The sequence below is a fragment of the Amycolatopsis azurea DSM 43854 genome, assembly GCF_001995215.1.
Classification (GTDB): Bacteria; Actinomycetota; Actinomycetes; order Mycobacteriales; family Pseudonocardiaceae; genus Amycolatopsis; species Amycolatopsis azurea.
Genome location: NZ_MUXN01000030.1, coordinates 1 through 57,671, shown reverse-complemented (window position 1 = coordinate 57,671; position 57,671 = coordinate 1). Strand labels below are relative to the sequence as shown.

The window sequence follows — 57,671 nt, the reverse complement described above, 5'->3', positions numbered from 1 at the left end:
GTCGGCGAGGTCGCCGGCGTGGGCCACGACGTCGGCGTCGAGCTCGTTCACCACCTCGACGACCTTCTCCGACCACTTCGTCCGGTTGAGCGGGCCGAAGTGGGTGTCGGTGATGATCGCGAAGCGGAGGCCGTCGAGTCCCGCGCCGAGGCGGGGGATCACGACGTCGAGTTCCTTGAGCCTCGGCACGCGCCGTGCTTCGACCATCCCGTACGCCGCCAGCGCCGCGAAGGCCACCAGGACGACGCCGGACACGATCCCCGCCGCACTGTCCACTCCGGACAGCGCTAGGACGAGCCGCAGCACGTTTCCGAGTATCGACAACGAGAACAGTAGCCAGATCAACCCGAGGGAGAGGTCGCCGATCTTCGCCGCGACGTCACGCTGCCACGGGCCGTGGCCGAGGATCATGGACGCGGGCACGACGACCACCGCGGCGGCGAACACGATCGTCCCGAGGACTTCGAGCGCGGCCGGGAGTTCGGGGGAGCCGATGATCGTCCACCACGGCACTCCGAACAGGAGAGCGAGAACGGCGATCAGTGCGGCGACACGGGCGAGGATGCGGGGCATGATGACGACGAGACTAACAGACCATCGGTCTCTACCGCCGTCCTCGCTGAGGGGCTCTCAGCTACGTAAACGGACGTACTTGAGGTGTCGCTCCTGGGCCGATGCCTGGTGAGCGGAACCGCAAGACACTCGTTCGTATGAAGGAGATACGGACGAGCGAACGCGTCGCCTACGTGACGGGGGCGCTCCTGTTCCTCAGCGGTCTCGCGCACGCGGTCGTGCTGATCGTGTCCGGTGGTTCGTGGACTGGGCCGTTGTCGATGCGGAAGGCGGTCACCTTCGGCCTGTCGTTCGGCCTGACGCTGGCCACCGTCGCCTGGGCGACGTCGTACGTCGCGGTGCGGCCGCGCGTGCGGAACGTGCTGCTCGGCGTCTTCACCGGGGCGAGTGTCGTCGAGACGGTGCTGGTGAGCATGCAGGCCTGGCGCGGGGTACCGTCGCACTTCAACTTCGAGACCGGTTTCGACAACGCGGTGTCGACGACGCTCGCGGCGGGCGGTGGCGTCCTCATTCTGACGGCGGTCTCGTTCACCGCGGCGGCGATGCGCGGCGAAGGGGAGGCGACAGCGAGCATGCGCCTCGCGGTGCGGTTCGGCTTCGTCGCGCTGCTGGTGGCGCTGGGGGCGGGCGCGGCGATGATCGCGAGCGGCGTCGTCGAGGCGCGGGGCGGGAACCCGCAGGTCGCCTACACCACGGCCGGCGCGCTGAAGCCGCTGCACGCGGTGGCGATGCACGCGATCCTCATCGTGCCGGGACTCGCCTGGCTGCTGCGGTTCGCGGACTGGACGGAACAGCGGCGCGTGCGGCTGGTGTGGGTGGCGATCGGTGCCTACACCGTGCTGACAGCGGTGGTCGGGATCGAGTCGGTGACCGGGGTTTCGCCGCTGGCGGCCTCGCCGATCGAGATGGTGACATCGGGGCTGGCTCTGGGAGTACTGGGGGTTGTCGGTGCGGTGGCCGCCCGTGAAGTGGTCCGGCGCCGGTCCCGAGTGCGGTGACTCGACTGTCCATAAGGGACGCGTCTGGGCAGTGCCCGGTTCAGGTGGTTCGCACGGTTTCGCGGCGTCATGCTCGCTCGCCGGCATGCCTGCTTGGGATGTTGCGAAAGGCACTTTCGCAACCTTCAACGTTGCGAAGGTGGCTTTCGCAACACCGCCGAACCATCAGGCAGCGCCGGGCGAAGGGGCATGAGTGGCAAACTCGTGTCCTATCGGGAGCTGAGGCGAGGTGTCCAACCGGTGAGGGCGCGAGGTGTCGCTCTGGGTGAGGGGTGTGTGGAAACGGGGACGTTGAACGTCCCTATTTCCACACACCCCTTCGCGACCGGACCGGTCACGCGGGACTGTCCGGCAAGCGCGCGGCGACGTCCTCCGCGAAGCCCGCCGAGGCTCTACCGGCCCACGTAAGCGCGAAGGTGCTGCGCGGTGAGCGTGTCACCGGAGGCGACCAGGTCGGCGGGGGTCCCGGTGAAGACCACCTGGCCCCCGTCCGAACCGGCGCCCGGCCCCAGGTCCACGATCCAGTCCGCGTGCGCCATCACCGCCTGGTGGTGCTCGATGACCACCACCGTGTTGCCGTCGTCGACCAGCCGGTCCAGCAGCCCGAGCAGCTGGTCGACGTCGGCGAGGTGCAGCCCGGTGGTCGGTTCGTCGAGGACGTAGGTCGCCGACTTCTCCGCCATCCGGATGGCCAGTTTGATCCGCTGCCGCTCGCCGCCGGACAGCGTGGTGAGCGGCTGCCCGAGCCCGAGGTAGCCGAGGCCGACGTCGGAGAGCCGGTCCAGGATCGTCCGCGCCTGCCCCGAGGGGAAGAACTCGCGCGCCTCGGCCACCGGCATCGCGAGGACCTCGCTGATGTCCTTGCCCCGCAGCCTGTACGTCAGCACTTCGGCGGTGAACCGCTTGCCCTCGCACTCCTCGCAGACCGTCGCCACCCCGGCCATCATCGCGAGGTCGGTGTAGATCAGCCCGATGCCCTTGCACTTCGGGCAAGCGCCTTCGGAGTTCGCGCTGAACAACGCGGCCTTGACGCCGTTGGCCTTGGCGAACGCGGTGCGGATCGGGTCGAGCAGGCCGGTGTAGGTCGCCGGGTTGCTCCGCCGCGAGCCGCGGATGGCCGACTGGTCGAGCACCACGACGTCGTCCCTTGTGGACAGTGAGCCGTGGATGAGCGAGCTCTTGCCCGAACCGGCGACCCCGGTGACCACGGTCAGCACGCCCAGCGGGATGTCGACGTCGACACCGCGCAGGTTGTGCCGGGTCGCGTTCCGGATCTCGATCCGCCCGGCCGGCGTCCGGACGTCCGTGCGCAGCCGCGCCCGGTGATCGAGGTGCCGTCCGGTGAGCGTGCCGGACGCGCGCAGCCCGGCGACGTCGCCGGTGAAGCAGATCTGCCCGCCGTGCGGCCCGGCGCCCGGTCCGAGGTCGACGACGTGGTCGGCGATCTCGATGGTCTCCGGTTTGTGCTCGACGACGAGCACCGTGTTCCCCTTGTCCTTCAACAGGAGCAGCAGGCCGTTCATGCGCTGGATGTCGTGCGGGTGCAGCCCGACGGTCGGCTCGTCGAAGACGTAGGTGACGTCGGTGAGGCTGGAACCCAGGTGCCGCACCATCTTCACGCGCTGCGCCTCACCACCCGAAAGTGTCCCGGACTCCCGGTCGAGGCTCAGGTAGCCGAGGCCGATCTCCACGAGCGAGTCGAGCGTGCCGCGCAGGGTCTGGATCAGCGGGCCGACCGACGGGTCGTCGAGCTTGCGGACGACATCGGCCAGGTCGCTGATCTGCATCGACGAGCAGTCGGCGATGTTCAGCCCGTCGATCTTCGAGGACAACGCCGCCTCGTTGAGCCGGGCGCCGTCGCACGCCGGGCACCGCCGGAAGGTGATCGCCCGGTCCACGAAGGCCCGGATGTGCGGCTGCGTCGCTTCCTTGTCCTTCGACAGGAACAGCCGCTGGACCTTCACCAGCAGGCCCTCGTAGTTCGTGTTGATCCCGCCGAGCTTCATCTTGGTGGCGGGCTTGTGCATGAAGTCTTCCCACTGCTGCGGGGTGTAGTCCTTCAGCTTGACCGCGGGATCGACGAAGCCGGACTCCGCCAGCCCCTTCCAGTACCAGCCGCCCGGCGCGAAGTTCGGGACGGTGATCGCGCCTTCGTCGAGCGAAAGCTCCTTGTCGACGAGCTGGTCGATGTCGATGGTGGAGACCTTCCCCAGCCCCTCGCATTCGGGGCACATCCCCTCGGGAAGGTTGAAGCTGAACGCGCCCGACGTCCCGACGTGCGGTTGTCCCAGCCTGCTGAAGACGATCCGCAGCATCGTGTGCGCGTCGGTCGCGGTGCCGACCGTGGAGCGGGAGTTGGCCCCCATCCGCTCCTGGTCGACGACGATCGCGGCGCTCAGGTTCCGCAGCGCGTCCACGTCCGGCCGTCCGACGGGGGCCATGAAGGACTGGATGAACGCGGTATAGGTCTCGTTGATCAGCCGCTGCGACTCGGCGGCGATGGTGCCGAACACCAAGGACGACTTCCCCGAGCCCGAGACACCGGTGAAGACGGTGAGGCGGCGCTTGGGGATGTCGACCGAGACGTCGGCGAGGTTGTTCTCTCTGGCTCCGCGCACCTGAATCATGTCGTGGCTGTCGGCGGCCGAAGGCATGGCTCTCCCCTGGTTGGAACTCTTTAGCCTGTAAAGTGAGGGTAGCAGAGGTTAGTTTATGCTGTAAGGAGTTGGCAAGTGGTCGTCTACGCGGCTCAAGGGGACCCCCGGCGCTCGATGGCGCTGCTGTGGCGGACGGAGCCGCCGGACGTCGAACGCCCTGGCCCCAAGCAGGGGCTTTCGGTGGAGCTGATCGTCGACACCGCCATCGCCATCGCGGACGCCGAGGGGATGGCGGGGCTGTCGATGCGGGCCGTCGGGGACACGCTCGGCCGCACGGCCATGGCGCTCTACACCTATGTCCCGAGCAAGAGCGAACTGCTCGATCTCATGTACGACAAGACGCTCGCCGAGCTGTCCGCCTTCCGCGACGGCGACGGCTGGCGGGCCGACGTCACGCGCTGGGCGGAGGACCTCTGGGCGTTCTATCTGCGGCATCCCTGGGTCCTGCAGATCTCGCAGGCGCGGCCGGTGCTCGGGCCGAACGAGTACGTCGTGCTGGAGGCGCTGGTGAAGATCCTGCGCCGGACCGGATTGGGCCCGGTTATGCTGCGACGGCTGGTCAGCGCGCTGTACTCGTGCGTGCGCGAGCCCGCGAGGACGGCTTCGGAGGCGCGCCAGGCCGAGAAGGCGACGGGGCAGTCCGACGACGAGTGGTGGTACGCGCGGTCCGCGCATCTCCAGGAGGTGTCGCCGGACTTCGCCGAACGTTTCCCGACGCTGACCTGGATGGAGGGCGAGCACGCGTTCCGGATGGAGGACGAGACGGTGTCCTACCTGGAGCAGGAGGCGAGGGAGGCCTTCGAGCTCTCGCTGGCCGTCCTCCTGGACGGAATCGAAGTCTCGATGAAAGCGGAGTAGCCTTCTCCGCATGCCCAGTGATTTCGCCTTGAAGACCATGAACGCCGTCCACCGCGTCATCCAGAAGGTCAGCGGCGGCCGCGCCGGCTGGCAGGTCGCCGGGATGACCGTCCTGGAACTGACCACCATCGGCCGCAAATCCGGCCAGCCGCGCACCGTGCTGCTGACCTCGCCGCTGCGCGAGGGAGACGCGTACGTCATCGTCGCCTCCCGCGGTGGTGACGACCAGCACCCGGCGTGGTTCCTCAACCTCCGCGACAACCCCGACGTCCAGGTCACCCTGAAGGGCGAGACCGCGCGCCCGATGGTCGCGAGTGTCGCCGACGCCGACCTGCGTGCCCGCCTGTGGCCGAAGATCACCGCGGACTACAAGAACTACGCGCAGTACCAGACCAAGACCGAGCGGGAGATCCCTGTCGTCCTGCTCTCGCCCAAGGCCCAGAACAAGGCTTAGCACGGCATCCCCCGCATGAGGCGGGTCCATCGGCCCTACCGGTGAGTCGGTAGGCCGGGGACCGTGGACCTCGACGCAGTGGAACTACGAGAACGCGGGGATGCCGATGTCCGACTCCTTGGGTCTCGAGACGCTCGACCGCGAGCAGTGCCTGGCGCTGCTCGCGGGCGCCGGGCTCGGCAGGGTGGTGTTCACCTCCCGTGCCCTGCCCGCGATCCAGCCCGCCCGGTTCGCGCTCCACCATGGCGCGATCGTGGTGCGGACGCCGTCACAGAGCGCGTTGTTCGCCGGGATCCTCGACAGCGTGGTGGCGTTCGCGGTCGACGAGTTCGCCAAGGACCTGGGAACCGGTTGGTTCGTCACCGTCGTCGGCCGGGCCTCCGAGGTACGTGATCCGATCGTGATCGCGGAGCTCGCGACCCTGCCGCTGGGCTGCTGGACTGGTGGAACGGACTCCCGATATCTCAGGATCCCCATCGAGTCGGTAACCGGACGAAGGATCCTCGGCGTGTGCAGTAACGAAGCACTGTCCGTGATCGACGCACCAGGTGAGCGATCCGGGCGCGTTTGTCACTCCTGACCCCACTGCCCGGTGCGGTAGCCCGGGACGGTGACGGCGGTGCGGCGGGTGAGTGCGGCGAGTGACGCCAAGGCGCCCAGGATTCTGGACGCCGTGGCCGGGATCGCCCGCGATCTCAGCCTGTCCGACGTGCTGCGGCGCATGGTGGAATCCGCCTGTGAGCTGACCGGTGCGCCGTTCGGCGCGCTGAGCGTGCTCGATTCGGACGAGTTCATCCGCTTCGGCGACGCCTGGGAGCGGCCGCCGTCCGAGGACGAGTCGCGCGTGATGCCCATCCGCGTACGCGGCCGCATCTTCGGGATGCTGTACCTCGCCCGCAAACCGGGCGGCGCGGAGTTCACCGAAGCCGAGGACGACCTGCTCGTCGCGCTCACCGCCGCGGCCGGTGTGGTGATCGAGAACGCCGCGCTGTTCGACCAGGTGCAGCGGCGCGAGCGCTGGCTCGAAGCGTCCTACCACGTCACCGGCGCGCTCCTGGCCGACCAGGATCTGACCGCGACCCTGCACCTCATCGCCGAACGCGCCCGCGTCGTCGCCGGCGGCACCGCGGGGGCGGTGGCCCTGCCCAGCGGCGACGGGCAGCTGGTCTTCGAGATCGTCGAGCCGCCGGGGCCGGACGCCGACAAGCTCGCCGGTGTCGCCGTGCCCACCCGAGGCACCGCGACCGGGATGGCGTTCACCAGCGGGAAACCCGTGGTGGTCCGGGACTACGGCGAGAAGGTGCTCGAATACCAGGGCGACAACGCTTCCGCGATGCCGGCGGCGATCAAGGACCTGGACTCCACGATCGCCGTCCCGCTGATCGTCGGCGAGGAGAAGCTCGGCGTCCTGCTGGTGGCGAAGTTCCGCGACAAGACGCCGTTCTCCGCCTACGACGTCCAGCTCGCCGAGACCTTCGCCGCGCACGCCGCGCTCGCGGTCGAATTCGCCCGCGCGCAACAGGACAGGCAGCGGCTCGCCGTCTTCGAGGACCGCGACCGGATCGCCCGCGACCTGCACGACCTGGTGATCCAGCGGCTGTTCGCGATCGGGCTCGGCCTGGAGGGACTCAGCAGGCTCGCGTCCGAACCCGCCGTCGCCGACCGCGTGACCGGCTTCGCGCACGAGATCGACCGCACCATCCGCGAGATCCGCAACAGCATCTTTTCACTGCAGGAACCGGCGGAGGCGCAGGGCAGCCTCCGGTCGGAGCTGCTGCGCGTCGCGCTGGACGCGGGCTGCGCGTCCGAACCCCGGGTCGGGTTCGACGGGCCGCTCGACTCGACCGTGCCGGACACGGTCCGCTCCGACCTCATCGCGACCCTGCGCGAGGCACTGTCCAATGTGGTCAGACACGCGGAGGCGACGACGGTGTCGGTCGACGTCTCGGTCGACCGCGACGGGCGGTGGCTGAAACTTTCGGTGGTGGACGACGGGGTCGGCATGCCCGCCGAACCCGGCCATCGCAGCGGGGTCTCGAACCTCGCCGAACGCGCGGCCCGCTGGAACGGGTCGTTCAGCGTCGAAGCGAGGCCGGAAGGCGGGACGAGACTCGACTGGTCGGTGGAGCTGCCGGCCCGACAGGGGAGTGTGGGATGACGATTTCGGTGTTCCTGCTGGACGATCACGAACTCGTCCGCACCGGGCTGAAGACCGTCTTCGAGGCGGAGGACGATTTCACCGTGGTCGGCGAGGCGTCCACGGCCGCCGAGGCGTTCGTGCGGATCCCCGCGGTCAAACCGCAGGTCGCGGTGCTCGACGTCCGGCTGCCGGACGGTGAGGGGGTCAGCGTCTGCCGGGAGATCCGGGCGTCCGTCGACCCACCGCCCGCCTGCCTGATGCTGACGTCCTACTCCGACGACGACGCGTTGTTCGGCGCGATCATGGCGGGCGCGGCCGGGTACATGCTCAAGCAGGTCTCCGGTGGCGCGCTCGTCAAGGCCGTCCGCACGGTCGCCGCCGGGGGATCGCTGCTGGACAGCACGCTGACGGCGTCGGTGATGAACCGGCTGCGCGGCGAGAGCGACCTCCCGGACCCGCGGTACGAACAGCTGAGCCCGCAGGAGCGGCGGGTCCTCGACCACATCGCCGACGGGCTGACCAACCGCCAGATCGCGGAAAAGCTGTTCCTGGCGGAGAAGACGGTCAAGAACTACGTGTCGTCCCTCCTGCACAAGCTCGGGTTCGAACGCCGCACCGCCGCCGCCGTCTACGCCACGCAACGCCGCAAGCCGACCTCCTAGAAGAACGTGAACCCACCGGCGAAGTCCGGGTCCTCACGCAGCACCCGGCGCAGTTCGTTGAGCGCCCGGTGCTGGGTGACGCGGACCGCGCCCGCGCTCGCCATACCCAGCGCGCCCGCGGTCTCCTCGGCGCTGAACCCGTGGATCACGCGGAGCACCAGCACGTCACGCTGCTTCGCCGACAGGACCTCGAACAGCCGGGACAGCCGGCGGCTGCGGTCCGCCTTCTCGACCTCTTCGAACGTCGGGTTCCACGGCCCGTCCAGCTCGGGCTCCGGATCGGGCACCGGCGCGGACGGATCGCGGGCCAGGCTCCGGCGGATGTCGGCGACCTTGTGCGAAGCGATCCCGAAGACGTAGGGCAGGAAGCTGTTGGCCTGGTGGCTGAAGCGCGGCAAAGCGACGAGCACGGCCATGAGGACTTCCTGGGCGCAGTCCTCGGCGTTGGAGATGCCGCGCGTGGCCCCGCCCAGCCTGCCCGCGCAGTACCGGATCACGATCGGCCGGAGAAGTGTCAGCAGGCTCCCGACGGCCAACCGGTCACCCTGGATCGCCGCGCGGATCACTTCGCCGTCCGGTTCTCCCGGCCGGGGCACGCGCGAGGCACTCTTTCCCGCCGAGTGCGCATCGGCGCTGTATGTCGGGCGCACGGCTTCGGCCACGGCGGTCACGCCGGCCGGGCCGTTCTCGGTGTGTCCTTGTGCGTTCCCATGGTCCCCACCTCCCGAAAGCCCCCAGCCCTCTTTGGCCTTTTCGACGTTACGGAGCGCGTTCGCGCGTCACACCGGTACAGCAGCCCGGAGTAGTCGGGTCTTATGGCCCTGGTGGCGCCCGGGTATGGACTTTCCCCGGATTGGTCTAGACAATTAGCCCAGCGCGGCGGCAGGCCGCCCTTGATCCGGAGGAATCGCGATGAGGCGTTCCAGATCCCTGGCCTTTCTGGCCGTTGTGGTGCTGACCTTCGCCGGGCTGATAACGGGAGGCGGCACCGCGAGCGCGGCCAACCTGCTTCTCAATCCCGGCTTCGAGGCGGGTTCGACGTCCGGCTGGTCCTGCGCGGCGGGCGCGGCCGTGACCACACCGGTCCGCTCGGGCGGTTACGCCGTCTCGGTCACGCCCGGCTCGACGATCGGGAAATGCGCACAGACGGTATCCGTCAAGCCCAGCACGACCTACGCGGTTTCCGCCTGGGTGAACGGGAACCCGGTGTACCTCGGCGTCACCGGCGGCCCGTCGACCTGGACCGCCGCGACCTCGTACACGCAGCTTTCGCTGTCGTTCACCACGACGGCCACGCAGACGACGGCGGAGGTGTACGTCCACGGCTGGTACGGGTCGGGCACCTTCTACGCGGACGACATCAGCCTCGACGGACCCGGCGGCGGGACCCCGGGAGCGCCTCCGGCACCGGGAAATCCGGCCGCGGGCACGGTGACGAACTCGTCGATCGCGCTGTCGTGGGGAGCCTCGGCGGGCACGGTGACGGGATACCGCGTGTACGAGGGCGGGACCGTGGTCGCGACGGTGACCGGGACTTCGGCGACGGTTTCGGGGCTGACGGCCTGCACCACGCACAACTATTCGGTGGCCGCGTACAACAGCGCGGGAGAATCGCCGAAGACCGCGGAAGTGAGTGCCACGACCTCCGGCTGCGTCGACACGGGCCTGCCGAAGCACGCGCTGATCGGCTACCTGCACGCGAGCTTCGCCAACGGCTCCGGCTACACGCGGATGGCCGACGTCCCGGCCGCCTGGGACATCGTCAACCTGGCCTTCGGTGAGCCGACTTCGGTGACCTCGGGCGACATCCGATTCACGCGGTGCCCGGTGGCGGAATGCCCGACCGTGGAAAGCGACGCGGACTTCATCGCCGCGATCCGCGCGAAACAGGCGCAGGGCAAGAAGGTCCTGATCTCCATCGGCGGGCAGAACGGCCAGGTCCAGCTGACCACGACCGCCGCGCGCGACGCCTTCGTCAGTTCGGTTTCCGCGATCATCGACCGGTACGGGCTGAACGGGCTCGACATCGACTTCGAGGGACACTCGCTGTACCTCAACTCCGGTGACAACGACTTCCGCAATCCGACCACGCCGGTGATCGTCAACCTCATCTCGGCCCTGAAGACACTGAAAGCCAAGTACGGCGCGGGATTCGTGCTGACGATGGCGCCGGAGACGTTCTTCGTGCAGACCGGATACCAGTACTACGGCGGCCTCGGCGGCGCCGACAACCGGACGGGTTCGTACCTGCCGGTGATCCACGCGATGCGGGACGCGCTCACGGTGTTGCACGTCCAGGACTACAACTCCGGACCGGTGATGGGCCTGGACAACCAGTACCACTTCATGGGCGGCGCGGACTTCCACATCGCGATGACCGACATGATCAAGGCGGGCTTCACGGTTTCCTCGACCGGGTTCCGGTTCCCGGGGCTGCGGGAGGACCAGATCGCGTTCGGCCTGCCCGCCGCAGTGAGCGCGGGCAACGGGCACACCGCTCCGGCGGCGGTCCAGTCGGCGCTGAACTGCCTGGTGAAGAACTCCGGCTGCGGGTCGTATTCCTTGCGCGGCGGCGCTTCGCCGGCGCTGCGCGGGCTGATGACGTGGTCGATCAACTGGGACCGGTACTACGGCTGGGAATTCCAGAACGCTCACGAGCCGTTCCTGAACGCCCTGCCCTGACCCCGGCGGTCGGTCCGTGAAGGCCTCCTTGAGGGACCCAGGGTCCCTCAAGGAGGCCTTCACGGACAGCTTCGTGGGTCGCCCACGCAAGTAGGTGACTAATTGCGCAGGGGGCCTGCACGCGCTTGGGTCTGGCTTGATGCTGCGCGGACGCTCACGCAAGTGGGCCGGGAAGGGTTGTGAAAGCCACTTTCGCAACCTTCAACGTTGCGAAAGTGGCTTTCACAACTCCAATTCCGGTGCGGGGCGCGGTCGGCTACCCCTGCGACCCACCCGGCCGACGCATTTCGTCCTCTGAATGCGGCCCGTGCGTAAAGGAGCGGGCCCGCACCGTGCAGCATCGGTGCGGGCCCGCGGTTCGGGGAGCCACCTATCGGGGAAGGGACGTCAGAAGCCCGCGGTGATCCGCGTGAAGTCCCAGTCGTTCTGCGCGATACCACTGCAGTTCTCGGCGACCCCGCCACCGGGACAGGGCCGGTCACGGTTGGCCGACCAGAAAGCGAGCCTGGCGATCTTGTTCGTCTTGGACCAGGTGGTGATCTTGGTCCAGGTGTCGAGACTCGTCAGCTCCTGCTGGTCCGAAAGGCCGTTCATCCCGCTGATGCCCAGGTGGCTGTACGCCGTGGCGTCGTTCCATCCGAACGTCGACTTCAGCTTGTCCCGCAGGCCGTTCGCGGCCTTGATGGTGTTGCCGTACATGTCGGCGCCGCCACCGAAGTCGAACGGCATGATCGTGTAGACGTCGATCCCGGCGTTCAACACCTTCGACTGGTCGATGAGCCGGTTGCCCCAGGAGTTCGGGCCGCTGGTCGTCGTGCCGAAGGTGAGGATGGTCTGGATACCGGGGTTGTTCGCCTTCACGATCTTCAACGCGTTCAGGACGCGGTCCTGCACGGTCGCGTTCTCGAACTCGTCGGTGTTCTCGATGTCGATGTCGATCGCCTTGAGACCGTAGGCGTCGATCACCTTCTGGTAGGCACCGGCGAGCGCTTCCGGCGTCGAGCAGTTCGGGCCGAGCTTGTTGCCGCTCCACCCGCCGAAGGACGGCACGATCTGCCCGCCCGCGGCCTTGATCTGCGCGATCGCGTTCGCGTCGACGCCGCCCTGCAGCGGACGGCTGCCGTCCCACGCGGGGTTGCAGCCGTTCGAGGCCAGCACGAACGCCAGGGTGAACCACTTGATCCCGGTCGCGTTCATGACCGTCTGCGGGTTCGGCGGGCTGCCCCAGCCCATGTACAGATACGGCGCGCCACGGCCGCCGGGCAGCGGCGGGTTGCTCGTGGTGGTCGTCGGCGGGTTCGACGTCGACGTGGTCGTGGTCGTGGTCGGGGAGGAAGTGGTGGTGGTCGGCGTCGTGGTCGGCCCGCCGCCGCCCGGATCGCACGAACCACCGTTGATCTTGCAGTTCGCCGGGGCGACGTAGCTCCCGGAGTACTTGACGTTGAAGCCGAAGCTGGTACTGCCACCGTTGGAAAGGTTGCCGTTCCAGGTGTTCTTCACCGTCACGTGCTGGCCGGAGGCCGAGTAGCTGCCGTCCCACAGCGAAGCGATCGAATGTCCCGCGGGGAGGTCGAATTCGACCGTCCACGTGGGAAGGCTCGACCCCGAGTTGTTGCTGATCGTGTACTTGCCCTCCCAGCCGGAGCCCCAATCGGAGCCCTTGCTGAAGGCGGCGCCGACGCCGCCGGCCGCGGAGGCCGGCGCGATCACGAGGACCGCGCCGGCCGTTGCGGCAGCGGCGGCCAGGCCGACGGCCTGGATCCAAGTCCGCTTAGCCACTTCTCAAACCTCTCAGTTCAGGCCATTGCGCATGGCCGTGACCAGTTCACCGTTGCCGGTGTCACCACTGAGCTCCCAGAAGAACGCGCCGCCGAGACCCTGGTTCTTGGTCCAGCCCATCTTCGAGTTGATGGTCGCGGGAGTGTCGTAGCTCCACCAGTTGTTGCCGCACTTCGCGTACGCGGTGCCCGCGATAGTGCCCGTCGACGGGCAGCTGTTCTTGAGGACCTTGTAGTCCTCGATGCCCGCTTCGTACGTGCCCGGTGCCGCACCGGTCGCGGTGCCGCCCGGGGCGTCCTGCGTGACGCCGGTCCAGCCTCGGCCGTAGAAACCGATACCCAGCAACAGTTTGCTGGCCGGAACACCCTTGGCCTTGAGCTTCTGGATGGCCTCGTCGGAGTTGAAGCCCTGCTGCGGGATGCCCGGGTACGCGGTCAGCGGCGAGTGCGGGGCCGTCGGGCCCTGCGCCGCCCAGGCGCCGAAGAAGTCGTACGTCATGACGTTGTACCAGTCGAGGTACGCCGACGCGGGGCCGTAGTCGGCGAGGTCGAGCTTGCCGCCGCTGCTGGCGTCCGCGGTGATCGCGGCGGTGACCAGGAACGAGGAACCGAACTTGGTGCGCAGCGCCTGTGCCACGTTCTTGATGGCGGCGGGGCCGCTGGTGTCACAGGTGAGACCGCAGGCGTTCGGGTACTCCCAGTCGATGTCGATGCCGTCGAAGACGTCGGCCCACCGCGGGTCCTTGATCAGCTTGTAGCAGGATTCCGCGAACGCGGTGGGGTTCTTCGAGGCCTGGCCGAAGCCGCCGGACCAGGTCCAGCCACCGAACGACCACAGCACCTTGAGGCCCGGGTACATCTTCTTCAGCTTGCGCAGCTGGTTGAAGTTACCGCGGATCGCGCCCGCGTCCCACGAGTCCGCGACACCGTCCACACTGGACCCGGCGTCGTAGAACTTGTCGTAGTCGGCGTAGGTGTCGTCGTTCGCGGTGCAGGAACCGTTGGTGACGTTGCCGAACGCGTAGTTGATGTGCGTCAGCTTCGCCGCGGAACCGGAAGTGTGAATGTTCTTCACGTGGTAGTTACGGCCGTAGACGCCCCACTGCACGAAGTAGCCGAGGTTCTTCTTCGCGCCCGGGTTGGGGTTCGAAGTCGTCGTGGTCGGCGGGTTGCTCGTGGTGGTCGTCGTGGGCGGGTTCGACGTCGTCGGGTTGGACGTCGTGCTCGTGGGCGGGTTGCTCGTCGTCGGGGTGCCCCCACCCGGATCGCAGGAGCCGCCGTTGATCTTGCAGTTCGCGGGCGCGGTGTAGGCGCCGGAGTACTTGACGTTGAAGCCGAAGCTGACGGAACCGCCGTTAGGAACGCTGCCGTTCCAAGTGTTCTTGACGGTCACGTGCTGGCCGGAGGCGGTGTAGCTGCCGTCCCACAGCGAGGCGATCGAGTGGCCCGCCGCGAGGTCGAACTCGAGCGTCCAGGAAGTGAGGCCCGATCCCGAGTTGTTCGTGATCGTGTACTTGCCTTCCCAGCCGGCCCCCCAGTCCGAACCCTTGGTCAGGGTGGCTCCGACCCCGCCCGCCGCGGCCGCCGGCACGGTCACCAGACCGACGGCCAGTGCCGCGACGGCCGTGAACAGGCCGACCAGATGCCATCTCTTTCTTGACATTTCACTCCTTACAACACGGTGCAGGGAAATGATCTTGGAGACGATTCCGTCAAAGGGAAATCGGTGACATCGCGTTGCCACGGCCGAAACCGGGCAGGCGGGGATGCGTCTTCATCGACCACCTCCATGCGGAACGCTTTGTTGCGGGAGACGGTACGTGGTCTGGACCAATATGGGAAGCATCACTACGCAGAGTGGTGATTTTCCTGCGAACGGCCTAATACGTTCGACAGCGTTAACCGTTCACAGGTTCGGTGCCGTTCACCGACGGAATTCGTCCATTTCGCCGAGCCGCGCGATATTCGCCGATTCGTCGGCGTCCGGCGCGATCCCGGAAAGGAACACCTCGGTGATTTCGACGGCGACGTCGGGAGCGAGCCGCTTCAGGCTCATCGCCAGCACGTTCGCGTCGTTCCACTTGCGCGCGCCCGCGGCGATCCAGGTGTCCCAGGCCAGCGCCGCACGCACGCCGGGGACCTTGTTGGCCGCGATCGCCGTGCCCGTCCCGGTCCAGCACATCACCACGCCGAAGTCGGCGTCTCCGTCGGCGACCGCCTTGCCCACCGCCGCGCCGAGTTCCGGCCAGAGTTCCGACGTCGCCGGGTGGATCACCTCGTGCCCGGCCTCGGCCAGGAAGGCCTGGACGGCGTCCGTGGTGGCGTTCCGGTCGTCGGCGGAGAAGGCGATCCTCATGTCCGGATCGTAACGCCGCGTCAACAGGTGACGACCCGGAAGTCATGGGAGGATCTCGTCGTGGACTCGTCTGCGGAGGAGCGCCAGGTCCAACGTGACCAGGAGATCGCCAGGACACGGATTCTCGACACCGCCGCCCGCCTGGTCGGCGAGACCGGCTTCGCCCGGCTCAAGATCGGCATGATCTGTGCCAGGACGGGTTATCCGAGCGGCGTCGTCTACCAGCTGTTCGGCTCGAAGGAAACGCTGGTGCAGCGGCTCGTCGAGTTCGCCGCGGAGAAGTTCGCCGACGCCTTCAGCGCCGCCGTCGCCACCCGCACCGGCGGGCTGACACCCAGCCCGATGGACATGCTGCGCGCGTTGCTGGACATCTTCTTCGAGCTGCTCACCGACATGCCGCCGCTGAACCGGGCGTTCGTGGTGCTCTGGACGGACGCGACCGTGGGTGATCCGGCGGTGCGGTCGGCGATGACCGAGGCCGACCGCCGGTACCGGTTCGCCATCGCGCAGACCGTCGCCACCGGGATAGCCGACGGCTCGATCTCCGGTGTCCGCGACCCCGACGCGTACGCGGCGGCGCTGGTCGGACAGCTGCGCGGGATCGCCGTGGCCGCGATCATCGATCCCGGCGGAATCGATCTGCGCGCCGTCCGCGCGGAGATGGAATACGCCGTGAACCGGCTCGCCTAAGAGGTTTTGGTCAGCTGAGCCGCGCCGAACGAGACGTCGAACCGGTCGCACCAGATGCTGACACTCGAATAGCGGGTCAGGTCGGTGCCCGCGGGCAGGGTGTAGTTCTGGCTTCCCTTGTTGCCCTTGAGCTTCCCGGCGCTCACGTGCGCGCCGTCGTCGAACACGAACCAGCCGTCCTTGCCGGGGAGCACCGGCGCGTCGGTGAGCAGGACCCGCAGGTCCGGGCCGTTGCTCGTGTCGAGATTCTCCAGGCGCAGCACCATGGATCCGTCCTCCGCGCGCAGGATCCGGACACCGCCGCTGGTCTCGTGTTCGTGGCTGATCAGTTCCCCGGTCGCCACGAGTGTGGGCTTTTTCGGTGCGGGTACGGCACTTTCGGTGGTCTGGGCCGAGGTTTGGGGCAGGGGAAGCGACTCCTGGACCGTTTCGTCCACCCAGAGCTTCCACGGCTGGAACCAGTAGAGGCCCGCGGCCACCGCCACCAGCAGCCCGGCCGCCAGGACGGCGAGTACCCGCTTGCGTTTCATGGAGTCATTCAACCGCGCGAACCGTCCGGATCGCCGGGTTCGCGCGGTTACCGAACCCTTACGGCGTGAGCACCACCTTGCCCGCGACCGTCCCGGATTCGGCCAGCCGCAGGGCCTCCGCGACCCGGCTCAACGGCAGCCGCGCCGCGACCTGTGCGGTGATCGTGCCGTCCTTCAGTGCGGCGAAGACCTGGGTGAGGTCTTCGCGCAGGCGGGCGCGGAACCGGTTCTTGGCGAAGGACCGTCCGGCCCAGACGTTGAAGAAGTACGCGTTGCGGCCGTTCGGGAGGCTGTTCCACACCATGACGCGGACGAGGATCTTGAGCACGGGCAACTGCTTGGAGCCCTCGTCGTCGCGAGTCGCGGCGCTGCCGTAGGAGACGAGGGTGCCGCCGCGGGCGAGCAGTTTCCACGACGCGGGCACGCTGGCGCCGCCGACGTGGTCGAAGACGGCGTCGACACCCTCGGGCGCGAGCTCGCGGACGCGGGCGGAGATGTCCTCGGTGCGGTAGTCGATCGGCGTGACTCCCAGGCGTCGCAAGGCTTCGTGATGCCGCTCCGACGCCGTGCCGATCACCCGGACACCCGCCTGCGCGGCGAGCTGGACCAGCAGCGAGCCGACCCCGCCGTTCGCGCCGTGGACCAGGATCGTCTGCCCGGCGCGCACCCGGGCCTTGCGGTGCAGCATCTGCCACGCGGTGATGCCGTTGACCACGGCGGTCTCGGCCTCCTCGGCGCCGAGCCCGTCCGGGACGGGGACGACGTCGGCGGCGTCGAGGACGACGTGGCTGGCCCAGCTCCCGACCTTCGTCAGCGCGGCGATCCGGCGGCCGGCGAGGCCGCTGTCGACCCCGTCGCCGGTGGTCAGCACCGTGCCGACCAAGTCGTAGCCGGGGACGAAGGGGAAGGGCGGCTGGTCGTAGTACTTGCCGCGGCGCATCTGCTGCTCGGCGAACGAGACCCCGGTCGCCTCCATCGCGACCACCACCTGGCCGGGGCCCGGTGCGGGGAGCGGGCGTTCCCGCAGCTCCAGGCCTTCCGGCTCGACCTTGCCCGGCAGTACCACCTCGGTCAGCGTGTTCATCTCGATCTCCCTGAATGCTTGTCGTGTCCGTTAGAGCCTGTAACTATAGTGAGCACTGCTCTCGGAAAAGTCAAGCGGGATCACGGCTGGGTTTCGGTGCCTTGACCGGGTTCCCGCCGCTTGACACGATTGCCGATCTGAAAAGGGCATATCGGACGGAGGCCCCGCGATGGGTTCGGCGATGTTTTCGGTCCTCTTGCCCGTCGCGCTGGCGCTCGTCATGTTCGGGCTGGGACTGACCCTGACCGTCGGCGACTTCACGCGGGTGCTGAAGTACCCGAAGGCCGCCGTCATCGCGTTGGTGTGCCAGATGATCGTGCTGCCCGCGATCTGCGTCGGCCTGATCCTGCTGTTCGGCCTGGACGGGGTGCTCGCGGTCGGGATGATGCTGCTCGTCGCGTCGCCCGGTGGGACGTCGGCGAACCTGTTCAGTCACCTCGCCGGCGGCGACGTCGCCCTGAACGTCACGCTCACGGCGATCAACTCCGTGCTGGCCGTGTTCACGCTGCCGCTCGTGGTCGGCCTGTCGATGGCCTGGTTCCTCGACGGCGGCGCGTCGGTCGGGCTCCAGCCCGCGAAGTTCGTGCAGGTGTTCGCTATCGTGCTGATCCCGGTCGTGCTCGGGATGGCGGTGCGGAGCCGGTTCACCGGCTGGGCCGAGCGGATGCGCAAACCGGTCAAGATCGGCTCCGCCGTGGTGCTCGTGCTGGTGATCGCGGCCGCGATCGCACAGGAGTTCCGGACCCTGGTGGACAACATCGGGACGCTCGGGCCGGTGGCGCTGGCGCTTTCCGTGCTCAGCCTCGCCATCGGGTATTACGTGCCACGGCTGTTCCGGGTGGACCGCGGGCAGTCGATCGCGTCCGCCATGGAGATCGGCGTCCACAACGCCACCCTCGCGATCGCCGTCGCGATCTCCGTCCTCGGCGACAAGGCGATGGCCGTACCCGCCGGGATCTACGGCGTGCTCATGTTCCTTCCCGCCGGGATCGCGGCCGTGCTGCTGTCCCGCGGCAGGGAGACCGCGCGGGTCTGAGTTACGTTGGGGGTGTGCGGCGTTCCCCCAGCGGAGACATCCTCGACGTGAACGGTGTGCCCGTCCATGTCCGTCAAGACGGTGCCGGGACGCCGTTGCTGTTGCTGCACGGGTATTGCGGGTCGGTGCACTGGTTCGACCGGCTCACCCTCGGCCTGTCCGCGGCGCACCACGTGATCCGGGTGGATCTGCTGGGTCACGGGTGCACCGGCGGTTCGTCCGGGCTCGACCCGGTGTCGCAGGCGCGTGTGCTGGCAGGTGTCCTCGAATCGCTGGGCGTCGAAAACGTCCTGGTCGCTGGTCATTCCTTCGGTGCCGACGTCGCGCTCGCGCTGGCCGAGATTTCGCCGCGTGTCAAGGCTTTGGTGGTGATCGGGCAGGCGCCGGACTACAGCTACGCGTCCTTTCCGCCCGGCAGCCCGGTTCTGCTGCCGCTGGCAAGCGCGCTCGTGCGGCTGGTGGCCAACCGGCGGTGGGTCCGGCTAGCTTCCCGCTTTCGCCGGCAGAGGTGGTTCGACGATCCTTTGCAGGACTTGGTGGATCACGCCGCCACCGCTCCCGCGATGGCCCGGGTGGTGCTCGTGGATCGCGCGCGACGGCTCGCGTTTCGTCCTCTCGATGCGCAGGTGGCGGCTTTGGGGTTGCCCTGCTTGGTGATTCTCGGGCGGCGGGACCGTTTTTACGACTGCGACAAGACTTTCGCCCGGTATTCGGCGGTGGGGGCCCGGGTCGAGGTCGTGGAGGGTGCCGGGCATTCGCCGTTCCTGGAACGGCCGGGCGAGGTGGCTCGGTTGCTTCGGGAGTTCAGCCTTCACGCGCAGGCGTCCCCGATCGCCTGATCCAGCACGCCGAGTCCTTCCGCCAGTTCGTCCTCGGTGGCCGTCAACGGGGGAGCGATCCGGAAGACCCCGCCCATTCCCGGCAGCTGCACGATGTTCATGTGCAGTCCCAGTTCGAGGCACCGCCGCGTGACCAGCGCGCCCAGTTCGTCGGAGCTCTGTTTCGTGGAGCGGTCCGCGACGAGTTCCACGCCGACCAGCAGACCCCGGCCGCGGATGTCGCCGACGACGTCATGACGACCGGCGATGTCGTCGAGGCCCCGGCGGAGGAAGGCGCCGAGTTCGGTGGCGCGTTCGTCGAGGCGGTCGCGGGTGAGGACGTCGAGAACGGTGTTCCCGACGGCCGCCACCAGCGGGTCCGCGACGTGCGTGGTGAAGAACAGGTAGCCGCGATCGTGCGCCTCCTGCTCGATCTCCGCGCTCGTGATCACCGCCGCCAGCGGGAGTCCCGCGCCGAGCGTCTTGGACAGCGTCAGGATGTCGGGGACGACGCCGTCGCGCTCGAACGCGTACCAGTTTCCCGTGCGGCACAAGCCGGTCTGCGCCTCGTCGAGGATCAGCAGCATTCCGCGTTCGCGACATTTCTCCCGCAGGGCGGCGAAATAGCCCACCGGTGGTTCGATGATCCCGCCGGAACTGAGGATCGGCTCGACGATGCAGGCCGCGAGACTGCCGACGGACTGGGCGTCGATCATTTCGAACCCGAAGTCCAGCTGACGCTTCCAGTCCAGTTCCCCGTCAGGCGTCAGGAAGTCCGGCCGGTAGGAATTCGGCGCGGGGATGGCGAAGTTCCCCGGTGCGGTCGGGCCGTAGCCCTTGCGGCCCGCGCTGTAGGTCGCGTTCGCCGCCGCCTGCGTCATCCCGTGCCACGACCGCGCGAACGACACGATCTCGTGCTTGCCCGTCACCAGTTTCGCCATCCGGATGGCGGCCTCGTTCGACTCCGCGCCGGTGGTCAGCAGCAACGCCTTTTCCAGCGGTGACGGCAAAGTCTCGGCCAGCCGCCGGGCGAGGTCGACGACGGGGCGGCTCAGCATCCCGCTGAACAGATGGTCGAGCGAGCCGATCTGCCGCCGGACGGTCTCGACGATCTCGGGATGCGAATGCCCGAGGATCGCGCTCATCTGCCCGGACGTGAAGTCGAGGATCCGCCGTCCGGACTCGGTGAACAGATAGCTCCCGGCGGCGTGGTCGATGATTTCGCGGGTGAAGTCGCCGGCCCCGGCGTAGCGCACGAGGTGCCGGTCGGCGTCGGCCCAGAAACGGTCGACGGTGGACAGGTCGGTGGTCGGAGCAGCCATGCCTCGACGGTAAAGCGCGTCCGAGCGACACGTCCATCTCACAATTCCGGCTGTGCTGTTCGGTTGATCCGTACAATAATGGCCGTCATGCTGAACCCGTGGAGGCTCAGCCTGCTGAGCAGGCTGGACACACTCGGCACCGTCCGCGCGGTCGCGAAGGCGGCCAACCTGAGCGCGTCGAGCGTGTCCCAGCAGCTCGCGGTCCTCGAAGCCGAGACCCGGACCCAGCTGCTGGAACGCACCGGCCGCCGCGTCCGGCTGACCCCGGCCGGGCTGATGCTGGCCCGCCGCGCGCGGGCGATCCTCGACCACATGGACACCGTCGAGGCGGAGCTGCGCGGTCTCGGTGAGGCACCCGCCGGGCTCGTCCGCCTCGGCGCCTTCCAGAGCGCGATCCACACCATCGCCGTCCCCGCGGTGACCCGGCTGGCCCGTTCGCATCCGCAGCTGGACATCGAACTGCTCGAACTCGAACCCCACGTGAGCATGCCCGCGCTCCGCGTCGGCGACGCCGACGTCATCGTCACCACCACGGACTTCGTCGAACAACCCCTCGGGCCGGACATCGACCTCGTACCGCTCGCGACCGACCCGATCGTGCTCGTCGTCCCACCCGGCCATCCGGCCGCCGGGCGGGGCCCGGCCGACCTCGCCGCCTACGCGAGCGAGCCCTGGGCGTTCGACATCCCCCAGTCGTACATGGCGAACCTCGCGACCCGGCTCTGCCGCGAAGCGGGCTTCGAACCGCGTGTGGTCGCCCGGTTCAGCAACTACATGATGACCTTGCAGCACGTCGAAGCCGGGCTCGCGATCGCACTCCTGCCCGGCCTCGCCGTCGACAAGCGCTACCGCGTCGCCACCCGCGAACTCGCGACGCCGGTCAACCGGTCCATCACCGCCGCGATCAGGCGCGGGTCCGCGCCTCGCGCCGCCGTCGACCTGGTTCTGGAAGCGATCCGGAGTCATCCCGAACTGCCGCTGTGAACCCGTGCCGCCGCGCCACCAGCACCACGGCCAGCGTCGGCACGAGCAGCACCAGGACACTCCAGGGGAACGCCTCGGCGCCGAAGCCGTCGAGGAGGACACCGCCCGCGATCCCGCCGCCCGCCATCGCCGCGTTCCACAGGGTGACCAGCATGGCCTGCGCGATGTCCGCCGCGCCGCCCTTGTCGCCCGCCTGCGCGGCGGCGGTCTGCAGCAGCGTCGGCACACCGCCCCAGCCGAGCCCCCACAGTGTCACCGCGACATAGACCAGCGCCGGATTTTCGCCCAACAGAGCCAAGATCGTCGCCCCGAGCGCCACGAGAAGGCTGCCCGCGACGGTCAGCGCGCGCAGCCGCCGGTCGATGAGCACGCCGACGAACCAGATGCTGACCATCGACGCCACCCCGAACACCAGGAGGATCCGGTCGACGGAACCGCCCATCGACACGTGCCCGAGGAAGGTGGCGATGTAGGTGTAGAGGATGTTGTGCGCCAGCACGAAGGTCAGCGTCACGAACAGAACCGCGGCCACGCCGGGCACGGCGAGGGTCCTGCGCACCGGAAGCCTGCCGCCCTTGTCCTGGCCCGGGAAATCGGGGACGGCCAGCGCGATCCAGCCGAGCAGGCCGAGCGCGAGCACCGACATGATCGCGAACGTCACCTGCCAGCCGAAGGCGCCGCCCAGGAACGTGCCGGCGGGGATGCCCAGCGAGAGCGCCAGCGGGATACCGGTCATCACGACGGCGATCGCCTTGCCCCGCACCGGTTCCGGCGCCAGCCGCCGGGCGTACCCGGTCAGCAGCGCCCAGACCACGCCTGCCGCGATCCCGGCGACGAACCGCGCGCCGAGCGTCAGCGGGTAGTTCGTGGACAGTGCCGTGACCGTGTTGGCGACGGCGAAACCGGCCACCCCGGCCAGGAGCAAACGTTTGCGCCGCCAGCCCGCCGTCGCCGCGGACAGCGGGATCGCGGTGAGGGCGGTGCCGATCGCGTACACCGTCACCAGTTGGCCTGTCGCCGCTTCGCCGACGCCGAGCCCGGCGCTCATCGCGGGCAGCACGCCCGCGGGCAGGGCTTCGGTGAGGACGGTGACGAACGCCGCCGTGGTCAGCGCGAGCAGCGCGCCGAGGGGGAGTTTCGGAGTCATGGTCCGTATGCTCGAACCATCACATAGATGTGAAGGTCAAGTCGGCTGGGGTGAGGTGGCGCACATGCGGATCGGGGAGCTGTCGGAGCGGACGGGGACGTCGCGCCGTCTGCTGCGGTATTACGAGGAGCAGGGGCTCATCATCTCGCAACGTCAGGCCAACGGCTACCGCGACTACGACGAGCCGTCGGTCGACAGGGTCGTCCAGGTCCGCGGTCTGCTCGACGCCGGGCTGCCGACCCGGATCATCAAGCAGATCCTGCCGTGCCTGGACAAACCCCGGCAGATCTACTTCCCGGACGCGACCACGGAGATGCTCGAAACCCTGGAAGCCGAGCGCGACCGCATGACCAGGCGCGCCGAATGCCTGCTGCGCAACCGGGACGCCATCACCGAGTACCTCGACGCGGTCCGCGCTCGCCGTTGAGCTGAAGGGGACTTTCCCCGCATCCGATGGGGGGAAAGCTCCCTTCGCCGCGTCTCATGTGGGGAAAGTCCCCTTCGGCCATCTCTGGTCTTGACAGTACGAGAAAGCGCTTTCAGGATGAGGGCAGGAAAGCGCTTTCAAAGGAGAACGGATGACCACGCGGAAACTCGGCGTCGTGATGAACGGCGTCACCGGGCGGATGGGCTATCGGCAGCACCTGGTGCGCTCGGTCCTGGCGATCAGGGAGGCGGGCGGGGTCGAACTGTCCGACGGATCGCGGGTCCAGCTGGAGCCGGTCCTGGTGGGGCGCAACGCGGACAAGCTCGAAGAGATCGCCACGCGGCACGGGCTGACCCGCTGGACCACCGACCTCGACGCCGCCCTCGGCGACGACGATCTCCCGCTCTACTTCGACGCGCAGCTGACCGCCGTCCGGGAGAAGTCGATCGTCCGCGCCATCGACGCGGGCAAGCACATCTACACCGAGAAGCCGGTCGCGGAGTCGGTCGAAGGCGCGCTCGCGCTGGCACGGCACGCGGAGGCCGCCGAGGTCAAGAACGGCGTCGTCCACGACAAGCTGTACCTGCCCGGCCTGCTCAAGCTGAAGCGGCTGATCGACAGCGGTTTCTTCGGCGAGATCCTGTCCGTGCGCGGGGAGTTCGGCTACTGGGTCTTCGAGGGTGACTGGCAGGCCGCGCAGCGCCCCAGCTGGAACTACCGCGCCGAGGACGGCGGCGGCATCGTCGTCGACATGTTCTGCCACTGGAACTACGTGCTGGAGAACCTCTTCGGCGCCGTCAACGCCGTGACCGCGAAGGCCGTCACCCACATCCCGGAGCGCGTCGACGAGAAGGGCGAGCGGTACGCCGCCACCGCCGACGACTCCGCGTACGCGATCTTCGAGCTCGAAGGCGGCGTCATCGCCCAGCTCAACTCGTCCTGGTGCGTGCGGGTCCACCGCGACGAACTGGTGGAGTTCCAGGTCGACGGTACTCGCGGCAGCGCGGTCGCGGGCCTGCACAAATGCGTCATCCAGCCGAGGGAGGCCACGCCGAAGCCGGTGTGGAACCCGGATCTGGCCGAGACGCGGTCCTACCGCGCGCAGTGGCAGGAAGTGCCGGACAACGAGGACTTCGGCAACGGTTTCCGCGCCCAGTGGGAGCAGTTCGTCCGCCACGTCGAGGAGGACGCGCCGCACCCCTACGACTTCATGGCAGGGGTGCGGGGCATCCGGCTCGCGGAAGCCGGCCTCGAGTCGTCACGCGAGGGCCGCCGGATCTCGCTGGGCTAGCGCCCGAAAACGGTCCCGGGGTCTTCGGCGATCAGTACCGAGATCTCCCGGATCTTGCGGTTCGTGTGCTGCGAAGCCTCGGTGAGCCACCGGAAGGCTTCTTCGGCGTTCAGTTCCAGACGGGCCATCACGATTCCCTTCGCGGTGGCGATGGCGTCCCTGGTCTCCAACGCGGCGACCAGGGTCTCCGCCTGTCTTTCGGCCGCGGCCCAGCGGGAAGCGGTGAGGATTATCGCCGAGATCGCCGAGGTGAACATCGCGACCAGGGCCGCCTCGACCGGGTCGAAGGCGTTTTCCTGGAAGCTCCAGACGTTGAGCGCGCCCGCCAGCGGCTCGCTGTCACGACGCCTGAAGTGGGATTCGTCGGGGACGAACAGTGGACAGGCCAGCGCGGTCCGAACGCCGAGTTGTTCGGCGGCGGTCGCGAAGTCCGGCCAGCGCTCGGCCGCGGTCTCCAGCCGGGTCCGGACGATCGTCCCGCTCTCGGCGGCCTTCAGGCACGGTCCCTCGTCCGCGCTGTACTGCGCCTTGTCCAGGGGAAGCAGGGACTCGTCGGTGGCGGCGACGGTGCTCGGCTCGTCGTCGGAGTACAGCGTGACCGTCGCCGCGTCCGCGCCGGGCAGCAGCCCGACGACCTTCTTCGCCACCCGTTCCAGCAACTCGTCTCGGGGCTCGTCGAGCCGCATCGACTCCGTGAGCTCACGCAACGCCGACGCGGTGTCACGAAACTGATCCATCGTGTCCCTTTCCCACGGCCCGCCCGGTCTGGACCGGCCTCCCCAAAACGTACTCGTTCTGGCTAGCGGGTCATTGGCCGATTCGGGGTAACCGGCTGGTACCCGGCCGGTTCGGCGGTCATCGACCCTTCACCGTGGGTGAGTCCGGGCAGCTGCTGTTCGAACCGGGTGACCTCGCCCGTGGGCAGGACGCCCGTCAGCTCGGCCCGGTCGCCGCGCGCCGCCGAGCCGGTGACGGTCCCGCCGCATTCGACCAGCTTGGAGAGCGTCGCGGTCACCGAGTCGGCGGGCAGTTCCACCTCGACGCGGCTGACCGGTTCGAGCACCTCGGTCCCGGCTTCCCGGAGCGCTTCCTCAAGGACGAGCGGGGTGACCTTGCGGAAGTCGCCGGCCGCGCTGACCGGGCTGAAGTAGCCGGTGTGGGTGACGGTCACCACGCAGTCGATCACCTCACGGCCGGACGGGCCCCGCAGCAGCGCCGCGTCCACGGTCTCCTCGATGGCCTTGTGGAAGGCGAGCGGGAGGGAACCGAGTTCGACGTCGAGGCCGAAAGTCAGCCCGGAGCCCGGTTCGCCGGGGCCGACGCGCAGCCCGAGCGTCGCGTAGTGCGGATTCCGTTTCTCCGTGATGAGCCACACCGAGGCGCCCGTGCCGGTCGGCCGTTCGACGCGAACGGGCCGGGTGAGGCTGAACTCGACGTCGAGGCCGTGCTGTCCGGACAGGGTCTCCGCGATGATCTCCTTCTGTACCTCGCCGTAGAGCCGCACCGAGATCTGCCGTGTCTCGGCGTCCTGCCGGACGGTGATCAGCGGATCCTGTTCCGCCAGCTCCCGCAGGGCGGCGAACACCGACGGCGTTTCCGCGGGCCGGGCGGGACTGACCACGGTTTCCAAGGCAGGCGACGGAAACTGCGTCGAGGCGCCCGCGGTGCCGGGGACGCCGACGCGGTCTCCGATCCGGATCTCCTTGAGTCCCGTGACCTTGGCGATCTGCCCGGCCCGCGCGCGGCCCTCGACGGTTTCGTCGCCGAGTTCGAAGACGCGCACCGCGCTCACTTTCGCCTCCGTCGTGACCAGCCCGCCCGGGCCACGACGATGGAACTCGACGTGGTCCCGCGCGCCGATCTCGCCGGAGAACACGCGGACGTAGGCGATCTTCTCGTGCGCACGGCCGCGTTCGATCTTGAACACCGAGGCGCGCAACCGGCCGTCCGGCGCGGGTTTCCCGGCTCCCGCAAGGAATTCGCGGATGCCGGAGGTCAGTTCGCCGATCCCTTCGCCGCTGCGCGCGGAACCGAAGAAGACAGGGGAGACGACGCCGAGCCTGGTCTGGCGGACGACCTCGGCCCGGTAGTCCTCGGGTGTCACCGTGTCGGCGAGGTACGCGGCGAGGAAGGCGTCGCTGTGCTCGGCCAGCTGTTCGGCCAGCCTGGGCGACGGCGAGACCGCGCGCGGCCGGGCCTTCGCGTCCGCCGTACCGAGGTCGTCGACTTCGGACATCGGCACGCACGCGACGCCGAGGCGTTCGGTGAGGTCGGCGAGAAGGGCGTCGTCGCGTGCGCCCGCCCTGTCGATCTTGTTGGCGAAGATCAGCACGGGGATCCGCAGCCGCGTGAGCGCGCGCATGAGCACCCGGGTCTGCGCCTGCACCCCCTCGACGGCGGAAACGACGAGGACGACACCGTCGAGCACCCGCAGCGCGCGTTCGACCTCGGCGATGAAGTCCGGGTGGCCCGGGGTGTCGATCAGGTTGACGCGCAGGTCGCCGATGCGGAAGGACACGACGGCCGAGCGGATGGTGATGCCACGACGGCGTTCCAGCTCCATCGTGTCGGTGCGGGTGTCCCCGGCGTCGACGCGGCCGAGGGTGCCGATGGCACCGGTGTGATGGAGCAGGCGCTCCGTCAGGCTCGTCTTACCGGCGTCGACATGGGCGAGGATCCCGATGTTCAGGTACGTCATGGATGAACGGCTCCAGGGCTGTCGAAAGGTCCGTACGACTGGGGAACTCGACAGCTCGGCGCACGCCGCTCTCCTTCTCTCGGGAAGCACCTGGACCGCCGGACGTTAGCAGCGTGTTTCCGGCCGGTCACGCGATTTAAGGCCGGGCGTTGACTTGGCACGTGCCATGGGCTGTAATTCTTGGACATTTCAGCGCAAGAACATGACAAGAATCAGGAAGATTCCGCTCAGTCCCCGCACCGGAGCAGAGGAATGTCATGAGAACGAAGCGCCTTCTGTCGCGCGCGATGACGTACGCAGCCCTGTCCCTCCTTCTGGCCCCGCCCGCCATCGCGGCGAGCGAAACCCCGGCCCCAGCCGCCGCCGTCGAAGCCGCCGACGCGACGTACACCGCCGGCAGTCAGCTGGCCGGCTACGCCGTGGCCAACGTCGGAGACGGCGACCAGGCCACTTACTGGGAAAGCACGAACAACCAGTTCCCGCAGTGGGTCCAGGCCGATCTCGGCGCGGCCACGGACATCGCCCGGCTCGTGCTCAAACTGCCGTCCGGCTGGGAAGCCCGCACCCAGACCATCTCGGTGCAGGGCAGCGCGAACGGCACGAGCTTCGGCGACCTCGCGCCTTCGGCCGTCCACCGGTTCGATCCGGCGACCGGCAACACCGTCACCCTCGACGTCACCGGGAACACCCGGTTCGTGCGGCTGACCATCACCGCCAACACCGGCTGGCCCGCCGCCCAGCTCTCGGAGTTCGAGGTGCACGGCCCGGCGGGCGGGGACACGCGTCCGCCGTCCGCGCCGGGGAACCTGACCTACACCGAGCCGTCGAGCGGGAAGATCCGGCTGAGCTGGTCGGCTTCGGCCGACAACACCGGCGTCACGGGCTACGACGTCTACGCCAACGGGCAGCTTCGGGGCAGCGTCGCCGGGGACGTCCTGACCTACACCGACGACCAGCCGGAAAGCGCGACCGTCGCCTATTCCGTGCGCGCCCGCGACGCGGCGGGAAACCAGTCGCCCAGCAGCGGCACGGTGACCCGAGCCGGTACCCAGGCCGGGACGAATCTCTCGCTGGGCAAGCAGATCACGGCGTCTTCGGTCCAGCACACCTACGTCGCGGCCAACGCGAACGACGACTCCGTGACCACGTATTGGGAGGGCGCGGCGTACCCGAACCTGCTGACCGTGGCGCTCGGGTCCAACGCCGAGTTGGACCGGGTCGTCGTCAAGCTCAACCCTGATCCCGCCTGGGGCCAGCGGACGCAGACGATCGCGGTCGAAGGGCGTGACCAGGGCGCGACGGCGTTCACCGCGCTGGCGCCCGCGCAGACGTACACGTTCGCCCCGTCGAGCGGGAACACCGTGACGATCCCGGTCACCGGCCGCGCCGCCGACGTCCGTCTGCGGATCACCGCCAATTCCGGTGCCCTCGGTGGTCAGGCCGCGGAGTTCCAGGTCTTCGGCGTCCCCGCGCCGAACCCCGACCTGACGGTCTCGGGCGTTTCGTGGTCGCCGCAGAACCCGGTGGAAACCGACGCGATCACCGTGTCGGCGACCGTCCGCAACGCCGGGACCGCGGCCTCGGGCGCGACGAACGTGAACCTCTACCTCGGTACGGCGAAGGCCGGCACCGCCCAGGTCGGCGCTCTCGCGGCCGGAGCGTCGGCGACGGTGTCGGCGAATATCGGAGCCCGGGAGGCGGGCAGTCACCAGATCACCGCGAAGGTCGACGAAGCCAACGCCGTCATCGAGCAGGACGAGGGCAACAACTCCTACACCGGTTCGACGGCGCTCGTCGTCAGCCCGGTGCAGAGTTCCGACCTCGTCGCGGCCACCGCGTGGTCGCCGAACAACCCCACGGTGGGCGACACGGTGACCTTCAGCGCGACGGTGCGCAATCAGGGCACGGTCGCTTCGGCGGGCGGCGCTCACGGCGTCACGGTGACGATCACCGATCAGAACGGCGCGGTCGTCAAGACGCTCAGCGGTACGTACACCGGCGCGATCGCCGCCGGGGCCACCGCGCCGCCGGTGAACGCCGGCACCTGGACCGCCGGAAACGGCCGGTACACGGTGAAGACGGTCGTCGCGAACGACACCAACGAACTGCCCGCCAAACAGGCCAACAACACGAGCACGCAGGCGCTGTTCGTCGGCCGCGGCGCGAACCTGCCCTACGACATGTACGAGGCCGAGGACGGCGTGGTCGCGGGCGGCGCGTCCGTGATCGGCCCGAACCGGAAGATCGGCGATCTCGCGGGCGAAGCGTCGGGCCGCAAGGCCGTCACGCTGAACTCGACCGGCTCTTCGGTCGAATTCACCACCCGCGCGGCGACGAACACCCTGGTGACCCGGTTCTCGATGCCGGACGCCGCGGGCGGTGGCGGGCAGAACTCGACGCTGAACGTCTACGTCGACGGCACGTTCCTGAAAGCCATCGATCTGACTTCGCGGCACGCTTGGCTTTATGGCCCCGAAGCCGCTCCGCAGAACTCGCCGGGCGCCGGTCCGGCGCGGCACGTCTACGACGAGGCGAGCATGCTGCTCGGTACCACCGTGCCCGCCGGGCACAAGATCAAGCTGCAGAAGGACGCGGGCAACGGCCTGAACTACGCGATCGACTTCGTGAACTTCGAGCTGGTCACCGCGACCGCGAACCCCGACCCGGCGCGCTACGCCGTCCCGGCCGGGTTCACGCAGCAGGACGTGCAGGCCGCGCTGGACAAGGTCCGCCAGGACCCGAACCTCACCGGCGTCTTCCTGCCACCGGGGCAGTACCCGATGACGAACAAGGTCACCGTGTACGGGAAGCCGATCACCGTGGTCGGCGCCGGGCCGTGGTTCACGAAGTTCACCGCGCCCGCCGGGCAGGAGAACACCGACATCGGGTTCGACGCGCAGGCGAGCGCGAGCGGTTCGACGTTCGGCGGATTCGCCGTGTTCGGGAACTACACCTCCCGCAACGACGGGCCGGGCAAGGTCTTCAACTTCACGAACGTCTCGAACATGACCATCGACGACATCTGGGTGGAGCACCAGATGTGCCTGCTCTGGGCGACCAATGTGGACAACACCACGGTGAAGAACTCGCGGATCCGCGACACGTTCGCCGACGGCGTCAACTTCACCAACGGCAGCACGGGGAACCGGGTCACCAACAACGAGGCGCGCTCGACCGGCGACGACAGTTTCGCGCTGTTCGCCGCCACGGATCTCAACCAGGGCAACCAGTACGACAACGTGTTCGAGAACCTGACCGTGCTGCTCCCGTGGCGGGCGGCGGGTCTGGCGATCTACGGCGGGTACGGCAACACCTTCCGGAACCTCTACATCGCGGACACGCTGACGTACTCGGGGATCACGGTCAGCTCGCTCGACTTCGGCTACCCGTTCCTCGGGTTCGGCCCGCAGCCGACGACCGTCCAGAACGTCTCGCTGGTCCGCACCGGCGGTCATTTCTGGGGACAGCAGACGTTCCCCGCGCTGTGGATGTTCTCCGCGTCGAAGGAGTTCAGGGGTATCCGAGTGTCCGATGTGGACATCCAGAGCCCGACCTACAGCGGCATCATGTTCCAGACCAAGTACACCGGAGGCAACCCGGAGCACCCGGTCGAAGACACGGTGCTGACGAACGTGTCGGTCAGCGGTGCTCAGCGCAGCGGTGACGAGTTCGACGCGAAGTCCGGGATCGGGATCTGGGCCAACGAGCTGCCGGAACCGGGGCAGGGCCCGGCCGTCGGCGCGGCGACGTTCACCGGCCTCACCCTGAGCGACAACGCCGAGGACATCCGGAACAAGACGAGCACCTTCACCCTCACCCGCAACTAGCGCCCACTAGCGCCCAAGTCCGTGAAGGCCTCCTTGAGGGACCCAGAGTCCCTCAAAGAGGCCTTCACGGACTCCCGCCGAGAGACCGTTGCTGAAGTGCGGAATCCGTGCTTCACTCCTTGCGTGCCGTACCGACGTACCCCGAAGACGCAGGCCAGGCTGGACTCGCAGCGAGGCGAGATCCTGGCCGCCGCCGTCGCGCTGCTGGCCGAGACCGGCTACGCGGGCTGCTCGATGGCCGCGGTCGCCGCGCAGGCGGGCGTCGGCACCGGCAGCGTGTACCGGCAGTTCCCGTCCAAGGCCGACCTGGTCGTCGAGGTCTTCCGCGAGGTCGTCTCCCGTGAGATCGCCGCCGTCGAGGCGGCCGCGGCGCAGGGCGATGTCCGCGAGCGCGTGGTCGCGGTGATCGAGACCTTCGCCGGCCGGGCCTTGAAGGCGCCGAGGCTGGCGTATGCGTTGCTGGCCGAACCGGTCGACGCCGTGGTCGAGGCCGAGCGGCTGGTGTTCCGCCGCGCGTTCCGCGAGGTCATCGCTCACGCCATCGCCGACGGCGTCGCGAGGGGATTGCTGCCCCCGCAGGACGCGGAAGCCACCGCCGCCGCGCTGGTCGGCGCCGGTGCGGAAACGCTCGTCGGCCCGCTGGCCGGGGACGGCGGCCCGGACACGATCGCGCACCTGGTCACGTTCACCCTGCGCGCGTTGGGAAGCTCTGATCCGAGGAGGTCGTCATGACCGCGAACACCGAAAGCGAACGCGTCGCCGAGCGCCTGCAGCGCTCCTCCGCACGGCTTTCCTACGACCCGGACGTCGACGTCGACTGGCAGGCACCGCTGCTCGACGGCGCCTACGGCAAGGCGCCGGAACGATGTTCCTTGTACGGCACCGAGTTGTGGGACCGGCTCGACGAAGACCAGCGTAGTGAGCTGAGTCGTCAGGAGGCCGCGGCCGCGGCGGCGTCGGGCATCTGGTTCGAGCTGATCCTGATGCAGGGCCTCGTGCGGCACGTGTACAACAGCGACCCGACGACGCACAACGCCCAGTACGCGCTCACCGAGATCGCCGACGAATGCCGTCACAGCACGATGTTCGCCCGCTCGATCGAGAAGAGCGGCGGCGTCGTCCGGCGCCCGAGCCGCTCGGCGCACCGGGCGGGCAAGGTGTTCGGCGCCGTCTGCGGTCCCGCGCTGCTGTTCGCCGGAGCCATCTACGTCGAAGAACTCGCCGACGGCATGCAACGCGAGATGATGCGCGACGACAGCCTCCAGCCGATGATCCGGATGATCTCCCGCATCCACGTCATCGAAGAGGCCCGCCACATCAGCTTCGCCAAGGACGAGCTGGGCCGTGCCTGGGCCCGTCACGGTCGGGCCGGCCGCGAGCTGATCCGCTGGGCGATCGCGGGCATGGCCTATGTCGCGACGTCGGAACTGTTGCACCCCAAGGCGTACACCTCCGTTGGCCTCGACCCCCGTGAGGCCCGCCAAGTCGCCGACGCGAACCCGCACTGGCGCCGCACCAAGGCGGTGTGGGCGGCCAAGGCCGTCGAGTACTTCACCGAAATCGGCCTCATCGGCGGCCCGAGCCGACGGCTTTGGCGCCGCGCCGGCGTCCTCGACTGAACAAGGAAGGCACCTCCATGTCCGCACGCACCGGCAAGGTCCTCGGCCTCGGCATCGCCGCGACCGGTCTCGCCCACTTCGCCGCCCCCGCCGCCTTCGAACCCGTGACGAAGATGGCCTTCGCCGACGACGTCCGCAACTGGACCTACCGCAACGGCGCCACCGAACTCGCCATCGGCCTGGCGATCGCGGCCCGCCCCACGCGGAAGGCCGGTGTCGCCGGGCTGGCCGTCTACGCCGGATGGCTGGCGAGGCGCGTCCTCAGCCGCCGCTAGGTGGATCGAGGGCCGGTCTGCCGTCGTCGAGGACGGCGGGCCGGCCCTCGCCGTCAGACCCCGCTGGTCTGGCGGATCCAGTCACGGCCCGCGGCGACGCTGCCGTAGCTGGTGGTGCTGGACCGGTCGCTGGTCGAGCACACGCCGACCTGGACGCCGTCGTCGATCATCGGGCCGCCGGAGTCCCCGCCCGCGACCGCGCCGTTCGGGGTGTCGGCGTCGATCGCCGGGCCGCCGTAGTTGTCCTGGGCGTTCGTGTCGGAGATGCGGACCGTCGCCTGCTTGAGCACCTTCGACTGGTGGTCGCCTTCGTGGTCGGCCTGGGTCGCGCCCCAGCCGTACACGCGGGCGGAGTCACCTTCCTGGGCGTCGGAAGTGCTGCTCGCGAGACGGGCGAAAGTGCTTCCGCCGTCGGCGTCCAGCTTGATCAGGGCGAGGTCCCCGCCCGAGTACAGGTAAGTGGCCGAGGCTTTGGCGTGCACGCCACCGGAAGCGCTGTTGGAACCGATGTAGAGGTCGATGTCCTTCAGCCGCTGCCCGTTGTTGTCGTACATGCAGTGCTTGGCGGTGAGGACCCAGCGCGAGCCGATCAGCGTGCTGGTGCAGAAGAACGTGTAACCTCCTGCGTGGCCGTTGAACCGGGCGATGTAGCCGGGGTTCTGGGCGGTGCTGCCGCCGATGATCGACGGCGCGGCACCGGGCGAGACCGGGGCGGTCGGGGCGCTCGCGGCCGCGGGCGCCGCGGCCAGGGTCGCGAACGCCGCACAGGTACCGGCGAGAAGGGCGACGGCGCGGGCGACCCGGCCGGTGGATTCACGCATGGGGACTCCTCGGGAAAACGCAGGGGAGGGGGACACTTCGAACGTATTCAGCCGAGGTGCCCCGGGAAATCCGCGAGAAGATCCGAACGGATCAACGGGAAAGAACAGTTCTTTCGGAGGATTGCGCCGCGCGCGATCGTCCAAAATGGACGAAAACCGGCACGCCTCGGTGGCCGAGGCGTGCCGGTTCTTTTCGTACCCGGGTGTTCAGGCGCCGGTCTGCTGCTTGATCCAGCTCAGGTGCTGGGCGATGCCGGTGTAGAGGGTGCTGGTGGCGCATTCGCCCCCGTTGTCGCCGGGGCCGTGCGTCTCCCCGACCAGGGTCCAGCGTCCGGTGGTGCCGACGACCGCCGGTCCGCCGGAGTCGCCGTGGCAGGCGGAATGCGTGCGGTCGCCGGAGATGCAGACGTCGTTGGCGCCGCCACCGCCCGCGCGGCAGGAGCTGCTGGGCAGCACCCGGAGATCGATCTGGCGCAACGTGGTCGGCGTGCTGCAGCTCGGCCAGCTGGTGCAGCCCCAGCCGAGGAGCCGCGCGGTGGTGTTCGGCGCCGGGTTGCTCGTGGCCATCGGGATCGGGGTGGCCCGGACGGCGGTGGACAGGTGCATGAGGGTGAGGTCCGTGCCGGATTTGTTGACCCGGCGGTCGATCCTGCCGACCTCGCCGCCGGAGTTCTTGTTCGTCGAGCCGATCCGGCCCTGCGACGCGCTGCCGCAGTGGGTGGCCGTCACGATCCACTGGGGTGCGACGAGGCTGCCGCCGCAGCCGTTGCTGAGCGAGACCATGAAGCTGTAGGTCTCCGTGGCGGTGGTCCCGCCGATGATCGAGGGCTGGACACCGGAGTCCGTCTGAGCGCTCGCGATTCCGGGCGTGGACACCGCGAGTGCCGCCGCCAGGATCCCGAGAGCGACTGAAGCCAGTTTTCGCATGTCTGCTCACAATCGGACGGCAAAGCCGCCTGGTGGTCGTGGATGAACGAGGGGATGGGGAATCCGGCAGAGGAGCTCGATGCCGGTTCGATCAAAGATGTCCGACAACGGGAACGACGGAATACCTTCGTAGGTAGGAAGACGAAAGTCGCGGATCGTTCCGCTCCTTGCCGGGTACGCGGAACACCGCCCTGCCTGTGTGTTTTCGTTGGAGGGCAGGCCGTAGCGGCCGAAAGCCCGGAATGTTCACGTCCCAAGGATTGGGAAGACGTGGCGGTGAATCCGCCGACGGAATTGTTTTCTCCGAATTGTCCGGAATACGGTCATCGCCGAAAGGTTCGCACCCGGGGATTATGTGCGCGGGATAGAGAAATCCCTGTCAACGGAACAGGACAGTACTTTCTGCGGATTGCCCTCCGCCGAAAGGAGATCCAAGATCACGGCGGAGGTCGAGAAGCCGATGTCGCTGTTCGCCGTCACCCCTGGTACCCGCGCCGACGAGGAACTGGTGCGCGTGCTCGCCACCGGGCCCTTCAGCAAGGCGTTGTCGCAGGCCATCGACCGCAGCGGGCTGGGGCTGGGCAGAGTGAAGGAACGGCTCGCCAGGGCGGGCGTTTCGATCAGCACGACGACGCTGAGCTATTGGCGGACCGGGCGGACCCGGCCCGAGCGCCCCGAGTCGCTGCGGGCGGTCGCCTTGCTGGAGGACCTGCTCGGCCTTCCCCCGCAGTCGTTGCGGGATCTGCTCCACCGGCCGGAAAGCGACCGTCCCGCGATACGCCGGGTCGTCGGCTGGGACCGGTTGTGGGATCCGCGAGAGCCGGTGCTTTCCGTGCTGCACTCGTTCGAAACGGCGGATGAACCTTCCGTGGTCCTGTTGAGCCTGCACGAATCCCTGCACGTCGGCGCCGATCGGACGCTGACCCGGCAGCGGGTGCGCGAGGTCGTCCGTGCCACCGACGAACCGGTCCAGACCAGGGTCGTGGTCCTGCGCGGCTGCGCGCCGGGAAGCCCGCCGAAGCTGGTGGCGACCCGGTACTGCGTGCCCGGCCGCACCGAGGTGCTCACCGAGCAAGCGCTCATCGTCAGCGAACTGGTGTCGAACCGGATGCTCGCGCCCGGGGAGACCGCGATCTTCGAATACGAATTCGAGTACACCGACGGCGTTCCCGACGACCGCTACGACCGCCGGTTCCGCCACTCGATGCCGGAGTACCTCTTGGAGATCCATTTCGCTCCGGAGGCGATGCCGTCGAGCTGTCATTCGTATCGGATCGACCACGTCTCCGGCCCGGAACGGGACGTCGCCGACGTGCCGCTCTCACCGCTCTCGCCCGCGATCGCGTTCACGAGCGCGGTGACGCCCGGGATCCGGGGGATGGCCTGGACCTGGCCCGCCGAATCCCGTTGAGCCGGGTTCGGCGGGCCGGACCGGCTATTCCGCATACGGCTGGTCTGCTCCCTGGGCGCTGTAGCCGAGGCTCCAGATGTAGCCGTCCGGATCCGCGAAGGTGCCGCCGTATCCGCCCCACGGCAAAGCACCGGCGGGCTTGAGGACGGTGGCGCCCGCTTTCTCGGCTTGGGCGATGATCTCGTCGACGCGCGCCTCACTGCGGACGACGTAGGTCAGCACCAGCCCGCTGAAACCGCTGCCCTCCGGGCTCGTCCCCACCTGGTCGGCCAGGCCTTCGCGCCGGTAGAACCCGACGGGCGACGCTCCGTCCGATTCGAAGAACACGGAGACGCCGTAGTTGTTCTTGATCTTCCAGCCCAGCCCCTCGGTGTAGAACTGCTTGGCCCGGTCCATGTCCTCGACCGCGAGGAGGATCGAGCTGACGTGCGCTTTCATTCCCTGTCTCCTTCGTGCTGTCACATCGGCGTGGCGTCGCCGGTCAATCGGAATGACAGGCCCGGACGGAGGAATGTGACAGATGGTCGAACAGGTCTGGCTGACCGAGCGGTTCGCCGAACACCACGATCGCCTGCGGGCGGTGGCCTACCGGATGCTCCGCTCCACCGGCGACGCCGAGGACGCGGTGCAGGAGGCGTGGCTGCGGGTCAGCCGCGCCGACACCGGCCAGGTGGAGAACCCGGGCGGATGGCTGACCACGGTCGTCGCCCGGGTCTGCCTGAACATGCTCGAGGCGCGTCAGGTCCGGCGCGAAGAGCCCGCCGGGGCGCTGCCGCCCGAGCCCGCCGCGTCGCATCCGGGCCCCGAGGACGACGCGCTGCTGGCCGACTCGGTCGGGGTGGCGCTGATGGTGGTGCTGGACACCCTGACTCCCGCCGAGCGGCTCGCGTTCGTCCTGCACGACATCTTCGCCGTGTCGTTCGGCGAGATCGGCGACATCATCGACCGCTCCCCGGCGGCGGCCCGGCAGCTCGCCAGCCGGGCCCGGCGGCGGGTGCAGGGCGCGGCCGCCGCGTCCGACGCCGCGCGATCCCGGAAGCGCGAAGTCGGCGAGGCGTTCCTGGCCGCCTCCCGCGACGGGGATTTCGCCGCCCTGCTCTCGCTGCTCGACGCGAACGCCGTGCTCGTCGCCGATCCGGCGGCCGTGCGGATGGGCGCGACCGCCGAGGCCCGCGGGGCCGACGCGGTGGCGGCCGTCTTCGCAGGGCGAGCCGAGGCCGCCCGGCTCGCCCTGGTCGACGGTGTTCCGGCCGCGGTCTGGGCACACCGCGGCCGGCCGCAGGTCGTCTTCACGTTCACCGTCACCGACGGGAAGATCACCGGCATCGAGCTGCGGGCGGATCCGGATCAGCTCCGTGACCTCGACATGGTCTATCTCGGGGGAGAGTGACGCGTGGAGCTCAGACTCGCGTGCTGCGCTCTCGCCGTCCACGACCTCGACGAGGCGATCGGTTTCTACCGTGACGTACTCGGCTTCGAGGTCCGTGACGACGGTCAGGTGGTGAGTGTCAGCCCGCCGTCCCAGCCGGAGCCGCGGATCGTCCTCGCGCGGCCGGACATGCGTGAAGACTGGCTTCCGGTCCGTCTCACCTTCGTGACCGACGACTGCGACGCCACCTTCGAACACATCGAGGCCACCGGCGCCGAAGTGCTGCAAGAACCCATCGACCGGCCCCAGGGTGTCCGCGACTGCGCGTTCTTCGATCCGTCCGGGAACATGCTGCGGTTCAGCCAAAAACGCGTTGTGGACGCGCTTCCCGGCTGACTAGGGTGCGGGCCAGGCCCCAAAGGAGGAGGTGTACGGCACATGCGCACAAGTGTCGAGCCGTCGAACCCGATTTCGACAGTCATCTTCTCGAAAGGCCTCGTACTTGAACCGCGAACAGATCTCCCGTATCGCCCACACTGATCACCCGATCAAGTCACCGCTCGACGACACCTCGGTCGAGCGGCTGCTGGAAGCCGGACTTCCCCGAGGCGATGAACGCGTCCTCGACCTCGGCTGCGGCAGCGGGGAATGGCTGATCCGTGCCATGGCCGCCCGCCCGGACCTGCTGGCCGAAGGCGTGGACGTCTCCGAGGACGCCCTGCGCCAGGCTAGCCGTGCCGCAGCTGATCGTGGCGTCGCGGACCGTCTCCTCCTGCACCACCGGGACGCCGCGAGTTTCGCTTCGGCCGACCGGTTCGACCTGGTGATCAGCGTCGGGGCCACCCACGCTTTCGGTGGCCTGCTCCCCACACTGGCCGCGGCCCGCCGGCATCTGGCACCCGGGGGCCGTGTCCTGATCGGAGACGGCTTCTGGGACCGGACGCCGTCCCCGGAAGCCGTCGAGATGCTGGGAGAGGGCACCGATCTGGCCTCCACGGTGGATCGCGTGGCCGCCGACGGATGGACCCCGGTCCACGGACACGTCAGCACACGCCACGAATTGGACGCCTACGAATGGTCCTGCTGGGGATCGCTGGCTTCCTGGGCGCTCGGCCACCCCGCCGATCCGGACAGCGCCGAGGCACTCGCGACGGCGAACTCGCGCCGGACCGAATGGCTTCAGGTTTACCGGGACAGCTGGGGATTCGTGTCCCTGGTCCTCGCCAGGACCCCTGGTAAAGCCTGACCCGGCAGACGCCGCCCCGTGGGTCGTCCCGCGGGGCGGCGTCATCGCCGGAGTAGACCACAATGGACAGTAGGAAGGCAGGCTCGCCCCAGTGCCGGTGGCGTCGGCCGATAGGTAGTCTTCGCGCATGAGCCGCGCCCGGCAGACCGTCACGCTCACCGCCGACCTGGTCATTCTGACCATTCGGGACGGTGGGTTGTGTGTGCTGCTCGTGGAGCGGAAGAACGATCCGTTCCGGGGTCGCATGGCGCTGCCGGGCGGATTCCTGCGTGGTGACGAGGCACTGGAGCAGACCGCGGCGCGCGAATTGGCCGAGGAGACGGGACTCGCCGCCGAGGCGTTGAACCTGCGGCAGGTGGGCGTGTACTCCGCGCCGGACCGGGATCCTCGCCGTCCGCGGGTGGTGACCTGTGCCTTTCTCGCCATCGCGCCGGACCTGCCGGTGCCTGTGGCCGGGTCCGACGCGCGAGCTGCTCGCTGGTCACCGGTGACCGAGGCCGCTGAAACGGCGCTGGCGTTCGACCACGACCGGATCCTGGCCGACGCGGTGGAGCTGGCTCGCACTCTGCTGCAGTTCAGCACTGTCGCCACCGCGTTCTGCGGCCCTGAGTTCACCATCGCCGACCTGCGCGAGGTCTACGAGACCGTGTGGGGGGTCGTGCTGGACAAGCCGAACTTCCACCGGAAAGTCACCGACGCGGACGGCTTCGTCGTGCCCACCGGCGAAAAGCGGGCTTCCCTCACCGGCAGGCCCGCCGCCCTCTATCGCGCGGGCGAGGCGGCCGAGCTGGTCCCACCGATGATGCGGTCGCGCTTCGGGGCCTGAGGCAGTTTTTGTCAATTTGACCATTGGCTCTGCTCAAGGCTTGCCATGGCCGACAGTTCATGTCATCGTGACAATAAGCGTGCCGCCGTCGTCGGAGCGCCGATCCCGTCGGACACCGAGTGGGGTGTCCGTCCCTGAATCACCCTGACCGTGTTGGAGTGAGAACCAGTGAATGTCATCATGACCGCGCTGCCCGTGGAACACGCGGCCGTGCTGGAACACCTCGTCGACGTGCGCCCGTACCGGCACAAGATGGGCACCGTGTTCGATGTCGGCACTGTCGCGGGCCACCCCGGTCACCGTGTCGCGGTTGTCGAAACCGGCGCGGGCACCACCACCGCCGCCACGCTCACCGAGCGTGCCAATGCCGAGTTCGCCCCGGAAGCCATGGTGTTCGTCGGCGTCGCGGGAGGGTTGCGCGACTGGCTCGTGACCGGCGACGTGGTCGTGGCCACCAAGATCTACTCCTATCAGGGTGGCCGCAGCGAAGACGACGAGTTCCTGGTGCGTCCCTCCGCTTGGTCCGTTTCGCACCGTCTCGACCAAGAAGCGCGAAGGTTGCCGCGTGGCGGCGCTTGGCATTCGTTCCTGCCCGGCGATCCGGAGGACGGCGCGCCGATGGTCTACTTCGAAGCCGTCGCGGTGGGCGACATCGTCCTCAACTCCCGTGTCTCCGAGCTGGCCCAGAGGCTGCACAAGTCGTACAACGACGCCGTGGCCATCGACATGGAGAGTTCGGGCTTCGCGCACGCGGCCCATCTCGGCGACCAGGTCCGCGCCGTGGCGGTGCGAGGAATCAGCGACTTCGCGGACGGCCGGAAAGCCGCGGCGGACCGCGAAGGCGGACAGCTGCTCGCTGCCCGCAACGCGGCGGCGTTCGCGATTGCGCTGATCACCGCCCTCGAACCCGACGATGACGCCGCCGGAGGCGACGAGTCGCCGCCGTCCCCGGTTCCGACCATCCGCAACAAGAACATCGCGCGGGGCAACGCCCGGGTCGGGCAGCAGAACGGCGTCAACTTCGGCTCTTTCCGAGGGTTCCGATGAGCGGGGACACGATCATCGAAGGCGTCGAGAACGAGAATGTCGCTTCCGGCAACGCGAAGGTCGGCCAGCAGATCGGTGTGCAGAACGTGGAGAGCGTCTTCCATGACGCGACCATCTACACCGTCTCCGACGAGGACACCGCCGAGCGCAAGCACGAGGTCGCGCTCGCCTATCTGACCGGCGGTTTGCCCCGTCGTGCCGAAGACCTGTTCTACGAACTCGTCATCAACGGTCATCAGTCGACAGAACGCATCTATTACTACGTGCTCGCCGTGCTGAGCGAACGCGGCTTCAGAGACCTCACGGCAGAACTGGCCGGAAAAATCCGCGATGTGGGAAAACTTTGCGCTTCGTTTCCGGAGGACGAATGGTCCCGGGCGCACCGCGTCGTCCGGAGCCTCGTCGATCTCGTCCGGTCCGATGCCGGTGTCGAGTCCTTCACCACCGTGGCCGCGTTCGGTGAGCTCTCCGCCGACCGGCAAGACGAGATCAGCCGGCATCTTTCGTTGCTGGTCACCGGTGTCCTGGATCAGCGGCTCGATGCCGAGCGAAAGCACAAAGTCAGTACCGAGCGTCTTTCCCGGAACCGTGAGGACCGGGCCTGGAAGTTCTTCGAACCCAAACCCGCGATGCCCACCAGGTATCGGGTCCGCACGTCCGCCGCGGACAGCGATCGCCGTCGTCCCCTGCTCATCGGGGGCACGGTCACGATGCTCTCCTTCGCCGGATTGTTCTTCGGTCCGCTGAACCTTCCGTTCTGGGCTGGGTTGCTCCTGCTGATCGCGGGCAGTGCCGTGACGATCCGCTACGGCGTCGAGTACACCGGGCATGTGCTGCACCTTGCCTCGCGGCGCGACGCGGCACGGCCCGCGGACGAGCCGTCCGAGCCCAGCCAGGTCGACAAGCTCATAGATCGGTGCTTCCGCGACGCGTGCCCGCCTGATGTCGAGGACTGGACTTGGTACGGGGCCGGACACCGTTGGTATCTGCGGCGCCGATTCAACGACTGGCTGAGGCACGACCAGAACTACAGCCAGAGCGTCAAGCGGTTGAAATGGCTGTTCGATTGGCACGCGCGGCGAGCCGCCCGGCAATGGCAGGGTCTCGACTCCCGGCTTGAGCCGGAACCCGCCGCCCCGAGCGGCGCCCGTAACCGGCAGGTGGCCGGTGTCCTGGTGATCGTGGCGGGGTTGGGTCTGCTGGGTCTCGCTCTGCGTTGGCAGATCGTGCCGATCGCGGTGGGTAGCTGGTCCGCGCTGCCTGCGGTGATCGAACTTTTCGCTGTCCGCAAGGCGACCCGGCTCCTCTCGGCTGATGCGGAAGTACTGTTCGAGCAGGAGATGGCCGAGTACGAGCGATGGCGAGACGAGCTGTCCGATCGCCCGGACGACATCGACATGGCTCGGTGGCTGGCCCTGGACAAGGCCTACATCAAGGCAGAAGCGTTGCGCAGAGGCGACATCGCCGAGCGGGATCTCGTCTCGCACGTCGTCCTGAACCAGCAAGCCCCCGGGGCTCGTCGCGGGGTGGTCCCCCATGGCCCGCCGCGTTACGAGGCGTACCTGGTCACCGTCATCCTGCTGACCCGGCACGGCGTCCGGGAATCGCGGGTACACCTGAACTTCACCACCGGAGAGGTCAAGAACGAGGCCTGGAACGTCTTCGGCTACGACCGCATCGCTTCCGCCTCGTTGAAGGTCAAGGAGAAGCGCGTCAAGAACCCGGGCGAGCTGGAGCGCAAGGTCCGCAATCGACACTTCCGCCTTCGGCTGCTGAACGGCGTGGAGATCTTCGCGATCAGCGATCGCCCCGACGGCGAGAGCGACACGGAAGTCGACGACGAGGTAGAGCTGAAAGAGCTCGCCGCGGCGACCTCCGGGATGGACGCGGCGCTTCCGATCTTGGAGGCCGTGGCGCACAAAGGCCGTGACTGGATCGAGTTCGAGAACGACCGCCGGACCATGTGGTCACGGAACTGGTCCGACTGACGGGGGTGACAAGCCGATGAGCGGAACCCGGATCGACGAGGCCGTGCAGGACGACTCGTCCAGAGCCGTCCTGCTGGCGGAGTACGAAGCCCTCAAAGCGGAACAGACATCACGGATCGTGTTGCGTGACCGGCTGATGTACGCGGCGCTGGCCGCGCTGGCGGCGACGCTGGCCTTGGTGGTCCAACCGGCCGGTCGCCCGTACTTGCTCTTGTTGCTTCCGTTGGTATGCGTGGTCCTGGGCTGGACCCATTTCGTCAACGATCAGAAGATCTCGGCGATCGGCAGGTATCTCGGGCAGTACCTGGCACCCTCGCTCGTGGCGTCCACCCGGCGTGCGGATCAAGCGCTCACCTGGGAGTCCGTCCACCGGCATGATCCGTTGAGACGACTCGACAAGTCTGTGCAACTGGTCGTGGACCTGCTGATTTTCGCGGTCCCGGCACTGTTGTCGATCGTGCTCTACTGGACGGCCGACGACGTGCGTGCGGACCTGCTGGCCGTCTCGATCGCCGAGGCTCTGTTCACCCTGGGGTTCGCGGTCCGCGTCATCGCCGCCGCCGACCTGTCGGCAGGGCGATGAACGCGGCCGGTATTCACGGAACGGTCAGTGATTGTCCGGCAATGCGATCATGAACGAGAAATGGTCACCGTCCGTCGACGAGGCGATCACCGCGATTTCCGGCTTCGGCGGTGGCTCGCTTCGACCCGATGTCGGTGTCGTATTCTCGCGACCAGGGTCTCACGACATCGCATCGAACAGGGGGCGCGATTGTGATCGGCCGGTTGGACGTCGTCGACCACGAGGGCGCGGCGCCGCTTTCCATCCGTGGCCGTCGGCGGTGGAGGACTGGTGGCTTGTGCATCGGCTGGCTGATGGTGGCGACCTGGCTACAGCTGATTCGCGGGACCGGGCACCATGCGTACGACGTGCTGTGGGCTGAGGACGGCGGCGTCTTCCTGAATCAGGCGATGCGCCATTCCTTGTGGGAGAACCTCGCCGCTCCGCACGCGGGGTACTTGCAGGTGGTGGCCCGGCTGATCGCGCAGCCTGCCGGATCTCTGCCGATCGAATGGGCCGCGGGGTGGATGGCCGCGAGTTCGGCGGTGGTGGTGGCGCTGATCTCGGTGCTGGTCTGGTTCTGCAGCGGCAGGGTCCTGACGAATCTGTGGGCCCGGGCGGTGCTGGCCGCGTTGGTGCCGCTGCTTCCGCAAATGGGCTTCGAGGTCGGCGGCTCGATCAGCAACCTGCACTGGTACCTCGCCTACGCCGCGTTCTGGGTACTGCTCGCGGCGCCCCGTACTGTCCGGGGACAGGTCGGGGCCGCTGCGGTGGTCGTGCTGGCCGCGCTCTCGGACCCGCTGACCGCGCTGGTCCTGCCGATCGCCGTCGTCGGCCTTCTTCGGGCCCCGAACCGGCGTCTCGCCTTGATCGCCCCGGCGGCCATGATCGTGGCCTTGGCGGTACAGGGCTGGGTTCATCTCACGATGACCGTGTCGTTCCGCCCGAGCCCCACGGTGGTCGGGGACCTTCCCAAGATCTACGCCCTCCGGGTCGTCATGAGCGCGGTCGTCGGCGACCGCGCGCTCGCCTGGCTCTACGTGCCACTGGGGCTGACGATCGTCGCGGTGATCGGCGTCCTCGTCCTCGCCGGGCTGGCGGCCCTGCTGCGGATCGCCGACGGCCCGGCGCGACTCGTCGCCGTCCTGTCGCTGCTGATCTCCGTCATCTACCTGGTCGCCGGGTTCGGGCTTCGCGGCACCGAGGGCGTCCTCGACCGGGCCTCGTTCGGCCTGAACGGATCCCGGTACACGATCGTTCCGCTCCTGCTGCTGTGGACCGCCGTGATCGTGCTCCTCGACCAGCTCGCCACCCGCAGCGAAGCCAAGCGCGGCAGCCCCAAGGCCGGAACCCTCGCGCTGATCGGAATCGTGACAGCCGCGTTCCTCGCCGTACAGCTGCTCAACGACTGGGGGTTGGGCACCGTCCGGTCCGCCGGTCCTTCGTGGAGCGCGGGCCTGCACGCCGCCGAAGCCACCTGCCGGAAGCCTCCCGCGCAACGCGATCCCCAGCCGGCGCCGCTCGTCGCGGAAAGGCAAGGGAAGGGTTCCGCGCCGTTGGTCCCCGGACCGGACGACGTGACCGTCGCCGTGGCACCGGTGCTGCCCGCCGGCGCGACCCTGCTGTTCGCGGTCGTCGTCCCTTGCTCGTCCCTGCGGAACTGATCCGGCACTGCCGGTCAATCCGGCTTGAATGAACGGGCAAGATCCACACCGTTCGTGTCCATCCCCTGCCCCAGACGACTAGGGTCCCGGCCCGGAGCGTCGTTTCGAAGGGGGCAGGGTGAGCAATCCGCTGGTCGCGCCGGTGAAGGACTCGACGACGGCGGTGTCCGGTGTTCCCTTGCTGGAGAGCGCGACGGGGCTGAAGTCGGCGATCGAGAGCAAGGACTGGGCCGGGGTCGCCATGGGCGCGGTCGGGACCGCGCTGGACGCCCTGACGATGGCGATGGACCCGATCGGCGCGGTCTTCGCGGCCGGGGTCGGCTGGTTGATCGAGCACGTCGGCCCGTTGAAGGAGGCGCTGAACGCGCTGACGGGGAACGCGGACGAGATCGCGGCACAATCGGAGACCTGGACGAACATCGCCAAAGAGCTGGAGAGCGTCTCGACGGAGCTGGTGGATCTGGTCAAAAAGGATCTCCAGAGCTGGAAAGGCGACGCGGCGGACGCGTACCGGAAGCAGTCCGAGGACACCGCGGCGCTGATGGCCAGTGCGCAGAAGGGGTGCGAGGGCGCGGCCAGCGGGGTGAAGACCGCGGGTGAGGTGGTGGCCGCGGTCCGCACGCTGGTCCGCGACATCATCGCCGAACTGATCGGGCATCTGATCTCGTGGGCGTTGCAGGTGGTGTTCACCCTCGGGATCGGGATGGCCTGGGTGGTGCCGCAGGTCGTCACCGCCGTGGCCAAGACCGCGTCGAAGATCACCCAGCTCACCACAAAGCTGGTCAAAGCCCTCAAAGCGCTGGCCCCGCTGCTGAAGAAAGCCGGGACGCTGTTCGACGACGCGGGCAAAGCGTTGAAGGGCCTCAAGGGCGGCAAGGTCAAATCGGCGGGCAAGCCCAAGGACATCGACGTCAAGCGGAAGAAACCCGCGGGGGACAAAGGCGGGGATTCCACGACTCCGTCGGGGGACCACCCGAAGGGCGGTGATTCCACCAAACCGTCGGGCGATCACTCGTCGCCGAAGAACGGCGACGGTTCCACGAAGCCGCCGGGGGAGCCCAAGAACGACCCGCCGGCGGACAAGCCGGAAATCCGGACCGGGGGAGGCCAGAACACGACGTCGTCCGGGGCCAAGAACGGTGGAAAGGATTCCGGCGGCTCGCGTTCCATCAAGGACAACAACGGCAATCCCAAAGAGAACTCCAGCCCGCCCTACTGCCGTCCCGGCAGCGGTGACCCGATCGACATGACGACCGGCCGGATGATGATCCTCGAGACCGACGTCGAGATCGACGCCGCACTTCCGTTGTCCTTGCGGCGCAGCCACTTCTCGACCTATCGCGCGGGCATCGGGCTCGGCCCGACCTGGGCGTCCACTGTGGACCAGCGGCTGGAGGTCGAGGACGGCGAGATCGGTTTCGCGGCCGAGGACGGCACGCTGCTCGCCTACCCGGTCGCCGAGGGCGCCGTGCTGCCGGTCGAGGGGCCGTACTGGCCGCTGAAGCGGTCACCCGAAGGCGGATACGTCATCGAACAGCCGGACCTGGAGCGGATGCTGTACTTCGCCCCGGACGGGGTCGGGGGCCTGCCGCTGACCGCGATCTTCGACAACGACGGCCAGCGGATCCACTTCGTCCACGACCTCCAGGGTGTGCTGCGGGAGATCCGGCACTCCGGCGGCACCCGGGTCGCGGTCGAGACGACCGATGGTCTGGTCACCGCGTTCACCCTGCTCGGGGCCGAGGAGACCGACCACACGGAGCTGGTTCGCTACCGCTACGACCGCGACAAGCGGCTCACCGAAGTGGTCAACTCCTCCGGCCAGTCGCTGCGCTACGACTACGACGGGCTCGGCCGGGTCGTCCGGTGGACCGACCGCAATGGCCGCTCCTACGAATTCACCTACGACGAACTCAGCCGGTGCGTCAGGGGCGCGGGCGCCGACGGGCACCTCGCCTACACCTTCACCTACGACCGCGAGGCGCGGGTGAACACCGCGACCGACTCGCTGGGCAACACCACCGAATACCACCTCAACGCGGACTTCCAGCTCGTCAAGGAGGTCGGCCCCCTAGGCGGCGCCAACCACTTCACCTGGGACCGCCACGATCGCGTGACCGCGCACACCGACGAACTCGGCCGCACGACCCGGTGGGAGTACGACGAGCGCGGCGACCTGGTCGCGTACACCTTCCCGGACGGCGCGCGGCGCCTGTTCGAGTACGAAGACCGCCGGGTCGTGTCCCTGGTGGAGCCGGACGGGGCGGTTTGGCGCCGGGAGTACGACGAGGCGGGCCGTCTCGCGGCGAGTGTGGGCCCGCTCGGCTCGACCACGCGCTACACCTACGGCGGAGACGGGAACCTGCGCGAATTCGTCGACGAGGTCGGCAACCGCACGACGGTCGCGTCCGACCGGTTCGGCCGGGCGATCGAGGTCACCGATCCGCGCGGCGTGACCTGGCGGCGGACCTTCGACGCGCTGGGCAGGGTCGCCGAGGAGACCGACCCGATCGGCGGGACGACGCGCTACGAGTGGACGGTCGAGGGGGCCGGCTGGCGACGCGTCGCGCCCGACGGAACCACGCAGCGCCGGGTCTACGACGCCGAGGGCAACGTCCGGGAAGAGCACGACGAACGCGGCGAGGTCACGCGCACCGACTTCGGCGCCTTCGACCAGCCGGTCACCCACATCGCCCCGGACGGCGCCCGGCTGCGCGCCGAGCACGACACCGAGCTGCGGATGATCGCCGCCACCAACGGCGACGGCCGCACTTGGCGCTTCGAGTACGACGCGGAGGGACGCAAGGTCCGCGAACAGGACTTCGACGGCCGTGTCCTCACCTACGCCTACGACGCGGCGGGCCAGCTCATCACCCGCACCAACGCGGCGGGCGAGGTCACCACGTACGCCTACGACCTGCGCGGCGAGGTCATCGAGAAGCGGACGGCCGACGACGTCTGCCGGTACGCCTACGACGGTGCCGGCCGTCTCGTCAGCGCGGTCAACCGCGACGCCGACGTCACCATCGCCTACGACGAACTCGGCCGCGTCGTCGCCGAGACCTGCGACGGCCGGACGGTCACCTCCGGCTACGACCTCGCCGACCGCCGGATCTTCCGCCGCACCCCCTCAGGCGTGGAAAGCCGCTGGGACTACGACGGCTGCGACGCTCCGGCCAAGCTGGTGACCGGACGGCATTCGATCGACTTCCGGCACGACGCGGCGGGCCGGGAGGTCTGGCGTGGCCTCGGCGCCGCCGAACTGACCCAGGAATGGGACCCACGGAACCGGCTGCGCGCCCAGAGCGTGACCACGGCGTCGGGCGCGGTGGCGCAGCAGCGCGTCTACGACTGGCGCCCGGACGACGTGTACTCCGCGGTCCAAGACCAGTTCCTCGGCCGTCAGGAGTTCACGTTCGACCGGGGCGGCCGGGTCGTGGACGTGCAGAGGCCCGGCGGAGCCGAGCGCTACGCCTACGACCGGTCCGACGCGGTGGCCATCCAAGCGCCGGCGGCCGAGCGGTACGACGTGCAGGGCCGGTTGGTGAGCAGGGCGGGCTGGACCTACTCCTGGAACGGGGAGGACCGGCTCGTCGGGGTCACGACGCCGGACGGGCAGCGATGGCGTTACCGCTACGACGCGCTGGGACGCCGGGTGGCGAAGCAGCGGTTGGACGGTGACGTGGTCGTCGCCGAGACCCGCTTCGTCTGGGACGGCGAGGTGCTCGCGGAACAGGACGAGACCACGGCCACCGGCGAGACGCGGGGCACGACCTGGGAGTGGGACCTCCGCCAGGACACCCCTGTCGCGCAGACCGACCGCGTGTACGCCGACGGACAGTGCCTCGACGAACGCTTCTACTCGATCGTCACGGACTTCGTCGGGACGCCGTCCGAACTCGTCGACGAGGCCGGGCGGATCGCCTGGCACCGCGACGAAACCCTGTGGGGAGCGCCACGCACGACGACGTCCGGACCCTCGACGCCCCTGCGTTTTCCCGGGCAGTACCTCGACGCCGAGACCGGCCTGCACTACAACCGCCACCGGTACTACGACCCGCGGACCGCCCGGTACCTCAGCGCCGATCCGCTGGGGCTGACCGGGGGCCTGAACACCCATGCCTACGTGCCCAACCCGCTGCTCTGGAGCGACCCGTTCGGGCTCGTCGGGCCTTGCCGCACCGGCGGCCTGCGCCCGGACAAGGGCGGCAAGGGCGGCAAGGACAAGGCCAAGAACTCCGTGGGCGGCCTGCGGTACGACCAGATGGCCCAGAACGGCAAACGCGGCGAGCGCAACCGCTTCGAGCACGTCAAGCTCCACGCGGACAACTACCCCGGTACCAAGGCCGACCACGGCGTCTTCGGGACGAAGGGCGGGAATGCCTGGGACGACAAGAAGATCTCGAAGATCATCGACCAGGGATGGGCCAAGCGGAACGACAAGGGCACCATCGTCGAGCATCAGCGCGACGGGGTCACCGCCTACACCATTCCGATGAACAAGAAGATCGGCTACATCGACGAACGCGTCCCCGATCGGCATCCCGACGGCTCGGTCAAGCGGGACACCTGGGACAAGAACACGGAGAAGTGGTTCGGCGACGTGGTCTACAAGAAGGAAGGCAATGACTGGGTCCGCGAACAGAAGGACCTGGATCACCTGAAGATCGTCGTCAAGGACGACAACAGCGTCATCACGGCGTATCCGGACCGCCTCCGCGATTACAACCCCGACTCGACTTTGAAGCCGGAACGTTCAGGACCGCCCCGGCGGGGCCACCGGTAACGCGCGACAAGAGGACGAGGGACCCGGCCCGACGGCTCGGGCCGGGTCCCGACCACAATGGACGGTAGAACCGTGGTGGAAATGCGTCCGCACAGCACAAAGCCCCACGATTTGAAATCGAAATCGTGGGGCTTGAGTGTGCGCCATCAGGGACTCGAACCCCGAACCCGCTGGTTAAGAGTCGGCACCTGGGCGTGTCGAATGGTGTCGAGTGATGCCGAACAAGACCTTTTCGTCTGGTCGCGCGGCAGTCCCTGTGTCGAAGTGTGTCGCCTGGTGTCGGACTGTCTCGGACCTCTCGGGCACGTCTCGGGCTCGCGGATGCCGGTTTCTGTCGCTTGGTCCAGCCGCATTGGAGGGCCGCGCTGCCGGGTGGCGTAGACGATGACGCGGGGGACCGGCGCGATCCGGTTGTGTCGGCTGTGAGCACGATGGTGCGGACCGTCGTCGGGTCGACGTTCCTCTTCGGGTTCGGCAATCGCTCTCCGGCTCGGTATCCCGGTGTGGGTCGCGCCCTTGGTCGCGCCCGCGGTGGACCTGACGGTCGTGGCGTTGCTTGTGGCGATCCGCCGCCTCTCGGAGCATGGAGCGGCTCCTGAGGTGCAGTGCTCGGCGCGGCGGCTCCTTGTCCTTGCGAGCGCAGTGACGCTGGTGTTGAACGTGGTCGAGCCGCTGATCACTGGAGAGGTCGGCAAGGCGTTGTTCGACGCGGTGGGGCCGCTGTTGCTGATCGGCTGGTCTGAAGTCGGTCCGGGCCTGCTGCAAGCGCTCGCCGATCTTCGCCAGAGTGTGGAACCTCCCGCCGATTCGGTACCGCTGACCGCGATGGCAGAATGTGAATCGGAGATGTCGAACGTGGTCGACACTGGCTTGGACGGCGATTTGGTCGAGCGGGCGAAGTATATGGATGCCCGGCATCGTGAGTTGCGCCAGCGACCGATCTCGGCCGAAGGGCTTCATAAGGCTTTGGGCGTCGGAGCGGAGCGTTCCCGATCCCTCACCGCGCCTGGTCCGGTCGGAATGGCGCGATCCGTTGGATGTGAACTCGGAGTCCGCTTCGTAGCTGAGCTCGGGATGGTATGTCCTGCAATGCTTCGTGGGACCGTTGCCCCAGCAAGGCCACCGCCGGAAGCCTTGGGGGTCGATTCGCTCCTCCAACGCGTCGACGACCAGACGCGGCCAGTTGATGACCACCTGGCGCACCAGCTCGGGGTGCATGTACGAATGGTTCTGAGTGCCCTCGTAGTAGTCGAGCAGCTTGAGGAGGAACTGCCAGCACGTCGGCACCCCCTTGGCGGACACGTTGGTAATCTTGTCGACAGCTGGCCCCGCGTTACGTGACACTGCAAGAGTCACTATGTAACGCCATATCGAAGGGACGATGCGGATGAGCTGCCAGTGTCCACTCGTGCGGCGTAGACGGAATGACCGGAAGAAACTGTTGAGAACTATCGCGGCCGTGCTGATCATCTGGGCATCGCTGACGATGTGGCTTCTCGCAGGAGTGGTGGCGAATATCGTCAGCGCATCGATGGCATCGCTGATCGTGCCGTTCATATACTTGATCGGGATACTCTTCTGGCTTTCGATGGCACAGCGGCACCGCCCCAAGGTCGCCCCGAGGTCGATCAGCCTGCCCGACCTGTGTGGGATCATCTTCTTCGTTGTCAGCGGCTCATGGGGCTTTTACTCGTATTTCAAGGGCGGATTTACCAGTCAGTGGGCGTGGGTGGCGACTGCGGTGATGATGAGCGCGCTTGCATGGTTCGGTTGGGACTTCGTTCTCAGGATTCCTGGCAGGGCAGAAAAATTTCGGGTGGACTACCTCTCTGTGAACGCCACGCCTGAGGCCATCAGGCTTCAGTTCGAATGGGTCAGGCATCGACGAAGGTGCCTGGGGAAGCCCAAAAATGACGAAGACCTGCGCGCGAGAAGGGCGGCTGCGCGGCGCAGAAGTGATCGGACCACGGGAACGTTGCCGCACTTCCTCTACGTGCGTTTGAACGGACTTGTCGCCGCTTACGAAGACCGCTCGCTCATGATCGCGCTGTTCACGGGTACTGCAGGGCTGGCACCCAACTTTCTCGCCGACCTGGAACCGAGCCTCGGGGCTGCATCGCTTCTCATTGCCCCGTTTATTCTCGTGCCGTTTATACACGCGATGCGACAAGGGTCTCGTCGTTCGGCGGCAGCTGTCAGGGCGGTCGACTAATTCTCATCGTATGACCATCCTTCCGATCGTGGACGGTTGATGGTCACCAAAGCCAGCAGGGCACTGGTGGCGAGCGCGCCGATGACGACGTTCCGGCTGATCAGCCCGGCGTTGCCGCCGGGCACCTGGTCGGTCGCTCTGCCCATCGCGAGCATGCCTGCCAGCAGAACGGCGTAGGCGAGTGCGATCCAACCGGATACCTGCGGATTCGCATCGCGGACAATATAGATCAGTGCGGCGATGGTAATCCCGCCGGCGATCACCGCGACGTCGGCTGACCACAGTCCGCCGAGCACGGCAGCGAAGACGGACAGCCTGCCGTTGGGCTCGAACGCGGAGGTCGCCAGCGATTGACGGCCGGGTGGTTTGGTCAGAAACCATGACACGACAACGAGAACACCGACGGCGCCGGGAATCAGGATGCGCAGACGCGAGTCGTTGCGCAGAAAGGCGATCAGTGCCAGGACGAACCAGATCGGCAGCGCCGCGCCGAAACTGGGGCAACCCAACACTGCGGCGACGCCCGCAGCCCAGCTCAGGCCGAGATGCGCACAGGGGATCGCGAGCACGCAGAAGAATACTGCGGGGATCCAGCTGATCCCGTTGGTGCCCTGCAACCACAGTTCTGCCGCGTGGGAGCTGAACAGCACCCTGCCGACCAGTGTTATTAATAGGTAGGCTGAGCACGCGTTCGGTCAGTTCCCTGGCACGCCGATGAGGGCGTGCTCCGTGCGCGTGTATTTGCCCCGCGGTGAGGCGTTTGCCGCATGATGCCGTGGTGCGGACAGGTGCGACGTTTCGGATCTCTGGTGATCGCGGTAAGTAGTGAGGCTGATGAAGGCCGCCTTGCGGGTATCCACTCCCGAGAGGTGGCCTTTGCGCTTCATGCGGGTCCTTCCTGCGGTTCGGGGATCGCTTCGAGCGGTCGCCCTTCGCTCTTCAATACGCGGAGCGCCATGACCGCTCCATCGCCATCCATGGTTATGATTCCCGTCCAGTCTCGCTGTACCGCCGCCCAGCGCCTCTTGCACTCGGCGACCACCTCCGGCATCGTCTCCGCGTAGGCTTGGGCGCCGTCACCCGTCTTGAGGATCTCGTGCAGTTCTTTCGGCATCGCCGAGAAGACCTCGACTCGCTCACGTGCGAACCGGAAGACATGGTCGGTTCCGACGAATGCGATCCCGCCAAGTTCGATGCGAACGTCACATTCCGCGTTGACTGCCTGCGGAGAGTGATCGGCGCCTAGTCGCCGTTGCTGCCGCACGGTCAGGTACTTGTACGCGTTGTCGCGATCACCGACGAAAGTCAGGAGCGCCGCAGCGCTTGCGCGGACCAACACCCGAGAGAACCACTCGAACCTATCCGATGTGATGTGGAAACCGGGACGGCTCGAGGTCTGGCCCTGTGCGTCGACGGTCTGGATGTCCGGGAAGAAGTTCTCTTCCTGCACCGGGCCGTACGGGTCGGGAGGGGGCTTGCCTGGTTCGGCGAGTACACCGCCGCCCACGGGATCGAGCAGGCGTATCTCGATCCCGCCTTCCGCGACGAACGCCGTCGACATCAGCAGGCTCGGCAGCGGATCGGCACTGCCGCGCCCATCGCCGAGTGCGATCACTTGGACCCGCTCGGCCGAGGCCATCAGCTGACTGTGCTGCGCGCTGGGCTGACCGTGTGACCCGCGTCCGTCGACCAGCGCGATGCGCAAGGGCTCACCGTCTTTCCTGCCAACGAGAAAATGCCCAGGTCTGCTCCGTCGTGTGCCCTTCGCCTCCGCACCTTGACCCCGTAGTGCCCAGCCTGCGTCGAGTGCGAGGTCCACGTCGACGGGCTCGAAGCGGTACCCAGGATGCCTTCGCTGCAAGATCTCTCGCGCCGCGGTCAGCGCGAACGCTGCACCGAGTTCCTGCGCTTGCACGCCCTTGCGGTGATACCTCGGGTCATGTCCGTCGGGTGAGAGTGCCAGCCGGCCACGATGAGCTTCCAGTGTGGTGAGGTAGCGCAAGCAGTTCCAATGCTGGGAGAGGCCGCGCGATGGGTTCTGCCCGGACAGCGTGGTCGCGCGGCCGAACGTCTGAAGTAACTCCCACGGCGTGATCGTGAAGCCGTTTCGGTGTTCGGCCGGAGGGACGGGCCCGATTTCAGGCTTGCGCAGCACCTCCGGTTTTTCGTCTTTGGAACGCTTCTCGTCTTGTTTCGCGATGTAGCGGGTTACGGCTCCGGACAGCTCTGCGGTGGAGTGAATCGCCACATGAGAGCTCTGCAAGAGCTTTTCCAGCGCGTCTCTGAGCTCCATGGTCTCCCCGTCCCCTCGTGCGTCCGCCGTGATGCACCGCTTTCCAACTCACCGGATTTTCTGGAGTTTGTCTGCCGCCTGAAGGATGACGATCCGCGCAGGACAGTTGACGCTGTGTATGCCTTGTTTGGTGAACAGCGGAAACCTTCCGCTCAGCTGCCTTCCACACCACTCGTTCGGCCCAGCGATGCTGCCGACCCGGGTGAGTTCCTTGTAGGACGGCAGCTCAGTTCCACAGTCGGACGGATTGTGCGTCGAAGAAGGCGATCTCCAAGCCGACCTTCGCGTACGCCGTCGCTCGACGTGATTGCATGTCCTGTACGGCCTTAATCGTCGCTTCGTTTGACGGCGAGGTGACGTCGCCGAAGAGGGATACGACCAGTCGGGTGACCTTCGAGTGGACGATGGCGTCCATGATGTGTGCGTCGTTCTTGCTGAACGACATCCCGTACGACAGCAAACCGCCGCTGATCGCTGCGAGTGACCGAAGTGCGCGACCGAGGTAGTCACTGGTGCCGATACGGGTCAGCTTCTCGCTGCTCGTCCCTTCTGCCACGTATAGAGGGAATGAGTCCGCTTCGAGCTGGGCGCGGATCTGGTCGATCAGCGGTTCGTTGGTCCGGCGCCACGTCAGCTTCTTCAAACCACCCTCGCTGCGGTACAGGTGAAGGGCTCCGTGGAGGTAAAATACGTTCTGTGAATGGGGATCCAGGTGGTTCCACACTACGTAGTCGGTAGCCTCTCCAGGATCTCGAAAGCCGTCGTCCGCCTGCCTTGCCTGCAGGTTTTCCTCGGGAAAGTCTTGCATGAAAGTCCAGTAGAGCAAGAGGTCGTAGTTCGCGGTGTAGATACGGTCGAACTTTTCCAGGAACCTGCGGACTCGTAAGTAGACTTCGGCGTCGATCTCGTACGGCCGTTCAGGGTGAAGCGCCGCGAGGATGTGAGCCAGTACGTCCTTGAGCTTCGAGGCTTCCTCGTTAAGTGTCGTGGCTTCTGCCGCGTACTTCGTTGCATCGAGCGCGTAGAGCCCGATAGCGGCGTCCTCAAGCGTCTTGATGACAATCTCGAAGTCCTGAGTGTCCAACGTCTGGAAGAGGTGCTGGGCAGTAGCGCTGAGCATGCCTTGCGCCTCGGCATGGGATCGCAAAGCCGAGTATGAGAACCTGGCGGGGTCGAAGGCGATGCTGAACCCGTTTCCCAGTATCAGTCGGATAGGCGACGCTCTGCCCTTGGAGTTTGTCGGTTCGCTCAGCCAGGCGATGGCCCCGTCGTAGTCCATGAGGTCCACTGGTCCACCTCAAATCCGTTTCTGCAGCGAGTGTCCAGGCTTATGTGCCGTGGGCCAACTGCTGGCTGGAGCGCCATTCCTGTGCTTCCGGCTCTTCGACGTAGTCGAGGAGATTGTCCTTCAGGCCCATGTCTTCGAGGATCGTGAGGATCTCGGCTGGAGTGGCGTAGAAGAACTCGCGCCTGAGATTGACCCGGTTGACGCGCCGGTCGGCGAGATGCTGGTGTAATCGCGTCTCCAGGCTCACGGCATCGGCGTCGAAAATCTTGGCGTGGACGTCGAACCTGAATGGAACCGAGGCGTCGCCGAGTTCACGAACGCGTTCGAGTGGGTCGAGCCGCCGGGTCAATCCGACCTTGACGATGCTGTCGCCGAAGGATCCGACATTGGAGATCACGTAGACCCATCCAGTGCGGATGTTGGCTTCGCGCTCCTCGACGCCTCTGATTGCGTCTCCGATCTCGTCCAGCTTTGCCTGTGCAGCCGCGGCTTGCTGCTCGTCGCCAGATGTGGCCCACTTTTGCAGGGCGTTCCGCCAGTGTGCTTCTTCCTTGGCCAGCCTGGCTTTCTCGCGTTCGAACTCTCGTTGAGCTTGCTGCTCGTCCCGTTGCCGCTCCCGTTCGGCTCGGATGCGTTCCTTGTCCTCTTCGACCTTCGCGAGATGGTCGGCGGTTAGTTCAAGTTCTTCGAGGCGCAGCCTGTGGTAGCTGGGGGAGATGTTGATGTTCATGGTTTTGCCGAGGCGAGAGATGACCTCACGGGTCTTGGTCAGTCGATCTTTGGCCGATTCAAGGCGATAGGGGCGCATGGATCTCACGCAGTTGTCCGCCTCGGCGTTGTAGGCGCGAAGCATGAGCTTGGAAAAGTCTCTCACCATGCGCTGGCCTTCGACTGTGGAACCGTTCACAGTCCAGTCTGTGGTAGCGGTGATCGCATGGTTATTCTTTGCCGAGATCTTAATGGAATCCTTGAGACGCTGCAGGGCAGCCTTGTAGGCGACGGCGTCGGCCAGCCTGTGCCGGAACTCGTAGACTCCGGCCTCCTGGAGCAGCGTGATCTCTTCAGTCTTGACCACTTGGTCGTGCAGTGACTTGAGCTTCACGGCTGCTTCATCGATCTGCCGTCGAACCGTGGCCAGTTGTGCCTCGGCGTCCTTAAGGCTCTGTGCCTGTGCGTCTTGTTGTTGCCGCGCCTCTTGCCCAAGTTCGGCGATAGTCTGGCGCATCTGCCGGATTTCTCGCTCAGCTTCCAGCGCGTCCTTGCCTCTGAGCTCGGTGTACTTGGCCTTGAGGTCTAGTAGTTGCGCACTCAACGTAGCGTTGTGTGCGTTGACTTCCCGAAGCTGAGATGCTGCTTGTAGGAACTTGGTTGTTCCCGTGCCGAGCTCGGCTTCGAGTTCTCGAACCCGTTTCCGAGCGCCGAACAACCCAGGCTTGCCCGATGCTGCGGAACCAGGCCCTGCTTGGAAGGGTGCCATTTGCGGCTGCGGCTCGGGATCATGGGTCCACAGTTGCCAGAACTTCGGTGGCGCGGGCCAGTCGGCTGGTGGCTGCCAGCCCGGCGGAGGCGTCCATCCGGTGGGGACAGCCGGCCAGTTCGGTGGCGGATTGAACCTATACCCCATACCACTACCCCTCCGTTGTTACTGATCACCGCAGAAGTCGGGTTCTCAGGAGAGTGTGTTACATGGCCTGACTTGATTGTGTGCAAGCTGCAACTTTCGTCGACGAAAGCGCCGAAGTTGGCGCCTGCGTCGAGCACAGTGCGGTCAGTGGAGGAATGCGGTCATCGCCACCGGGGCCTCTTGTCCGGCGCTGCTCGCTCGCGATCGAACCGATCGATGCTCTTTGTTTGCTCGCCAGCACAGCGGAGCGCTATGTCGCGGGTACGTGGCGCGTGTCCTTCGCTAGATAGCTGCGAAGGCAGGGCGGCCGTTGATTTGATCGCACGGTGATGGCGCGGCTGGGGTGAGCGGGCGCCTCCTTGGCGACTGGCGAAGACTGGGGTGTGATGACGCTGAGTGTTTTTGCCGGTCCAGAAAGTAGCTAGATGAAGCGCTTGCCGTATCCGGATCACGCGATGCGTCGCGTCGTGTATCTGTCCTTCACGTACAGGTTGAAGTGCTGGCCGTGGCTTGCCGCGTTCAAGAGGGCGGTCGCGGTCGCTTCTGATACGCCGCTGTACTGGTAAACCCTGCCGTTGTGGAACTCGATCTCGAGAGTGCGTGTCTGGGGGTCGTAACCGATGGAGGCGATGTTCGTCGAGGTAACGGACTGTCTGTTCACCGGGGAACTCTCCGAAGGGGTGAGCTTCCCCCGGTTGTCC

General features: G+C 67.6%; 49 protein-coding genes (1 of these 49 running past the window's edge). 29 read left to right on the top strand and 20 right to left on the bottom strand.

Annotation, left to right across the window (positions count from 1 at the left end; translation table 11 throughout):
* On the bottom strand, positions 1-573 hold the 5' portion of the coding sequence (locus B0293_RS39305; RefSeq protein WP_005165991.1) for a metallophosphoesterase. Its footprint begins 561 nt before the window's first position; only the first 573 of its 1,134 coding nucleotides appear in the window; the start codon lies at positions 571-573; its stop codon lies beyond the left edge, outside the window.
* A 137-nt stretch (positions 574-710) separates the two neighbouring features.
* On the opposite strand from B0293_RS39305, the gene B0293_RS39300 reads away from it, so the two are divergent.
* Positions 711-1,571 carry a hypothetical protein gene (locus B0293_RS39300; protein ID WP_005165990.1) on the top strand — a complete coding sequence of 287 codons (861 nt, stop codon included), beginning with the start codon at positions 711-713 and terminating at the stop codon, positions 1,569-1,571.
* Between the two features lie 392 nt (positions 1,572-1,963).
* Here B0293_RS39300 and B0293_RS39295 read toward each other — a convergent pair whose 3' ends face one another.
* On the bottom strand, positions 1,964-4,225 hold the full coding sequence (locus B0293_RS39295; protein ID WP_005165989.1) for an ATP-binding cassette domain-containing protein: 2,262 nt from the start codon (positions 4,223-4,225) through the stop codon (positions 1,964-1,966).
* A 78-nt stretch (positions 4,226-4,303) separates the two neighbouring features.
* Here B0293_RS39295 and B0293_RS39290 point away from each other — a divergent pair, with 78 nt between their 5' ends.
* The 5 genes from B0293_RS39290 to B0293_RS39270 all read left to right on the top strand — a co-directional run bounded on the left by B0293_RS39290 (position 4,304) and on the right by B0293_RS39270 (position 8,342).
* Positions 4,304-5,086 (top strand): TetR/AcrR family transcriptional regulator, encoded by a 783-nt coding sequence (locus B0293_RS39290; protein ID WP_005165988.1) that lies wholly within the window; start codon positions 4,304-4,306, stop codon positions 5,084-5,086.
* Positions 5,087-5,096: 10 nt separating this feature from the next.
* Positions 5,097-5,540, top strand: a complete 444-nt coding sequence (locus tag B0293_RS39285) for a nitroreductase family deazaflavin-dependent oxidoreductase (RefSeq protein WP_005165987.1) — start codon at positions 5,097-5,099, stop codon at positions 5,538-5,540.
* A 100-nt stretch (positions 5,541-5,640) separates the two neighbouring features.
* Positions 5,641-6,120 carry a pyridoxamine 5'-phosphate oxidase family protein gene (locus B0293_RS39280; protein WP_005165986.1) on the top strand — a complete coding sequence of 160 codons (480 nt, stop codon included), beginning with the start codon at positions 5,641-5,643 and terminating at the stop codon, positions 6,118-6,120.
* A gap of 30 nt (positions 6,121-6,150) precedes the next feature.
* The gene (locus B0293_RS39275) at positions 6,151-7,698 is read left to right on the top strand and encodes a sensor histidine kinase (protein WP_052014596.1); all 1,548 of its coding nucleotides are present in this window, start codon (positions 6,151-6,153) and stop codon (positions 7,696-7,698) included.
* Entirely contained in the window at positions 7,695-8,342 is a 648-nt protein-coding gene (locus B0293_RS39270; protein WP_005165981.1) for a response regulator, read from the top strand. The genes B0293_RS39275 and B0293_RS39270 overlap by 4 nt, the downstream gene beginning before the upstream one ends.
* On the opposite strand, the gene B0293_RS39265 is transcribed toward B0293_RS39270, so the two are convergent.
* Positions 8,339-8,938: a sigma-70 family RNA polymerase sigma factor gene (locus tag B0293_RS39265; protein ID WP_005165980.1), complete on the bottom strand. Its 600-nt coding sequence runs from the start codon at positions 8,936-8,938 to the stop codon at positions 8,339-8,341. The two genes, B0293_RS39270 and B0293_RS39265, sit on opposite strands and share 4 nt — an antisense overlap.
* Positions 8,939-9,254: 316 nt before the next feature.
* Between B0293_RS39265 and B0293_RS39260 the strand changes: the two genes are divergently transcribed.
* Entirely contained in the window at positions 9,255-11,024 is a 1,770-nt protein-coding gene (locus B0293_RS39260) for a chitinase (protein WP_005165978.1), read from the top strand.
* Between the two features lie 387 nt (positions 11,025-11,411).
* Here B0293_RS39260 and B0293_RS39255 read toward each other — a convergent pair whose 3' ends face one another.
* From B0293_RS39255 to B0293_RS39245, 3 genes are all read right to left on the bottom strand, one after another.
* Positions 11,412-12,803, bottom strand: a complete 1,392-nt coding sequence (locus B0293_RS39255; protein WP_005165976.1) for a cellulose binding domain-containing protein — start codon at positions 12,801-12,803, stop codon at positions 11,412-11,414.
* A gap of 12 nt (positions 12,804-12,815) precedes the next feature.
* Complete coding sequence (locus B0293_RS39250) at positions 12,816-14,465, bottom strand: glycosyl hydrolase family 18 protein (RefSeq protein ID WP_005165974.1); 1,650 nt, start codon at positions 14,463-14,465, stop codon at positions 12,816-12,818.
* 261 nt (positions 14,466-14,726) lie between these two features.
* Positions 14,727-15,158, bottom strand: coding sequence for an RpiB/LacA/LacB family sugar-phosphate isomerase (locus tag B0293_RS39245; protein ID WP_005165972.1), 432 nt, complete (start codon positions 15,156-15,158; stop codon positions 14,727-14,729).
* Positions 15,159-15,218: 60 nt separating this feature from the next.
* Between B0293_RS39245 and B0293_RS39240 the strand changes: the two genes are divergently transcribed.
* Entirely contained in the window at positions 15,219-15,848 is a 630-nt protein-coding gene (locus B0293_RS39240) for a TetR/AcrR family transcriptional regulator (protein ID WP_005165970.1), read from the top strand.
* Here B0293_RS39240 and B0293_RS39235 read toward each other — a convergent pair.
* Together B0293_RS39235 and B0293_RS39230 are read right to left on the bottom strand one after the other, a co-directional pair.
* The gene (locus B0293_RS39235; RefSeq protein ID WP_005165968.1) at positions 15,845-16,378 is read right to left on the bottom strand and encodes a DM13 domain-containing protein; all 534 of its coding nucleotides are present in this window, start codon (positions 16,376-16,378) and stop codon (positions 15,845-15,847) included. The genes B0293_RS39240 and B0293_RS39235 overlap by 4 nt on opposite strands.
* A gap of 58 nt (positions 16,379-16,436) precedes the next feature.
* Positions 16,437-17,462, bottom strand: a complete 1,026-nt coding sequence (locus tag B0293_RS39230) for a medium chain dehydrogenase/reductase family protein (protein WP_005165966.1) — start codon at positions 17,460-17,462, stop codon at positions 16,437-16,439.
* 169 nt (positions 17,463-17,631) lie between these two features.
* On the opposite strand from B0293_RS39230, the gene B0293_RS39225 reads away from it, so the two are divergent.
* The gene (locus B0293_RS39225; RefSeq protein WP_005165964.1) at positions 17,632-18,498 is read left to right on the top strand and encodes a bile acid:sodium symporter family protein; all 867 of its coding nucleotides are present in this window, start codon (positions 17,632-17,634) and stop codon (positions 18,496-18,498) included.
* Between the two features lie 95 nt (positions 18,499-18,593).
* On the top strand, positions 18,594-19,337 hold the full coding sequence (locus B0293_RS39220; RefSeq protein ID WP_245192105.1) for an alpha/beta fold hydrolase: 744 nt from the start codon (positions 18,594-18,596) through the stop codon (positions 19,335-19,337).
* On the opposite strand, the gene B0293_RS39215 is transcribed toward B0293_RS39220, so the two are convergent.
* The gene (locus B0293_RS39215; RefSeq protein WP_039919509.1) at positions 19,310-20,638 is read right to left on the bottom strand and encodes an aspartate aminotransferase family protein; all 1,329 of its coding nucleotides are present in this window, start codon (positions 20,636-20,638) and stop codon (positions 19,310-19,312) included. The two genes, B0293_RS39220 and B0293_RS39215, sit on opposite strands and share 28 nt — an antisense overlap.
* 87 nt (positions 20,639-20,725) lie before the next feature.
* Between B0293_RS39215 and B0293_RS39210 the strand changes: the two genes are divergently transcribed.
* Positions 20,726-21,622, top strand: a complete 897-nt coding sequence (locus B0293_RS39210; protein ID WP_039919513.1) for a LysR family transcriptional regulator — start codon at positions 20,726-20,728, stop codon at positions 21,620-21,622.
* Here B0293_RS39210 and B0293_RS39205 read toward each other — a convergent pair.
* A complete protein-coding gene (locus B0293_RS39205) occupies positions 21,543-22,769 on the bottom strand; it encodes an MFS transporter (RefSeq protein ID WP_005165958.1) in 1,227 nt (408 codons plus the stop codon). The genes B0293_RS39210 and B0293_RS39205 overlap by 80 nt on opposite strands.
* Before the next feature lie 64 nt (positions 22,770-22,833).
* Between B0293_RS39205 and B0293_RS39200 the strand changes: the two genes are divergently transcribed.
* Together B0293_RS39200 and B0293_RS39195 are read left to right on the top strand one after the other, a co-directional pair.
* Positions 22,834-23,196, top strand: coding sequence for a MerR family transcriptional regulator (locus B0293_RS39200; RefSeq protein ID WP_039919508.1), 363 nt, complete (start codon positions 22,834-22,836; stop codon positions 23,194-23,196).
* A 151-nt stretch (positions 23,197-23,347) separates the two neighbouring features.
* The gene (locus B0293_RS39195; protein WP_005165953.1) at positions 23,348-24,487 is read left to right on the top strand and encodes a Gfo/Idh/MocA family protein; all 1,140 of its coding nucleotides are present in this window, start codon (positions 23,348-23,350) and stop codon (positions 24,485-24,487) included.
* Here the strand turns inward: B0293_RS39195 and B0293_RS39190 are convergent.
* On the bottom strand, positions 24,484-25,224 hold the full coding sequence (locus tag B0293_RS39190; RefSeq protein WP_005165952.1) for a GAF and ANTAR domain-containing protein: 741 nt from the start codon (positions 25,222-25,224) through the stop codon (positions 24,484-24,486). The two genes, B0293_RS39195 and B0293_RS39190, sit on opposite strands and share 4 nt — an antisense overlap.
* Before the next feature lie 62 nt (positions 25,225-25,286).
* On the bottom strand, positions 25,287-27,185 hold the full coding sequence (locus tag B0293_RS39185) for an elongation factor G (protein ID WP_005165950.1): 1,899 nt from the start codon (positions 27,183-27,185) through the stop codon (positions 25,287-25,289).
* Positions 27,186-27,442: 257 nt separating this feature from the next.
* Here B0293_RS39185 and B0293_RS39180 point away from each other — a divergent pair, with 257 nt between their 5' ends.
* The 4 genes from B0293_RS39180 (at position 27,443) to B0293_RS39165 (ending at position 32,906) form a co-directional block, all read left to right on the top strand.
* Complete coding sequence (locus B0293_RS39180; RefSeq protein ID WP_005165948.1) at positions 27,443-31,012, top strand: CARDB domain-containing protein; 3,570 nt, start codon at positions 27,443-27,445, stop codon at positions 31,010-31,012.
* A gap of 123 nt (positions 31,013-31,135) precedes the next feature.
* Positions 31,136-31,744, top strand: coding sequence for a TetR/AcrR family transcriptional regulator (locus B0293_RS39175; protein ID WP_005165946.1), 609 nt, complete (start codon positions 31,136-31,138; stop codon positions 31,742-31,744).
* Positions 31,741-32,631 (top strand): AurF N-oxygenase family protein, encoded by an 891-nt coding sequence (locus B0293_RS39170; RefSeq protein ID WP_005165944.1) that lies wholly within the window; start codon positions 31,741-31,743, stop codon positions 32,629-32,631. Before B0293_RS39175 ends, B0293_RS39170 begins: the two co-directional genes overlap by 4 nt.
* A gap of 17 nt (positions 32,632-32,648) precedes the next feature.
* The gene (locus B0293_RS39165) at positions 32,649-32,906 is read left to right on the top strand and encodes a hypothetical protein (protein ID WP_005165943.1); all 258 of its coding nucleotides are present in this window, start codon (positions 32,649-32,651) and stop codon (positions 32,904-32,906) included.
* 53 nt (positions 32,907-32,959) lie between these two features.
* Here the strand turns inward: B0293_RS39165 and B0293_RS39160 are convergent, their stop codons facing one another.
* A complete protein-coding gene (locus B0293_RS39160; RefSeq protein ID WP_005165942.1) occupies positions 32,960-33,727 on the bottom strand; it encodes a S1 family peptidase in 768 nt (255 codons plus the stop codon).
* 207 nt (positions 33,728-33,934) lie between these two features.
* Positions 33,935-34,654 carry a S1 family peptidase gene (locus tag B0293_RS39155; protein WP_005165941.1) on the bottom strand — a complete coding sequence of 240 codons (720 nt, stop codon included), beginning with the start codon at positions 34,652-34,654 and terminating at the stop codon, positions 33,935-33,937.
* A 409-nt stretch (positions 34,655-35,063) separates the two neighbouring features.
* On the opposite strand from B0293_RS39155, the gene B0293_RS39150 reads away from it, so the two are divergent.
* Positions 35,064-36,065, top strand: a complete 1,002-nt coding sequence (locus tag B0293_RS39150; RefSeq protein WP_245192102.1) for a hypothetical protein — start codon at positions 35,064-35,066, stop codon at positions 36,063-36,065.
* A 24-nt stretch (positions 36,066-36,089) separates the two neighbouring features.
* On the opposite strand, the gene B0293_RS39145 is transcribed toward B0293_RS39150, so the two are convergent.
* A complete protein-coding gene (locus B0293_RS39145) occupies positions 36,090-36,503 on the bottom strand; it encodes a VOC family protein (protein WP_005168719.1) in 414 nt (137 codons plus the stop codon).
* An 82-nt stretch (positions 36,504-36,585) separates the two neighbouring features.
* On the opposite strand from B0293_RS39145, the gene B0293_RS39140 reads away from it, so the two are divergent.
* The 11 genes from B0293_RS39140 (at position 36,586) to B0293_RS39090 (ending at position 51,765) form a co-directional block, all read left to right on the top strand.
* Positions 36,586-37,455 carry a sigma-70 family RNA polymerase sigma factor gene (locus B0293_RS39140; RefSeq protein WP_077241498.1) on the top strand — a complete coding sequence of 290 codons (870 nt, stop codon included), beginning with the start codon at positions 36,586-36,588 and terminating at the stop codon, positions 37,453-37,455.
* 3 nt (positions 37,456-37,458) lie between these two features.
* Positions 37,459-37,830 carry a VOC family protein gene (locus B0293_RS39135; RefSeq protein WP_005167566.1) on the top strand — a complete coding sequence of 124 codons (372 nt, stop codon included), beginning with the start codon at positions 37,459-37,461 and terminating at the stop codon, positions 37,828-37,830.
* 106 nt (positions 37,831-37,936) lie between these two features.
* A complete protein-coding gene (locus tag B0293_RS39130) occupies positions 37,937-38,680 on the top strand; it encodes an SAM-dependent methyltransferase (protein ID WP_005167565.1) in 744 nt (247 codons plus the stop codon).
* A 127-nt stretch (positions 38,681-38,807) separates the two neighbouring features.
* On the top strand, positions 38,808-39,506 hold the full coding sequence (locus B0293_RS39125; RefSeq protein WP_005167563.1) for an NUDIX hydrolase: 699 nt from the start codon (positions 38,808-38,810) through the stop codon (positions 39,504-39,506).
* A 180-nt stretch (positions 39,507-39,686) separates the two neighbouring features.
* Positions 39,687-40,553: a 5'-methylthioadenosine/S-adenosylhomocysteine nucleosidase family protein gene (locus B0293_RS39120; protein WP_039919871.1), complete on the top strand. Its 867-nt coding sequence runs from the start codon at positions 39,687-39,689 to the stop codon at positions 40,551-40,553.
* Positions 40,550-42,541, top strand: a complete 1,992-nt coding sequence (locus tag B0293_RS39115; protein ID WP_005167559.1) for a hypothetical protein — start codon at positions 40,550-40,552, stop codon at positions 42,539-42,541. The genes B0293_RS39120 and B0293_RS39115 overlap by 4 nt, the downstream gene beginning before the upstream one ends.
* A gap of 16 nt (positions 42,542-42,557) precedes the next feature.
* The gene (locus B0293_RS39110) at positions 42,558-43,124 is read left to right on the top strand and encodes a hypothetical protein (protein ID WP_005167557.1); all 567 of its coding nucleotides are present in this window, start codon (positions 42,558-42,560) and stop codon (positions 43,122-43,124) included.
* Between the two features lie 275 nt (positions 43,125-43,399).
* The gene (locus B0293_RS39105) at positions 43,400-44,767 is read left to right on the top strand and encodes a hypothetical protein (protein ID WP_005167556.1); all 1,368 of its coding nucleotides are present in this window, start codon (positions 43,400-43,402) and stop codon (positions 44,765-44,767) included.
* Between the two features lie 118 nt (positions 44,768-44,885).
* Positions 44,886-49,553 (top strand): RHS repeat-associated core domain-containing protein, encoded by a 4,668-nt coding sequence (locus B0293_RS39100; protein ID WP_005167554.1) that lies wholly within the window; start codon positions 44,886-44,888, stop codon positions 49,551-49,553.
* Positions 49,554-50,084: 531 nt separating this feature from the next.
* Entirely contained in the window at positions 50,085-50,894 is an 810-nt protein-coding gene (locus tag B0293_RS44055; RefSeq protein WP_245820142.1) for a hypothetical protein, read from the top strand.
* A gap of 118 nt (positions 50,895-51,012) precedes the next feature.
* Entirely contained in the window at positions 51,013-51,765 is a 753-nt protein-coding gene (locus B0293_RS39090) for a hypothetical protein (protein WP_039919869.1), read from the top strand.
* Here the strand turns inward: B0293_RS39090 and B0293_RS39085 are convergent.
* The 5 genes from B0293_RS39085 to B0293_RS39065 all read right to left on the bottom strand — a co-directional run.
* Complete coding sequence (locus B0293_RS39085) at positions 51,762-52,415, bottom strand: hypothetical protein (protein WP_005167551.1); 654 nt, start codon at positions 52,413-52,415, stop codon at positions 51,762-51,764. The genes B0293_RS39090 and B0293_RS39085 overlap by 4 nt on opposite strands.
* Before the next feature lie 233 nt (positions 52,416-52,648).
* Positions 52,649-54,058 (bottom strand): hypothetical protein, encoded by a 1,410-nt coding sequence (locus tag B0293_RS43375; protein ID WP_005167549.1) that lies wholly within the window; start codon positions 54,056-54,058, stop codon positions 52,649-52,651.
* A 226-nt stretch (positions 54,059-54,284) separates the two neighbouring features.
* On the bottom strand, positions 54,285-55,337 hold the full coding sequence (locus B0293_RS39075) for a DUF4917 family protein (protein WP_245192168.1): 1,053 nt from the start codon (positions 55,335-55,337) through the stop codon (positions 54,285-54,287).
* A 49-nt stretch (positions 55,338-55,386) separates the two neighbouring features.
* Positions 55,387-56,970: a DUF4041 domain-containing protein gene (locus tag B0293_RS39070; protein ID WP_077241497.1), complete on the bottom strand. Its 1,584-nt coding sequence runs from the start codon at positions 56,968-56,970 to the stop codon at positions 55,387-55,389.
* A 448-nt stretch (positions 56,971-57,418) separates the two neighbouring features.
* A partial coding sequence (locus B0293_RS39065; RefSeq protein WP_211284420.1) for a KTSC domain-containing protein occupies positions 57,419-57,671 on the bottom strand: 253 nt, incomplete at its 5' end.

What these genes read in the sequence shown, in the direction of transcription:
- B0293_RS39210 (WP_039919513.1), top strand. Translation starts at nt 20,726, where the DNA reads ATGCTGAACCCGTGGAGGCTCAGCCTGCTGAGCAGGCTGGACACACTC.
- B0293_RS39120 (WP_039919871.1), top strand. Translation starts at nt 39,687, where the DNA reads ATGACCGCGCTGCCCGTGGAACACGCGGCCGTGCTGGAACACCTCGTC.
- B0293_RS39190 (WP_005165952.1), bottom strand. Translation starts at nt 25,224, where the DNA reads ATGGATCAGTTTCGTGACACCGCGTCGGCGTTGCGTGAGCTCACGGAG.
- B0293_RS39155 (WP_005165941.1), bottom strand. Translation starts at nt 34,654, where the DNA reads ATGCGAAAACTGGCTTCAGTCGCTCTCGGGATCCTGGCGGCGGCACTC.
- B0293_RS39125 (WP_005167563.1), top strand. Translation starts at nt 38,808, where the DNA reads ATGAGCCGCGCCCGGCAGACCGTCACGCTCACCGCCGACCTGGTCATT.
- B0293_RS39110 (WP_005167557.1), top strand. Translation starts at nt 42,558, where the DNA reads ATGAGCGGAACCCGGATCGACGAGGCCGTGCAGGACGACTCGTCCAGA.
- B0293_RS39180 (WP_005165948.1), top strand. Translation starts at nt 27,443, where the DNA reads ATGAGAACGAAGCGCCTTCTGTCGCGCGCGATGACGTACGCAGCCCTG.
- B0293_RS39145 (WP_005168719.1), bottom strand. Translation starts at nt 36,503, where the DNA reads ATGAAAGCGCACGTCAGCTCGATCCTCCTCGCGGTCGAGGACATGGAC.
- B0293_RS39185 (WP_005165950.1), bottom strand. Translation starts at nt 27,185, where the DNA reads ATGACGTACCTGAACATCGGGATCCTCGCCCATGTCGACGCCGGTAAG.
- B0293_RS39170 (WP_005165944.1), top strand. Translation starts at nt 31,741, where the DNA reads ATGACCGCGAACACCGAAAGCGAACGCGTCGCCGAGCGCCTGCAGCGC.
- B0293_RS39165 (WP_005165943.1), top strand. Translation starts at nt 32,649, where the DNA reads ATGTCCGCACGCACCGGCAAGGTCCTCGGCCTCGGCATCGCCGCGACC.
- B0293_RS39295 (WP_005165989.1), bottom strand. Translation starts at nt 4,225, where the DNA reads ATGCCTTCGGCCGCCGACAGCCACGACATGATTCAGGTGCGCGGAGCC.
- B0293_RS39230 (WP_005165966.1), bottom strand. Translation starts at nt 17,462, where the DNA reads ATGAACACGCTGACCGAGGTGGTACTGCCGGGCAAGGTCGAGCCGGAA.
- B0293_RS39225 (WP_005165964.1), top strand. Translation starts at nt 17,632, where the DNA reads ATGGGTTCGGCGATGTTTTCGGTCCTCTTGCCCGTCGCGCTGGCGCTC.
- B0293_RS39215 (WP_039919509.1), bottom strand. Translation starts at nt 20,638, where the DNA reads ATGGCTGCTCCGACCACCGACCTGTCCACCGTCGACCGTTTCTGGGCC.
- B0293_RS39250 (WP_005165974.1), bottom strand. Translation starts at nt 14,465, where the DNA reads ATGTCAAGAAAGAGATGGCATCTGGTCGGCCTGTTCACGGCCGTCGCG.
- B0293_RS39195 (WP_005165953.1), top strand. Translation starts at nt 23,348, where the DNA reads ATGACCACGCGGAAACTCGGCGTCGTGATGAACGGCGTCACCGGGCGG.
- B0293_RS39115 (WP_005167559.1), top strand. Translation starts at nt 40,550, where the DNA reads ATGAGCGGGGACACGATCATCGAAGGCGTCGAGAACGAGAATGTCGCT.
- B0293_RS39285 (WP_005165987.1), top strand. Translation starts at nt 5,097, where the DNA reads ATGCCCAGTGATTTCGCCTTGAAGACCATGAACGCCGTCCACCGCGTC.
- B0293_RS39280 (WP_005165986.1), top strand. Translation starts at nt 5,641, where the DNA reads ATGCCGATGTCCGACTCCTTGGGTCTCGAGACGCTCGACCGCGAGCAG.
- B0293_RS39235 (WP_005165968.1), bottom strand. Translation starts at nt 16,378, where the DNA reads ATGAAACGCAAGCGGGTACTCGCCGTCCTGGCGGCCGGGCTGCTGGTG.
- B0293_RS39140 (WP_077241498.1), top strand. Translation starts at nt 36,586, where the DNA reads ATGGTCGAACAGGTCTGGCTGACCGAGCGGTTCGCCGAACACCACGAT.
- B0293_RS39160 (WP_005165942.1), bottom strand. Translation starts at nt 33,727, where the DNA reads ATGCGTGAATCCACCGGCCGGGTCGCCCGCGCCGTCGCCCTTCTCGCC.
- B0293_RS39270 (WP_005165981.1), top strand. Translation starts at nt 7,695, where the DNA reads ATGACGATTTCGGTGTTCCTGCTGGACGATCACGAACTCGTCCGCACC.
- B0293_RS39260 (WP_005165978.1), top strand. Translation starts at nt 9,255, where the DNA reads ATGAGGCGTTCCAGATCCCTGGCCTTTCTGGCCGTTGTGGTGCTGACC.
- B0293_RS39205 (WP_005165958.1), bottom strand. Translation starts at nt 22,769, where the DNA reads ATGACTCCGAAACTCCCCCTCGGCGCGCTGCTCGCGCTGACCACGGCG.
- B0293_RS39300 (WP_005165990.1), top strand. Translation starts at nt 711, where the DNA reads ATGAAGGAGATACGGACGAGCGAACGCGTCGCCTACGTGACGGGGGCG.
- B0293_RS43375 (WP_005167549.1), bottom strand. Translation starts at nt 54,058, where the DNA reads ATGGAGCTCAGAGACGCGCTGGAAAAGCTCTTGCAGAGCTCTCATGTG.
- B0293_RS39075 (WP_245192168.1), bottom strand. Translation starts at nt 55,337, where the DNA reads ATGGACTACGACGGGGCCATCGCCTGGCTGAGCGAACCGACAAACTCC.
- B0293_RS39200 (WP_039919508.1), top strand. Translation starts at nt 22,834, where the DNA reads ATGCGGATCGGGGAGCTGTCGGAGCGGACGGGGACGTCGCGCCGTCTG.
- B0293_RS39070 (WP_077241497.1), bottom strand. Translation starts at nt 56,970, where the DNA reads ATGGGGTATAGGTTCAATCCGCCACCGAACTGGCCGGCTGTCCCCACC.
- B0293_RS39245 (WP_005165972.1), bottom strand. Translation starts at nt 15,158, where the DNA reads ATGAGGATCGCCTTCTCCGCCGACGACCGGAACGCCACCACGGACGCC.